The organism is Pseudomonas sp. CP-1 (genome assembly GCF_021213715.1).
In the GTDB taxonomy this organism is placed as follows: domain Bacteria; phylum Pseudomonadota; class Gammaproteobacteria; order Pseudomonadales; family Pseudomonadaceae; genus Pseudomonas; species Pseudomonas aeruginosa.
The window spans coordinates 111,669-166,836 of the sequence record NZ_JAJQKY010000012.1; the positions used below are offsets into that span (position 1 = coordinate 111,669).

A 55,168-nucleotide genomic window follows, 5' to 3' on the forward strand; every position below is an offset into this window, starting at 1 on the left:
CTGCACAACCCGGCGCCGGAATACCCCGCCCTGGCCATGCGCCGCGGCTGGGAGGGCACCGTGCTGTTGCGGGTGCATGTCCTCGCCAGCGGCAGCCCGAGCGAGATCCAGGTGCAGAAGTCGAGCGGACGCGAAGCCCTCGACCAGGCCGCGGTGAAAGCGGTCAAGCGCTGGTCCTTCGTTCCCGCCAAGCGCGGCGACAAGGCCGAGGACGGCTGGGTCAGCGTACCGATCGATTTCAAGTTGAACTGAATCTGCAGCGTCACGAGGAGCATCCGTCATGAGTCTGTTAACCACCCCGCTCGAATCCGTCGAAGGCGCCGTCATCTGGCTGCTGGTCGGCTTTTCCGTGGTCACCTGGGGCCTGGCCCTGGTCAAGGGCGTGCAGTTCGCCCGGCAGAAGCGCCAGGACCGCCAGTTCCAGAAGCAGTTCTGGAGCGCCACCAGCCTCGACTCCGCCGGCGAGCAGGCGCAGGACAAGCAGGGCGCCGGCGCCCGCGTGGCCCAGGCCGGCTTCGCCGCGATCCAGGTGCAGGACAACGGCCAGCCCGACCTGGCCCAGTCGACCAACCACCAGGACCGTCTCGAACGCGCCCTGCGCCAGCAGATCCAGCGCGAGCGGCGTTCCCTGGAGTCGGGCCTGGCGGTGCTCGCCTCGATCGGCTCGACCTCGCCCTTCATCGGTCTGTTCGGCACCGTCTGGGGCATCATGGAGGCGCTCAAGGGGATCAGCGCGGCCGGCTCGGCGAGCCTGGAGACCGTGGCCGGGCCGATCGGCAGCGCGCTGATCGCCACCGGCGTGGGAATCGCCGTCGCGGTGCCGGCGGTGCTGGTCTACAACTACTTCCTGCGGCGCCTGAAGCTGACCGCCGCCGACCTCGACGACTTCGCCCACGACTTCTACAGCCTGGCGCAGAAGAGCGCGTTCCGCGTCATCGTCCATCCCTCCGCCGCGCGCCAGGCCGGCAACCCCTCGCGCAACGTGAAGGAGGCGTCCTGACATGGCCTTCTCGACCCAGGACAGCGACGAAGTCCTTTCCGAAATCAACGTCACCCCGCTGGTCGACGTGATGCTGGTGCTGCTGGTGGTGTTCATCGTCACCGCGCCGCTGCTGACCAACTCGATCCCGATCAACCTGCCGAAGACCGAATCGGTGGCCCCGCCGGAGCAGAAGGATCCCCTGGTGGTGAGCATCGATGGCGCCGGCAAGCTGTTCGTCAACAAGGACGAGATCCAGCCGGAGCTGCTGGAGAGCAACCTGGCCGCGGCCAAGGCGAAGGACGCCGAGGTCCGCGTGCAGTTGCAGGCCGACGAAGGGGTGAACTACGGCCAGGTGGCGAAGGCCATGGCTTCCATCGAGCGCGCCGGGATCACCAGGCTGGCAGTGATCACCGCACGCTGAAGCGAATCCACGCCGTCCGGCGCAGGCCGGGCGGGCAACGGTTTCGACCGCTCCGATCCGGGCAGGGGAGAGCGGTCTTTTTTATTCCGGATGGACGCTCCTCGGGTGTGTCCGCCGAGGCCGGGCTTCCGAATGCATCGCGCATCGTGCCCGTCGCTTGCACGCCCCACGCCTGGGCGCTCAGGCCTGGCGTGCCGGCGCCTCCTGCTCCTTGGCGTCCTCCGTTCCTTCGACTTCCCATTCACCGGCCCAGTCCTCGCCGAACAGTTCGCTGGGATGCTGGGTGCGGCTGGCGCCGTTGCCGCAGCCCATAGATTCCGCCGAGCAATAGCGGTCGCAACCCCAGCAGATGCGCTCCGGGTGGCTGGGATGGAGGGGAAATTTCTTGGCCATGATCCTGTCCCGATACCTGATGCCTGCGCTCAGGTATACCGCCGATGGCATGCGTCGCCCAGGCGTTGCCGCGGAAAAGTGGCTTCGGCTTGCGCTGGATCAACTCGATTGGCTCATATGAATTCATAGAATATTAAAATTGCTTTTTATTCCTTAGAGAAAAAAGACTGCGCCCTTACACTTCCCTGGTGATGAATTTTTCTGGAGGGATCTCCATGCACAGCGAACGCGTCCGTTATGTGTTGGTGCCCGGTTGGTACGGCTCGGAAGACGCCCATTGGCAAAGTCACTGGCAGCGCGCGCTGCCCAATGCCTCACGGGTCGAGCAACAGGACTGGATCACCCCGCTGCGCGCCGACTGGATCGCCGAGCTGGACGCCGAGATCCGCCGCCAGCCCGGGCCGGTGGTGCTGATCGCGCACAGCCTGGGTTGTGTGACAGTGGCGCTGTGGGCGGCCCAGGCCGAGCGCCGGGTGCGCGACCAGGTACGCGGCGCCCTGCTGGTGGCGCCGGCCGACGTCGAGCGCGAGAGCTGCGCCGAGGCGCTGCGCAACTTCGGGCCGATCAGCCGCGAGCCGTTGCCGTTCCCCAGCGTGCTGGTGGGTTCCGACAACGACCAGGCCTGCAGCCCGCAGCGCGCCATGCACCTGGCCCGCGCCTGGGGCGCGGAGACGGTGATCCTGCCCGAGGCCGGGCACATCAACGTGAAGTCCGGCCACGGCGCCTGGGAGGCCGGCTACCGTCACCTGTTCCGCTTGCAGTACCTGATCGACAGCCAGGCCCGTCGCCGCGCCTGATCCTCCAGATCGTTAACCTTGGCGTAACGGTTCGTCGCCCGGCTTGATTGAACAGGCCTGGCGGCCTGCCTAACGTGGCTCCTCACGACAGCGTGAAACCTGGAGCCGACATGACGACACCGATCTCTCCCCCGCCGCAGTGGTCGCGGCGCCGCCAGGAAAAGCAGCGGCGCCTCGAGCGCGTGCGCGGCTTGGCCGACGGCGCGGTGCTGCCGCGCGAACGCCTGGTCGCCGCGCTGGAGGCGCTGATCGCGCCGGGCGATCGGGTGGTGCTGGAAGGCAACAACCAGAAGCAGGCGGACTTCCTCTCCCGTTCGCTGGCGCGGGTCGATCCCGGCAAGCTGCACGACCTGCACATGATCATGCCCAGCGTCGGCCGCCCGGAGCATCTCGACCTGTTCGAACTGGGCATCGCGCGCAAGCTCGACTTCTCCTTCTCCGGCCCGCAGAGCCTGCGCATCGGCCAGTTGCTCGAAGACGGCCTGCTGGAGATCGGCGCGATCCACACCTACATCGAGCTGTACGCGCGGCTGGTGGTCGACCTGATCCCCAACGTCGCACTGGTCGCCGGTTTCGTCGCCGACCGCGAAGGCAACGTGTACACCGGGCCGAGCACCGAAGACACCCCGGCGCTGGTGGAGCCCACCGCGTTCAGCGACGGCATCGTCATCGTCCAGGTCAACCGTATCGTCGACGACCCGCGCGACCTGCCGCGAGTGGACATCCCGGCGTCCTGGGTGGACTTCGTGGTCGAGGCCGACCAGCCGTTCTACATCGAGCCGCTGTTCACCCGCGACCCGCGCCACATCAAGCCGGTCCACGTGCTGATGGCGATGATGGCGATCCGCGGCATCTACCAGCGGCACAACGTGCAGTCGCTGAACCACGGCATCGGTTTCAACACCGCGGCCATCGAACTGATCCTGCCGACCTACGGCGAGTCCCTCGGCCTGAAGGGCAAGATCTGCCGACACTGGACCCTCAACCCGCACCCGACCCTTATCCCCGCCATCGAGAGCGGCTGGGTCGAGAGCGTGCACTGCTTCGGCACCGAGCTGGGCATGGAGGGCTACATCGCCCAGCGTCCCGACGTGTTCTTCACCGGTCGCGACGGCTCGCTGCGTTCCAACCGGATGTTCTGCCAACTGGCCGGGCAGTACGCGGTAGACCTGTTCATCGGCGCCACCCTCCAGGTCGACGGCGACGGCCATTCCTCCACCGTCACCCGCGGACGCCTGGCCGGTTTCGGCGGCGCCCCGAACATGGGCCACGACCCGCGTGGCCGGCGCCACTCGACGGCGGCCTGGCTGGACATGCGGGGCGAACCCGAGGCCTTGCTGGAGCGCGGCAGGAAGCTGGTGGTGCAGATGGTCGAGACCTTCCAGGACGGCGGCAAGCCGACCTTCGTCGAGCGTCTCGACGCGCTGGAGGTGGCGCGCCAGACCGGCATGCCGCTGGCGCCGGTGATGATCTATGGCGACGACGTCACCCATGTGCTCACCGAGGAAGGCATCGCCTACCTGTACAAGGCGCGCTCGCTGGAGGAACGCCAGGCGATGATCGCCGCGGTGGCGGGGATCAGTCCGATCGGCCTGCGCCACGATCCGCGCGAGACCCTGCGGATGCGCCGCGAAGGGCTGATCGCGCTGCCCGAGGACCTCGGCATCCGCCGCACCGACGCCTCGCGCGAGCTGCTGGCGGCGAAGAGCATCGCCGAGCTGGTCGAGTGGTCCGGCGGCCTGTACCAGCCGCCGGCGCGTTTCAGGAGCTGGTGATGAACGCCATCGCGAACCTCGCGGCGACGCTGCGCGCCGACCTCGGCGAATGCCTGGCCGACCTGGCGGTGGACGCCCTCATCGACGAAGCCGAACTGTCGCCCAAACCGGCCCTGGTGGACCGTCGCGGCAATGGCGCGCATGCTGACCTGCACCTGGGCCTGATGCAGGCCTCGGCGCTGAGCCTGTGGCCGTGTTTCAAGGAAATGGCCGACGCCGCCCAGCGGCATGGGCGCATCGATGCGCGCCTGCGCGGCGTCCTTGGCCAACTGGGGCGCGACGGCGAGGCGGCGATGCTGCGTACCACCGAAGGCGTGAACACCCATCGCGGAGCGATCTGGGCGCTCGGCCTGCTGGTCGCGGCCGCCGCTCTCGAACCGCGCCGCACGCAGGCCGGCGAAGTGGCCGCGCGCGCAGGACGCATCGCCCTGCTCGACGATCCGGCGGCCGCCATCGGCGACAGCCACGGCGAGCGCGTCCGTCGGCGCTACGGCGTCGGCGGCGCCCGCGAGGAGGCGCGTCTCGGCTTCCCCCGCGCAGTGCGCCACGGCCTGCCGCAGCTATGGCGCAGCCGCGAAGGCGGCGCTGGCGAGCAGAACGCCAGGCTCGATGCGCTGCTGGCGATCATGAGCGTCCTCGACGATACCTGCGTGCTGCACCGCGCCGGCCGCGTCGGCCTCGCCGCGATGCAGGATGGCGCACGCGCGGTGCTCGCCGCCGGCGGCAGCGCCAGTCTCGCCGGGCGTCGCCGCCTGTGCGAGCTGGACCGCCGCCTGCTGGCGCTGAACGCTTCGCCCGGCGGCGCCGCCGACCTGCTGGCCGCCTGTCTTTTCCTCGATCGCCTGCCCGCCGTGTCCGGTGGGTGGGCTGGGAGTCTCTGAGATGGAAACCCTGACCTTCGAATTTCCCGCCGGCGCTCCGGCGCGCGGTCGCGCCCTGGCCGGCTGCGTCGGCTCTGGCGACCTGGAGGTGCTGCTCGAGCCGGCCGCCGGAGGCGCGCTGAGCATCCAGGTGGTGACCTCGGTAAACGGCAGCGGCCCGCGCTGGCAACAACTCTTCGCGCGGGTCTTCGCGGCGTCCACGGCGCCGGCCGCGTCGATCCGCATCCACGATTTCGGCGCCACTCCCGGGGTGGTCCGCCTGCGCCTGGAGCAGGCACTGGAGGAGGCTGGCCATGACTGACGTCGCCCGCCTGCTGGCGCTGCGCAGCTTCACCGAACTGGGAGCGCGCCAACGCGCCCGTGCCCTGCTCGACGCGGGCAGCTTCCGCGAGTTGCTCGATCCCTTCGCCGGCGTGCAGTCACCCTGGCTGGAACGACAGGGCATCGTGCCCCAGGCCGACGATGGGGTAGTGGTCGCTCGTGGCCTGCTCGACGGCCAGCCGGCGGTGCTCGCCGCCATCGAAGGTGCCTTCCAGGGCGGCAGCCTTGGCGAAGTCAGCGGAGCGAAGATCGCCGGCGCGCTGGAGCTGGCCGCCGAGGACAACCGCAACGGCGTTCCGACCCGGGCCCTGCTGTTGCTGGAAACCGGTGGCGTGCGCCTGCAGGAAGCCAACCTCGGACTGGCGGCGATCGCCGAGATCCAGGCGGCCATCGTCGATCTGCAGCGCTACCAGCCGGTGGTGGCGGTGATCGCCGGGCCGGTCGGCTGCTTCGGCGGCATGTCCATCGCCGCCGGGCTGTGCAGCTACGTGCTGGTGACCCGCGAGGCGCGCCTCGGATTGAACGGTCCGCAGGTGATCGAACAGGAGGCCGGCATCGCTGAATACGACTCGCGCGACCGGCCGTTCATCTGGAGCCTCACCGGCGGCGAGCAGCGCTTCGCCAGCGGTCTCGCCGACGCCTACCTGGCCGACGACCTCGATGAGGTACGCACCTCGGTACTCGCGTATTTCGCCAAGGGCCTGCCGGCTCGGCCGCGCTGCCGCCGCGCCGAGGATTACCTGCGGCGGCTGGGCGACCTCGATACCGCCGAGCAACCGGATGCCGCCGGCGTGCGCCGGCTGTACCAGGGGCTGGGCCAAGGAGATGCAACATGAGCCAACCGTTCACTTCCCGTGGCCTGGCCTGGTTCCAGGCGCTGGCCGGTAGCCTCGCGCCGCGTCCCGGCGATCCTGCTTCGTTGCGCGTCGCCGATGCCGAGCTGGACGGCTACCCGGTGCGTTTCCTGGCCGTCGTGCCCGATCCCGACAATCCGTTCCCGCGCGCTCGCCAGGGCGAGGTCGGGCTGCTCGAGGGCTGGGGCCTGGCCGCCGCCGTCGACGAGGCGCTGGAGGCCGACCGCGAGGCGCCGCGCAAGCGCGCGCTGCTGGCCATCGTCGACGTGCCGAGCCAGGCCTACGGCCGCCGCGAGGAGGCCCTGGGTATCCACCAGGCGCTGGCCGGGGCGGTGGATGCCTACGCCCGCGCCCGACTCGCCGGGCATCCGCTGATCGGCCTGCTGGTGGGCAAGGCGATGTCCGGTGCGTTCCTCGCCCACGGCTACCAGGCCAACCGCCTGATCGCCTTGCACGATCCGGGGGTGATGGTCCACGCCATGGGCAAGGCCGCCGCCGCGCGGATCACCCTGCGCAGCGTCGAGGAACTGGAGGCGTTGGCGGCGAAGGTGCCGCCGATGGCCTACGACATCGACAGCTACGCGTCGCTCGGCCTGCTCTGGAGGACCCTTCCGGTGGAGACCGTCGAGGTGCCGTCGACGGCGGACCTGGTGCGGGTCCGCACCTGCCTGGGCGAGGCCCTGGCCGATATCCTCGGCGGCCCGCGCGACCTCGGCGGCCGCCTCGGCGCGGCCAACCGCGAGGCGTCGGCGCGGGTGCGCCGGCTGCTGCGCGAGCAGTGGTGAATTCAGGAGCGAGCCGTGGTCATCGCGAACAGCTCACAGCGGGGCTCCAGCCGGCGACGGCTCGCTCCTGATCCGATGCGCCGCTGGGCAGCGCCGGAGCCCCACGACCTGCTCCTGGGCATGGCGCCGGCGCATCTGCCGGAGAATGCTCCGGCCTGGGTCTGCGCGGCACTGAAGGCCGGCTGGCCGGTGGTGGTGCGCCGTGCGCCGGCAGATCCTGCGCGGGTGGCCATCGGCGTGCGCGGCCTGGCGCGGGAGCAGCGCTGGGCCGGCTGGATGCCGTTGGCGGCAATCACCCGGCGCTTGCGCCCGGAAGCGCTGGGCCAGCGCGAGCCGGCGATGCTGCGCGATCTGCCGGCCTGGCGTGCCTTGCGCGACCTGCGTGCGCCGCTGAACGCGCTGGGACTGGCCTGGGGCGTGACCGGCGGCGCCGGTTTCGAGCTGGCCAGCGGGGTCGCCGTGCTGCATCCGGACAGCGACCTCGACCTGCTGCTGCGCACCCCGCGCCCGTTCCCACGCGATGACGCGCTGCGCCTGCTGCAACGCTTCGAGCAGTGTCCCTGCCGGATCGACCTGCAACTGCAGACCCCGGCGGGTGGCGTGGCCCTGCGCGAATGGGCCGAGGGTCGGCCCCGGGTGCTGGCGAAAGGCAGCGAGGCGCCGCTGTTGCTGGAAGACCCCTGGCGGGTCGCGGAGGTCGAGGCATGAGCGTGCTGTTCGCCTATCCCGGCCAGGGCGCCCAACGTCCCGGCATGCTCGCGGCCTTGCCCGACGAACCGCCGGTGCGCGCCTGCCTGGAGCAGGCGGCGGACTGTCTCGGCCAGGCGCCGGCCGAACTGGAGAGCGCCGAGGCCTTGCGCGGCACCCGCGCGGTGCAGTTGTGCCTGCTGATCGCCGGGGTCGCCGCCAGCCGCCTGCTGGAGACGCGCGGGCATCGGCCGGGGCTGGTCGCCGGGCTGTCCATCGGCGCCTATCCGGCGGCGGTGGTGGCCGGCGCGCTGGACTTCGACGACGCGCTGCGTCTGGTGGCGCTGCGCGGCGAACTGATGCAGGCCGCCTGGCCCGAGGGCTACGGGATGAGCGCCATCCTCGGTCTCGACCAGGCGCAACTGGATGCGCTGATCCTGATGGTGCGGCGCGAGCACCCGCCGCTCTACCTGGCCAACGTCAACGCCGAGCGGCAACTGGTGGTGGCCGGCAGCGAAGCGGCGCTGGCCGCCCTCGCCGAACGCGCGCGTGCCGCCGGCGCCAGCGCGGCGAAGCGCCTGGCGGTGAGCGTACCGTCGCACTGTGCGCTGCTCGACGAACCGGCCGCGCGCCTGGCCGAAGCCTTCGCCGGCATCCACCTGCATCGGCCGCGCGTGCCCTTCCTGAGCAGCAGCCGGGCGCGCCTGGTCGCCGAACCGGCCGCGCTGGCCGACGATCTCGCCGGCAACATGGCGCGCCGCGTCGAGTGGCTGGCGACATTGCGCAGCGCCTACGAGCGCGGTGCCCGCCTGCATCTCGAGCTGCCGCCGGGACGGATCCTCAGCGGGCTGGCGCGGCCCCTGTTCGGCTGCGCCACGCCGGCTTTCGACGGCTCCCGGGCGGATACCCTGGACGCGCTGTTGCGCGAGGAGGAAAAGAGAACCCGATAAGCGTTCGTTCGAGGCATAAAAACAACAACATCGATCCGCAACCGAGGACAACAATAATGATTATCTACGGTGTCGCACTGCTGTCTCTGTGTACCCTCGCCGGGCTGTTCATCGGCGAGATCCTTGGCGTGCTGCTCGGCGTGCCGGCCAACGTCGGTGGCGTCGGCATCGCCATGCTGCTGCTGATCTTCGTCGGCAGCTACCTGGGCAAGCGTGGCCTGCTCTCGGCGAAGACCGAGCAGGGCGTGGAGTTCTGGAGCGCGGTCTACATTCCCATCGTGGTCGCCATGGCCGCCCAGCAGAATGTCCTCGGCGCGCTGAGCGGCGGGCCGGCCGCTATCCTCGCCGGCATCGCCGCGGTCGCCGTGGCCTTCGCCCTGGTCCCGCTGCTCGACCGCTTCGGCCGGAAGAAAGCCGAAGGCGCCCCGCCGTTGAAACCGCGCACCAGCGTGCAGGGGTGAGCGCCATGTTCGAGTCCCTGAACAAAGTCATCAATGGCTACGGCCTGATCAGCGGCTTCGCCATCATCGGCGTGACCATGGCGGTGTCCTACTGGTTGTCGGCGCGCCTCACCCGCGGGCGCCTGCACGGCTCGGCGATCGCGATCTTCCTCGGCCTGGTGCTGTCCTACGTCGGCGGCGTCGCCACCGGCGGGCAGAAAGGATTGGTGGACGTGCCCCTGATGTCCGGTATCGGCCTGCTGGGCGGCGCCATGCTGCGCGACTTCGCCATCGTCGCCACGGCCTTCGGGGTGAATGTCGAGGAACTGCGTCGGGCAGGGGTTTCCGGGGTGGTGTCGCTGTTCCTCGGGGTCGGTTCGTCGTTCGTCGCCGGGGTCGCGGTGGCCATGGCCTTCGGCTACACCGATGCGGTCAGCCTGACCACCATCGGCGCCGGCGCGGTCACCTACATCGTCGGACCGGTGACCGGCGCCGCCCTGGGGGCCAGCTCCGAGGTGATGGCGCTGAGCATCGCCGCCGGGCTGGTGAAGGCGATCCTGGTGATGGTCCTGACGCCTTTCGTCGCGCCCTACATCGGCCTGAACAATCCACGTACGGCGGTGATCTTCGGTGGTCTCATGGGCACCTCCAGCGGCGTCGCCGGCGGCCTCGCCGCCACCGACCCGAAGCTGGTGCCCTACGGTTGCCTGACCGCGGCGTTCTATACCGCCATCGGTTGCCTGCTGGGGCCGTCGCTGCTGTATTTCAGCGTGCGCGGCCTGGTTGGGTGAGCGGGCTGGTCCGGGCTCCCTCTCCCTGAAGGGCGAGGGTTGGGGAGAGGTCAGCGGGCCAGCGGTAATGTGGACTTCCGTCCGCTATCCCGCCGCCTCCTGCTCCAGGCGCAGGCTGTACATCCGGCACTCCGCGAGCAACGCCAGCAGGTTCGGGTCGCGCTCCTTGGCCTTGAGGAACACCACGCCGATGTGCTGCTGCAGGCGATAGCGCGGTTGCAGCGGGATCAGCCGCACGCGGTTCTCGTAGACCGCCTCGATGCGTTTGGGCAGCAGCGCATGGCCGACCCCCGAGCTGACCATGCTGAGGAGGGTGAAGATGTCGTTCACCTGCATCGCGATCTGCGGTTCGAAGCCGGCCTGCTGGAACACCCGGGTGCCGTCCTGATGGGTGGCGAAGCCCTGGGTGAGCGTGACGAAGGGCGTGTCGCGCAGGGTGCTGAGATCGATCTCGGCGAGCCTGGCGTAGGGCGAGTCCACCGGCACGGCGAGGAAAATGTCATCGGAGAACAGCGGCAGCTGCTCGCAGTCGGGATCGCTGACGCTGTCGTTGAGCGACACCAGGATGGCGTCCAGCTCCATGTTCTTCAGCTGGTAGAACAGGTCGACGTTGGAGCCGAGGATCAGGTCGATATTCAGCGCGCTGCGTCGCAGCTTGAGGCCCATGATCAGTTGCGGCACGGTCTTCACCGTCAGCGAATAGAGCGCGCCGAGCTTGAAGCGCTCGGCGGAGAAGCCGGCCGCCTCGCGGGTCAGGCGCACCGTGTCGAGTACCTCCTGGACCAGCTTCTGCGCGCGCTCCTCGAGCACGTAGGCGCTTTCCAGCGGGGTCAGGTTGCGCCCCTCGTGCTTGAACAGCGGGCAGCGCAGGGCGCTTTCCAGCGAGTGGATGGCGCGGTGCACGCTGACGTTGCTGGTGCCCAGTTCCGCCGCCGCGCGCGCCAGGTTGCCGGTGCGCATGAAGGCGAGGAAGGTTTCCAGCTTCTTGAGGGTGATTTCTTCGTCGATCAGCATCCGCGTTCCCCTGGCCGGTGGCGTCGGGGGATTGTGCCTGAGGCGGCGCGGGAGGGGTAAAAAGGGCCGTCATGTCCTAGCGCGTGGCGGAGCATGACGGCCTGGAAACGCCTTGGGGAAGGCGGAGTTGCACTGACCGGATGGAATCCCGCTTCGGCAGCCTGAGCCGCCGATAGGCTAACGGAACTCAGCGGATGGAGCGGATGGTGCCCTTGCTGCCGGTGACCTGCCGGACCGGGGTGGTCCGGAGCGCCGGCCACCCTAGCAACGGAGGCTTTTTGCCACAGTCATCGGATTCGTCTTTGTCAGAAAGAAAGTTCCTCTTGGAATGTCGGAAAGCTGAGGGTCAGTGCCGGCGCTCGGCAAGCTTGCCCAGTTGCTCCCGGCAGTAGTCGACGAACAATCGTGCCGGCTTGGTCAGTTGCGCGCGCTTCAGCCAGGCGGCGGCGAGCCCGGAGGTGGACACCGGCTCGGCGAGGTCGACCATGACCACCTTCTTGCCGTCGTAGGTGCATTCCGAATGCGGGCGGGTGACCAGCAGGGAGAAGCCGAAGCCCTGGCCGACCATGCCGCGCACCATCTCGATGGACGGCGAGCTGAAGGCGATGTTCGGCGTCAGGCCGAGTTCCTCGAACAGGCTGACGAAATAGGTGCGGCTGGGCTGCACGTCGAGCAGGATCATCGGTTCCAGGCACAGGTCGCGCAGCGACACTTGCGCCTGCCCGGCGAAGCGGTGCCCTTCGGGGAGCAGCGCGTGGGGTCGTTGCGGCGGCATCAGCGGCTCGGTCTCGATGGTCGAGTCGAGGTCGTGCTCGTAGAGGAAGGCCAGGTCGAAGCGCCCGGAGGTGAGGCCTTGCACCAGTTCCTGCTGCTCGCCGTCGCGTATGCGGATCTCCACCCCCGGATAGGCCTGGCGAAAGCCGGCGATCAGGCCCGGCAGGTAGAGCGGGGCGACCGTCTCGAAGCAGCCGATGTCGATCTGCCCGGCGATCACGTCGTTGTCGGCCAGGGCGTTCTGCTCGAACTCGTGGGCCATCCGCAGCAGTTCCTGGGCCTTGCGGTAGAAGCGCGCGCCGGCGGGGGTCAGCGACACGCCCTGGGCGTGGTGGCGGATGAACAGCTGCACGCCGAAGCTTTCCTCCAGACCCTTCACCGCCGTGGAGATCGACGGCTGGGCGATGTACAGCTTGCGCGAGGCCTCGGCCACGCTGCCGCATTCCACGGTGGTCACGAAATACTTGAGTTGCCGCAAGGTATAGGACGCCACTGCAAGACCTCATCGGCGCATCATCCTCCCCGGGCCGGGCGTGCGCGCCTCGATTGTTGTGTCCGCCGCGCTGCAAGCAAGTTGCAGGCCGCTGCCGAGCGTCGCGGCGCTGGCCGCGACGACGATTGCCCGCCTGCACGATAACCCAGCACGACGCACTTTGCCGGGGCACGCCTGGCCAGCTTTTTCTTATGTCCCGAGGACATTTTTAATAATTTTCCTTCGCCGCGGCTTGCGCGACCATCCTTCCCCATCGACCCCATGGACAGCGGTCCGCCTCCCGGCGGTCCGGGCCATGCGTGCAGAACCACGACCGGCGCAGACCGGCGAGATAACAAGGAGAAGGTGGGGTGTTCGAACTCAGCGATTGGCAACGGCGCGCCGCGACACAGCGCTTCATCGACCAGGCCCTGATCGGCGGCCGCCAGCGTCCGGCCGCCAGCGGCGCTACCTTCGACGCCATCGATCCGGCGAGCAATCGCCTGCTGGCGCGGGTCGCGGCCTGCGATGCGGCCGACGTCGACGCGGCAGTGGCCGCCGCCCGCCGCGCCTTCGACGAAGGCCCCTGGACGCGTCTCGCCCCGGTCGAGCGCAAGCGCGTGCTGCTGCGCCTGGCCGAGCTGATGCTGGCCCATCGCGAAGAGCTGGCGCTGCTCGACTCGCTGAACATGGGCAAGCCGGTGATGGACGCCTGGAACATCGATGTGCCCGGCGCCGCCCACGTCTTCGCCTGGTATGCGGAAAGCCTCGACAAGCTCTACGACCAGGTCGCGCCGACCTCCCAGCAGGCCCTGGCCACCATTACCCGCGTGCCGCTGGGGGTGATCGGCGCGGTGGTGCCGTGGAACTTCCCGCTCGACATGGCCGCCTGGAAGCTCGCCCCGGCCCTGGCCGCCGGCAACTCGGTGGTGCTCAAGCCGGCCGAGCAGTCGCCGTTCTCCGCCCTGCGCCTGGCCGAGCTGGCCCTGGAGGCGGGGGTGCCGGAAGGCGTGCTGAACGTGGTGCCGGGCCTCGGCGAGCAGGCCGGCAAGGCCCTCGGCCTGCACCCGGAGGTGGACGCACTGGTGTTCACCGGCTCCACCGAGGTCGGTAAGTACTTCATGCGGTATTCCGCGCAATCCAACCTCAAGCAGGTCTGGCTGGAGTGCGGCGGCAAGAGTCCGAACCTGGTGTTCGCCGATTGCCGCGATCTCGACCTGGCGGCGGAGAAGGCCGCCTTCGGCATCTTCTTCAACCAGGGCGAGGTCTGTTCGGCGAACTCGCGCTTGCTGGTGGAGCGTTCGATCCACGACGTGTTCGTCGAGCGCCTGCTGGCCAAGGCCCGCGACTGGCAGCCGGGCGATCCGCTGGACCCGGCCAGCCGCGCCGGCGCCATCGTCGACCGCCGGCAGACCGCCGGGATCCTTGCCGCCATCGAGCGGGCGCAAAGCGAGGGCGCGACCCTGCTCGGCGGTGGTCGCCAGTTGACGATCAACGGTTCGGACAACTTCATCGAACCGACCCTGTTCGGCGACGTACGCCCGGATATGCAGCTGGCCCGCGAGGAAATCTTCGGTCCGGTGCTGGCGATCAGCGCCTTCGACTCCGAGGACGAGGCCATCCGCCTGGCCAACGACAGCCGCTACGGCCTCGCCGCCTCGCTGTGGAGCGACGACCTGCACCGTGCGCACCGGGTGGCGCGGCGCTTGAATGCCGGAACGGTGTCGGTGAATACCGTGGACGCGCTGGACGTCGCGGTGCCTTTCGGCGGCGGCAAGCAGTCCGGCTTCGGTCGCGACCTGTCGCTGCATTCCTTCGACAAGTACACCCAGTTGAAGACGACCTGGTTCCAGTTGCGCTGAAGACGCGACGGACGCGACACGACTCGATGCCGATAACGACAACAAGAGGACGATCGAATGAACGACACGCCGAACGTGCGTGAGCCGGCCCTGCGCCGCGTGCTCGGGCTGGGACCGCTGCTGGCGGTGGCCATCGGCCTGGTGGTTTCCCAGGGCGTGATGGTGCTGATGCTGCAAGGCGCCGGGACGGCCGGCCTGGGCTTCATCGTGCCGCTGGGAGTGGCCTACCTGCTGGCGCTGAGCTACGCCTTTTCCTTTTCCGAGCTGGCACTGATGATTCCCCGCGCCGGTAGCCTGAGCAGCTACACCGAGGTGGCCATCGGGCATTTCCCGGCGATCCTGGCGACCTTTTCCGGCTACGTGGTGGTGGCGATGTTCGCCCTCTCGGCGGAACTGCTGCTGCTCGACCTGATCATCGGCAAGGTCTACCCCGGCGCGCTGCCGCCGATGCTGGTGGCCTACGGCGTGCTCGGCCTGTTCACCCTGCTCAACCTGCTCGGCATCGACATCTTCGCGCGCCTGCAGAGCGCCCTGGCGCTGCTGATGATGATCGTCCTGCTGGTACTCGGTCTGGGTGCGGTGAGCAGCGAGCACGCCTCCGTGCAGACCGCCCTGGCGAGCGGCTGGAACCCGCTCGGGGTAAGCGCCCTGGCGCTCACCGCGATGGCCGTGTGGGGCTTCGTCGGCGCCGAGTTCGTCTGCCCGCTGGTGGAGGAGACGCGGCGTCCGGAGCGCAACATCCCGCGTTCGATGATCCTCGGCCTGAGCATCATCTTCCTGACCATCGCCCTCTACTGCTTCGGTGCGCTGCTGTGCATCCCGCAGGCGGAACTGGCCGGCGACCCGCTGCCACACTTCCTCTTCGCCAACCGCGTGTTCGGCGAGTACGGCCAGATGTTCCTGGTGATCGCCGCGATCACCGCCACCTGCAGCACCCTCAACTCGTCGCTGGCGGCGATCCCGCGGATGCTCTACGGGATGGCGCAGAACGGCCAGGCCTTCCCGCAATTCAAGCAGCTCAGCCGGCGGGCGCGCACGCCCTGGGTGGCGGTGCTGTTCGTCGCCGCGATCACCGGCCTGCCGATCCTGATCCTCGGCCAGGACCCGGACTCGATCAACCTGCTGCTGCTCGCCGCCGCGCTGGCCTGGCTGCTGGCCTACATCATCGCCCACGTCGACGTGCTGGCCCTGCGCCGTCGCTATCCGCACATCGCCCGTCCGTTCCGCACGCCGTTCTACCCGCTGCCGCAACTGTTCGGCATCGCCGGGATGATCTACGCGGTGGTCCACGTCTCGCCGACCCCGGAAATGACCGGACGGATCTTCGCCAGCGCCGGCGTGGTGCTGGGCGTGGTCTCGCTGGTGGCGGTGGTGTGGATCAAGGGCGTGATGCGCAAGCCCCTCTTCGTACCCGAACCGCTCGAGACGGCCGGTGAGACTGCCCAGGGCAAGTCCGTCGCCCTCGATCCCCTGCAATCCCCTTCGGCCTGACGCGCCAAGGGAACAAGGAGAACACAGACGATGACCGCTCAGCTCAACCCGCAGCGCGACACCCGCGACTACCAGCAACTGGACGCCGCGCACCACATCCACGCCTTCCTCGACCAGAAGGCGCTGAACCGCGAAGGCCCGCGGGTGATGGTCCGCGGCGATGGCCTGCAGCTCTGGGACAACGACGGCAAGCGCTACCTGGACGGCATGTCCGGCCTCTGGTGCACCAACCTCGGCTACGGCCGCCAGGACCTCGCCGCCGCCGCCAGCCGCCAGCTGGAACAACTGCCGTACTACAACATGTTCTTCCACACCACCCACCCGGCGGTGGTGGAGCTTTCCGAGATGCTCTTCAGCCTGCTGCCGGACCACTACAGCCACGCGATCTACACCAACTCCGGCTCCGAGGCCAACGAGGTGCTGATCCGTACCGTGCGGCGCTACTGGCAGATCCTCGGCAAGCCGCAGAAGAAGATCATGATCGGCCGCTGGAACGGCTACCACGGCTCGACCCTGGGCAGCACCGCGCTCGGCGGGATGAAGTTCATGCACGAGATGGGCGGCATGCTGCCGGACTTCGCCCACATCGACGAACCCTACTGGTACGCCAACGGCGGCGAGCTGAGCCCGGCCGAGTTCGGTCGCCGCGCGGCGCTGCAACTGGAGGAGAAGATCCTCGAACTGGGCGCGGAGAACGTCGCCGCCTTCGTCGCCGAGCCCTTCCAGGGCGCCGGCGGCATGATCTTCCCGCCGCAAAGCTATTGGCCGGAGATCCAGCGCATCTGCCGGCAGTACGACGTGCTGCTGTGCGCCGACGAAGTGATCGGCGGCTTCGGCCGCACCGGCGAATGGTTCGCCCACGAACACTTCGGCTTCCAGCCGGACACCCTGTCCATCGCCAAGGGCCTGACGTCCGGCTACATCCCCATGGGCGGCCTGGTACTCGGCAAGCGCATCGCCGAGGTGCTGGTGGAGCAGGGCGGGGTGTTCGCCCACGGCCTGACCTATTCCGGCCACCCGGTGGCGGCGGCGGTGGCCATCGCCAACCTCAAGGCGCTGCGCGACGAGGGCGTGGTCACGCGGGTCAGGGAGGAGACCGGACCCTACCTGCAACGCTGCCTGCGCGAGGTCTTCGGCGACCATCCGCTGGTCGGCGAGGTCCAGGGCGCCGGCTTCGTCGCCGCGCTGCAGTTCGCCGAGGACAAGGCGACCCGCAAGCGCTTCGCCAACGAGAACGATCTGGCCTGGCGCTGCCGCACCATCGGCTTCGAGGAGGGCGTGATCATCCGCTCCACCCTCGGCCGCATGATCATGGCCCCGGCGCTGGTGGCCGGGCGTGCCGAGATCGACGAACTGATCGACAAGACCCGTATCGCGGTGGATCGCACCGCGCGCGAGATCGGCGTGCTCTGACGCGCCCCGGCGGCCCGGCCTCGGCCGGGTCGCCGGCGACACGGAGCGTCCCCCCATAACGACGATGCGGCGCCTGGCGACCGCGCGCGGAACCGTTTCGGCCTCTGGCCGGCAACTGCCTCAGCAACATCACAACAATGCCAATCGGCTGTGGGAGTGTTCCATGTACAAGTCCTTGCACCAGTACGCACACGTGTTTTCCCGGTTGTCCCTGTTCGGCCTGGCGTTCGCCGCGGCGGCCCAGGCGCAGAGCCAGAGCCTGACGGTGATCTCCTTCGGCGGCGCGACCAAGGCCGCCCAGGAACAGGCCTATTTCAAACCCTTCGAGCGAAGCGGCGGCGGGCAGGTGGTCGCCGGCGAATACAACGGCGAAATGGCCAAGGTGAAGGCCATGGTCGACGTCGGCAAGGTCAGCTGGGACGTGGTCGAGGTGGAGAGCCCCGAACTGCTCCGCGGCTGCGACGAGGGGCTGTTCGAACGCCTCGACCCGGCGCGTTTCGGCGACCCCGCGCAGTTCGTCCCCGGCACTTTCAGCGAGTGCGGGGTGGCCACCTACGTCTGGTCGATGGTGATGGCCTACGACTCGACGAAGCTGGCCAGGGCGCCGCAGTCCTGGGCGGATTTCTGGAACGTCCGCGAGTTCCCCGGCAAGCGTGGCCTGCGCAAGGGCGCCAAGTACACCCTGGAAGTGGCGTTGCTGGCCGACGGGGTGAAGGCGGAGGACCTCTACAAGGTACTCGCCACCCCGGAGGGGGTCAGCCGCGCCTTCGCCAAGCTCGACCAGCTCAAGCCGAACATCCAGTGGTGGGAGGCCGGCGCCCAGCCGCCGCAATGGCTGGCGGCCGGCGACGTGGTGATGAGCGCGGCCTACAACGGGCGCATCGCCGCTGCGCAGAAGGAGGGGGTGAAACTGGCCATCGTCTGGCCCGGCAGTCTCTACGATCCGGAGTACTGGGCGGTGGTGAAGGGCACGCCGAACAAGGCGCTGGCGGAGAAATTCATCGCCTTCGCCAGCCAGCCGCAGACGCAGAAGGTGTTCTCCGAGCAGATCCCCTACGGGCCGGTACACAAGGGCACCCTGGCGTTGCTGCCGAAGACGGTGCAGGAGGCGCTGCCGACCGCGCCGGCCAACCTCGAAGGCGCGCGGGCGGTGGATGCCGAGTTCTGGGTGGACCACGGCGAGGAGCTGGAACAGCGTTTCAATGCCTGGGCGGCGCGCTGAACGCGCTGCGCGTCGGCAAAAAAAACGACGGGCCCCAAGTCGTCCGGGCCCGTCGGGTCAAAGCGCTGACGGGGTGATCAGCGCAGCTCTTCCAACAACCCCTGCAGATACCGACAGCCCTCGGTATCCAGCGCCTGCACCGGAAGGCGCGGCGCCCCCACCTCCAGGCCGGAGAGGCCCAGGCCGGCCTTGATGGTGGTCGGCAGGCCCCGGCGGAGGATGAAGTCGAGCAGCGGCAACTGCCGGTAGAACAGCGTGCGGGCCTTCTCCAGGTCGCCGTCGAGCACCGCCTGGTAGAGCTGGCCGTTGAGCGTCGGGATCAGGTTCGGCGCGGCGCTGCACCAGCCTTTCGCGCCGGCCACGAAGGCCTCCAGCGCCAGCGGGTTGCAGCCGTTGTAGAAGGGCACCCGGCCTTCGCCGAGCAGGCGCAGCTTGTGCATGCGCTGGATGTCGCCGGTGCTCTCCTTGACCATGGTCACGTTGTCCACTTCGCGGACGATGCGCAGGATCAGTTCCACCGACATGTCGATGCCGCTGGTGCCCGGGTTGTTGTAGAGCATCACCGGCACGCCGATGGCTTCGCCCACCGCGCGGTAGTGCTGGAACACCTCCGCCTCGTTGAGCTTCCAGTAGGAGATCGGCAGGACCATCACCGCCTCGGCGCCGAGGGATTCGGCGAACTGCGCGCGGCGCACGGTCTTGGCGGTGGTCAGGTCGGAGACGCTGACGATGGTCGGCACGCGATGGGCGACGGTCTTCAGGGTGAAGTCGACCACCTCGTCCCATTCCGGGTCGCTCAGGTAGGCGCCTTCGCCGGTGCTGCCGAGCGGGGCGATGGCGTGCACGCCGCCGTCGATCAGACGCTCGATGGAGCGGCCGAGGGCCGGCAGGTCGAGACCGCCGTCGGCGGCGAAGGGGGTGATGGTGTAGCCGATGATGCCGTGGATGGATGCGGACATTGGATGTACCCGTGACATTGAGTGGGAAATGCCAGGACGGACCTGGTGGGAAAGGTCGTTCAGCTCAGGCAGTCGCTGTTGCGCGGCAGGCAGCGCCGGGCGTAGTAGTTGAATGCGGCGCCGTGGCGCTTCGGGGTGGAGATCCAGTCGTGGGCCTCGCGCGCCAGGGCCGGCGGGATCGGCTTGATCTCCCCGGCGGCCATCGCCAGCAACTGCATCTTCGCCGCGCGCTCGAGCAGCACCGCGATCACGCAGGCCTCCTCGATGCTCGCACCGGTGGCCAGCAGGCCGTGGTGGGAGAGCAGGATGGCGCGCTTGTCGCCGAGGGCGGCGGAGATGATCTCGCCTTCCTCGTTGCCTACCGGCACGCCCGGCCAGTCCTTGAGGAAGGCGCAGTCGTCGTATAGCGGGCAAAGGTCCATGTGCGAGACCTGCAGCGGTACTTCCAGGGTCGACAGCGCGGCGATGTGCAGCGGGTGGGTGTGGATGATGCAGTTGACGTCCGGGCGGGCGCGATAGACCCAGCTGTGGAAGCGATTGGCCGGATTCGCCATGCCGTGCCCGTGGAGGACGTTGAGGTCTTCGTCGACCAGCAGCAGGTTGCCGGCGCTGATCTCGTCGAAGCCCAGGCCCAGTTGCTGGGTGTAGTAGGTCCCCGCCTCCGGGCCGCGCGAGGTGATCTGCCCGGCGAGCCCGGAGTCGTGGCCGGCCTCGAAGAGAATCCGGCAGGTCAGGGCCAGCTTTTGCCGGTCAGTCCACGTATTATCGCCGAGGCTGCTTTTCATCTGCTTCAGCGCGTGCTGGATCAGTTGATCCTTGGGTAATTCCAGTGTCGTAGCCATGCGAGGTTCCTTTGACGGAGCGAGTCGGGGGAAACGCCAGGCAGTTGCGCGCCACGCAACGACCCGGCTGTAAATGACACGGATCAAGTTATATGACACAAAGTGTCATTAGCAAGAGAAAAGTTTCATCGCCATCGGGAGAAGGCTGTCCTCAATGTCCATGCGCTTGAAATTGCTGAGAAAAAAACTCGGGGTCACGCTGGAGACCCTGGCCGAGAAGACCGGCCTGACCAAGAGCTACCTGTCCAAGGTCGAGCGCGGGCTGAACACGCCGTCCATTGCCGCCGCGCTGAAGCTGGCGAAGGCGTTGAACGTGCAGGTGGAGGAGCTGTTCTCCGAGGAAAGCGACGGTGTCGACGGCTACAGCATCGTTCGTCGCGACCAGCGCAAGTCGCTGTCCAGCGGCGACGACGGCCCGGCCTACGCCTCCCTCGCGCAGCAGATCGGCGCCCGTGCGTTGTTGCCGTTCATCGTCCACCCGCCGCGCGATTTCAGTCACTCGACGTTCAAGGAGCACCTCGGTGAAGAGTTCATCTTCGTCCATGAGGGCCAGGTCGAGGTCGACTTCATGAACCAGCGGATCATCCTCGAGCGCGGCGACGCCCTGCATTTCAACGCACAGAAGCCGCACCGCATCCGCTCCCTGGGGGAGACCCAGGCGGAATTGCTGGTGGTGATCCACAGCGACGAATGAGGCGACGGCTTCGGTCGATCGGATGCTTGCTAACGTTCTGTTCGATTATCGAACTGTTAATCGATTATCGGATTGTGAGCCCTCGGACCCCGGCGTAAGGTTCTCGTCACGTGCCGTCCAGGCAGCGCACAACAAGACGAGACCCGACCGATGGCTGAAATCCTCTCCCTGCGCGAAGCGGTGCGACGCTTCGTCCACGATGGCGACAGCGTCGCCCTCGAAGGCTTCACTCACCTGATCCCGACGGCCGCCGGCCACGAGCTGATCCGCCAGGGCAGGAAAGACCTGACGCTGATCCGCATGACTCCCGACCTGGTCTACGACCTGCTGATCGGTGCAGGCTGCGCGAAGAAGCTGGTGTTCTCCTGGGGCGGCAACCCCGGTGTCGGTTCGCTGCACCGCCTGCGCGACGCGGTGGAGAAGGGCTGGCCGCAACCGCTGGAGATCGAGGAACACAGCCACGCCGACCTCGCCAACGCCTATGTCGCCGGCGCCTCCGGGCTGCCCTTCGCGGTGCTGCGCGCCTACGCCGGCTCCGACCTGCCGAAGGTCAACCCGCTGATCCGCAGCGTCACCTGCCCGTTCACCGGCGAAGTGCTGGCGGCGGTGCCCTCGGTGCGCCCGGACGTCAGCGTGATCCACGCGCAGAAGGCCGACCGCAAGGGCAACGTGCTGCTCTGGGGCATCCTCGGCGTGCAGAAGGAAGCGGCCCTGGCGGCGAAGCGCTGCATCGTCACCGTCGAGGAGATCGTCGACGAACTGGACGCCCCGATGAACGCCTGCGTCCTGCCGAGCTGGGCGCTCAGCGCCGTGTGCCTGGTGCCCGGCGGCGCGCATCCGTCCTATGCCCACGGCTACTACGAGCGCGACAACCGCTTCTACCAGGACTGGGACCCGATCGCCCGCGACCGCGAAAGCTTCACCGCGTGGATCGACGAATACATCCGGGGGACCGAGGATTTCGGCGCCTTCCAGGCCAAGCTCGCGGAGGGCAAGCGATGAGCAGCTACAGCACCAACGAGATGATGACCGTGGCCGCCGCCCGCCGCCTGCACAACGGCGCGGTGTGCTTCGTCGGCATCGGCCTGCCGTCGAAGGCCGCCAACCTGGCGCGCCTGACTTCCTCGCCGGACGTCGTGCTGATCTACGAGTCCGGCCCGATCGGCGCCAAGCCCAGCGTCCTGCCACTGTCCATCGGCGACGGCGAGTTGGCCGAGACCGCCGATACCGTGGTCCCCACCGGCGAGATCTTCCGCTACTGGCTGCAGGGCGGACGGATCGACGTCGGCTTCCTCGGCGCGGCCCAGGTCGACCGCTTCGGCAACATCAACACCACCGTGATCGGCGACTACCGCCAGCCCAAGGTGCGCCTGCCGGGAGCCGGCGGCGCGCCGGAAATCGCCGGCAGCGCCAAGGAAGTGCTGATCATCCTCAAGCAGTCGCACCGCACCTTCGTCGACAAGCTGGCCTTCGTCACCTCGGTCGGCCATGGCGAGGGCGGCGACTCGCGCCAGCGCCTCGGCCTGCCGGGCAAGGGGCCGGTGGCGATCATCACCGACCTGTGCATCATGGAGCCGGAAGCCGGCAGCAACGAGTTCGTGGTCACTTCGCTGCATCCGGGCGTGACCCGCGAGCAGGTGGTCGAGGCCACCGGCTGGGCGATCCGCTTCGCCGAGCGGGTCGCCGAGACGCCCGCGCCGAGCGAGGTCGAACTCGCCGCGCTGCGCGACCTCGAGGCGCGCACCGCGGCCGCCCATGGACAGAAGGGGAGCGACGAATGAGCCGCGAGGTATTCATCTGCGATGCCGTGCGCACGCCGATCGGCCGTTTCGGCGGCAGTCTTTCCGCGGTGCGCGCCGACGACCTCGCGGCGGTGCCGCTGAAGGCCCTGGTCGAGCGCAACCCGGGGGTCGACTGGTCGGCGCTGGACGAGGTGTTCCTCGGCTGCGCCAACCAGGCCGGCGAGGACAACCGTAACGTGGCGCGCATGGCGCTGCTGCTGGCCGGTTTGCCGGAGAGCGTGCCCGGCGTCACCCTCAACCGCCTCTGCGCCTCGGGGATGGACGCCATCGGCACGGCGTTCCGCGCCATCGCCTGCGGCGAGATGGAGCTGGCCATCGCCGGCGGCGTCGAGTCGATGTCGCGCGCGCCGTACGTGATGGGCAAGGCCGATAGCGCCTTCGGGCGCGGCCAGAAGATCGAGGACACCACCATCGGCTGGCGCTTCGTCAATCCGCTGATGAAGGAGCAGTACGGCATCGACCCGATGCCGCAGACCGCCGACAACGTCGCCGACGACTATCGCGTGTCGCGTGCCGACCAGGATGCCTTCGCCCTGCGCAGCCAGCAGCGCGCCGGCAGGGCGCAGGCGGCCGGTTTCTTCGCCGAGGAAATCGTCCCGGTGACGATTCGCGGGCGCAAGGGCGACACCCTGGTCGAGTACGACGAGCATCCGCGTCCCGACACCACCCTGGAGGCGCTGGCCCGGCTCAAGCCGGTCAACGGGCCGGAGAAGACCGTCACCGCCGGCAACGCGTCCGGGGTCAACGACGGCGCCGCCGCGCTGGTCCTGGCCTCCGCCGAGGCAGTGGAGAAGCACGGCCTGACTCCGCGCGCGCGGGTGCTGGGCATGGCCAGCGCCGGCGTCGCCCCGCGGATCATGGGCATCGGCCCGGTGCCGGCGGTGCGCAAGCTGCTGCGGCGCCTGGACCTGGCGATCGACGCCTTCGACGTGATCGAACTCAACGAAGCCTTCGCCAGCCAGGGCCTGGCCTGCCTGCGCGAACTGGGCGTGGCCGACGACAGTGAGAAGGTCAACCCGAACGGCGGTGCCATCGCCCTCGGCCATCCGCTGGGGATGAGCGGTGCGCGGCTGGTCCTCACCGCGCTCCATCAACTTGAGAAGAGCGGCGGCCGGCGCGGCCTGGCGACCATGTGCGTGGGCGTCGGCCAAGGCCTGGCGCTGGCCATCGAGCGGGTCTGACTGGCACAACCGGGTCGCCCGCCCGGTATCAAGAGCGCGCGTCGCGCGGCGCTGCCCATGGTTCGGCGGCGGCGCGGCGCGTGTGCAGCGGAACAGGACGCTCCGTCGCACGGTCAGGATGAAACGGACCCTGTCGAGAGAACAACAGCATGACTGCCCCTGTTCACCAGTACAGCAACGAAGAACGCCGCAAGCGCATCTTCGCCATCGTCGGCGCCTCCTCCGGCAACCTCGTGGAATGGTTCGACTTCTACGTCTACGCCTTCTGCGCGATCTACTTCGCACCGGCCTTCTTCCCCTCCGACAACCCCACGGTGCAGTTGCTGAACACCGCCGGGGTCTTCGCCGCCGGCTTCCTCATGCGCCCCATCGGCGGCTGGATGTTCGGCCGCATCGCCGACAAGCACGGGCGCAAGACCGCCATGCTGATCTCGGTGGTGATGATGTGCGCCGGCTCCCTGGCGATCGCCTGCATGCCCACCTACGCCAGCATCGGCACCCTGGCGCCGGCGCTGCTGTTGCTGGCGCGGATGTTCCAGGGCCTGTCGGTGGGCGGCGAGTACGGCACCAGCGCGACCTACATGAGCGAGGTGGCGCTCAAGGGCCAGCGCGGCTTCTTCGCCTCGTTCCAGTACGTCACCCTGATCGGCGGACAGTTGCTGGCGGTGCTGGTGGTGGTGATCCTGCAGCAGTTGCTGAGCGAAGACGAACTGCGTGCCTGGGGCTGGCGGATTCCCTTCGTGATCGGCGCGATCACCGCGGTGATCGCCCTCTGGTTGCGGCGCTCGCTGAACGAGACCGCTTCGAAGTCGACCCTGGAGCGCAAGGAATCCGGCACCTTCGCCGAGCTGTTCAAGCACAAGCGGGCCTTCTTCACCGTGCTCGGTTTCACCGCCGGCGGCTCGCTGATCTTCTACACCTTCACCACCTACATGCAGAAGTACCTGGTCAACACCGCCGGGATGAGCGCCAAGACCGCCAGCGCGGTGATGACCTTCGCCCTGTTCGCGTACATGCTGATGCAACCGCTGTTCGGCATGCTTTCCGATCGCATCGGGCGCAAGACCTCGATGCTCTGGTTCGGCACCCTGGGCACACTCTGCACCTTGCCGATCCTGCTCGCGCTGAAGACCGTGAGCAGTCCCTACATGGCCTTCTTCCTGATCATCCTGGCGCTGGCCATCGTCAGCCTGTACACCTCCATCAGCGGCCTGATCAAGGCCGAGATGTTCCCGCCGGAGGTGCGCGCCCTCGGCGTCGGAGTGTCCTACGCGGTGGGCAACGCGATCTTCGGCGGCTCGGCCGAGTACGTCGCCCTGGGGCTGAAGTCGGTAGGGATGGAGAACGTCTTCTACTGGTATGTTTCAGCCATGTGCCTGCTGGCGCTGCTGGTCTGCGTGAGCCTGCCGGACCTGCGCAAGGTCAGCTACCTGAACGACGAGCCCTGACGGGCCGGGAAAAGGAAAACCGATGAGCGACGTACCCGCCAACCAGTTGTTCGATGCCTATTTCACGGCGGCGCCGATGCGCGCGGTGTTCTCCGACCGCGGCCGCCTGCAAGGCATGCTCGACTTCGAGGCCGCCCTGGCCCGCGCCGAGGCGCGCACCGGGGTGGTTCCCGCGACGGCGGTGGCGCCGATCGAGGCGGCCTGCCGCGCCGAACTGTACGACCCGCTGGCGCTGGCCGACGCGGTCGCCACTGCCGGCAACTCGGCGATCCCGCTGGTCAAGGCGCTGGGCCGCCAGGTGGCGGCTGGCGACGCCGAGGCCGAGCGCTACGTGCATCTCGGCGCCACCAGCCAGGACGCCATGGACAGCGGCCTGGTGCTGCAACTGCGCCGCGCGCTGGCCTTGCTCGAGCAGGATCTGCAACGTCTTGCCGAGGTCCTGGCGGACCAGGCCGAACGGCATGCCGACACGCCGCTGGCCGGGCGCACCTGGTTGCAGCACGCCACCCCGGTGACCCTGGGCATGAAGCTCGCCGGCCTGCTCGGCGCCTTGACCCGGCACCGCCAGCGCCTGCGCGAGTTGCGCCCGCGCCTGCTGGTGCTGCAATTCGGCGGCGCCTCTGGGACGCTCGCCGCGCTCGGCGAGCAGGCCCTGCCGGTGGCCGCGGCGCTGGCCGAGGAGCTGGGCCTGGCTTTGCCCGAACAACCCTGGCACACCCAGCGTGACCGCCTGGTGGAGTTCGCCAGCGTGCTCGGCCTGGTGGCCGGTAGCCTCGGCAAGTTCGGGCGCGATGTCAGCCTGCTGATGCAGACCGAGGCCGGCGAGGTCTTCGAGCCGGCCGGCGCCGGGCGCGGCGGTTCCTCGACCATGCCACACAAGCGCAACCCGGTGAGCAGCGCGGTGCTGATCGCCGCCGCCACCCGTGCGCCGGGGCTGGTCTCGACCCTGTTCGCGGCGATGCCGCAGGAACACGAGCGCAGCCTCGGTCTCTGGCACGCCGAGTGGGAAACCCTGCCGGAACTCTGTTGCCTGGTTTCCGGCGCGTTGCAACAGGCGATCGGCCTGCTCGAAGGCCTGGAGGTGGACGCCGAGCGGATGCGCCACAACCTCGGCCTGACCCACGGCCTGGTGCTCGCCGAGGCGGTGAGCATCGCCCTGGCCCGCCGTATCGGCCGCGAAGCCGCGCACCACCTGGTGGAACAGTGCTGCCGCCGCGCCGTCGAGCAGCGCCGCGAGTTGCGCGCGGTGCTCGGCGAAGAGGCGCGAGTGAGCGCCGAGCTGTCCGGCGACGAACTGGACCGCCTGCTCGATCCCGCCCATTACCTCGGCCAGGCCCGCGCCTGGGTCGAGCGCGCGCTCGCCGAACACCATGCCCTGGGCTTCGAACCCCATCCCGCCTGACTGGAGAACCCTTCGTGCCAACCGTACGCCTCGCCGACGGCGACCTGAACTACTCCCTGGAAGGACCGGCCGGCGCGCCGGTCCTGCTGTTGTCAAACTCGCTGGGCACCGACCTGGGCATGTGGGACACGCAGATCCCCGCACTCACCGCCCATTTCCGCGTGCTGCGCTACGACACCCGCGGCCACGGCGCCTCGCTGGTCACCCCCGGACCGTACGCCATCGGCCAGCTCGGCGCCGACGTGCTTGCCCTGCTCGATGCCCTCGAGCTGCCGCGCGTGCATTTCTGCGGGCTGTCCATGGGCGGCCTGATCGGCCAGTGGCTGGGCATCCACGCCGGCGAGCGGCTCGGCCGGCTGGTGCTGTGCAACACCGCGGCGAAGATTGCCAGCGACGAGGTCTGGAACACCCGCATCGATACCGTCCTGAAAGGCGGTGAGCAGGCCATGCGCGACCTGCGCGACGCCTCGGTGGCGCGCTGGTTCACCGCGGGCTTCGCCGAGCGCGAACCGGCGCAGGTCGAGCGCATCGTCGCGATGCTCGCGGCCACCTCGCCGCAGGGCTACGCGGCCAACTGCGCTGCGGTACGCGACGCCGATTTCCGCGAGCAGCTCGGGCTGGTCCAGGCGCCGACGCTGATCGTCGCCGGCAGCCACGATGCCGTGACCACTCCGGACAACGCCCGCTTCATGCAGGCGCGCATCGCCGACGCGCAGTTGGTCGAGTTCGCCGCCGCGCACCTGTCCAACGTCGAAGCGGGCGACGCCTTCAGCCGCCGCCTGGTCGATTTCCTGCTGTCCGCCTGAGGAGCCGCCGATGGACGAGAAACAACGCTACGAAGCCGGCATGCAAGTGCGCCGCGCGGTGCTCGGCGACGCCCATGTCGAGCGCAGCCTGGCCAACCTGACGCCGTTCAACGAAGAGTTCCAGGAGATGATCACCCGCCACGCCTGGGGCGACATCTGGACCCGTCCGGGGCTGCCGCGACACACCCGCAGCCTGGTCACCATCGCCATGCTGATCGGCATGAACCGCAACGAGGAACTCAAGCTGCATCTGCGCGCGGCGAAGAACAACGGGGTGAGCCGCGACGAGATCAAGGAAGTGATCATGCAGAGCGCCATCTACTGCGGCATTCCCGCGGCCAACGCGACCTTCCACCTGGCCGAATCGGTGTGGGACGAGCTTGGCGTGGAGTCGCAGCAGGCGTCCCGGTAGGCCGCCGGGCGGGGCTATCGGTAGGGCGAATGGCGTCGCAGGCGTTATCCGCCGAGGCGGCGCTTCCCCTTGCCATTCGCCGGTGTTTCCCGGAAGGTCGACAGCTCCGTCATCCCTTCGGTCCGCCATGAGCCGCAAGCTGCATATCCACGCGCCCGCGATCCACTACTTCGACATGGTGCGCCGCTGCCATTCGATCCGCGAAGCCGCGCGACGCCTGAACGTCGCCTCGTCGGCGGTGAACCGGCAGATCCTCAAGCTGGAGGACGAGATCGGCGCGCCGCTGTTCGACCGCCTGCCCGGGGGCCTGCGCCTGACCGGAGCCGGGGAGATCTTCGCGCGCCACGTCACCGTGGTCCTGCAGGACATGGAGCGCGTGCGTTCCGAACTGGACGCGCTGCAAGGCCTGCGCACCGGCCATGTGGAGATCGCCACCATCGAAGCGGTGACCAGCGACCTGCTGCCCTGCGTGCTCAAGGCGATGCGCGAACGCTACCCGGACATCACCGTCGGCGTCACCCTGCTCGGTTCCCAGGCGATACCCGAGGCGGTGAGCAGCGGCGCGGTCGACCTCGGCCTGGCCTTCGCCCTGCCGCGCAGCGCCGACCTGCAACAGGTCAGCGTCGGCCATTTCCGCCTCGGTGCCATCGTCTCCCCGCAGCACCCGTTGGCGCGACACCAGGCCATCGCCTTCGCCGATTGCGTCGAACATGGCCTGATCATGGCCAAGAGCGAGCTGTCCATCCATCACCTGCTGGCGCCGCTCCAGCGCCGTTTGCGCGAACCGCGCCGGGCGGTGCTGGAGAGCAGCTCCCTGGAGCTGTCGCGACAACTGGCGCGGCGCGGGCTCGGCGTCGCCTTCCAGACCCGCCTGGGGATCGAGGCCGACATCGCCCAGGGCGAGCTGCGCTTCCTGCCGCTGAAAGACAATGGCGGCATCCACAGCGACCTCGGCCTCTACGTGCGCACCGGCCGCTACCTGCCGGTGGCGGTGGACGCCCTGGCCCGGCAGATCGCCGAGGAAGTGCGCCTGCGCGAGCGCGAGGAAGCGCGCCTGAACGAGGCCTGAGCGGCGCTCGCGCCGATGCCAGACGGCTTGCCCGAGCTTGCTTGTTCGCTGATGCCGTTTCGGCATCGGTATGTTCGATATTCTGTTCTTTGGTCAGCGCGGCGAAGTGCCGATACTGCCCCGCGACCCCGGCGCGAAACCGGGGGCTGAGTCGCCACAAGAACAACAAGCAACCAGCAGGACACACAGCATGAAGAAGATGATGCAGGGCGCCGCCGCCCTGATCGCGCTCGTCGGCGCCGGGGAGAGCATGGCGCTGGAATGGATGAGCAACAGCGTCGGTTTCCGCTACGGCCAGCAATTCACCAACCCGAACAACCCGGACAAGTTCGCCAAGCGCATCTACAGCTTCACCCACGCCGACGGCTATCGCTACGGCAGCAATTTCTTCAATCTCGATGTGTTCCTTTCCGACAACCGCGACCCGCGCAAGGGCACCGACCACGGTGGCAGCGAGGTCTATGCGGTCTACCGCCACCAGCTCTATGCCTCGCGGGTGTTCGACCGGCCGCTGGGCACCGGCCTGGTCAAGGACTACGCCTTCACCCTGGGCTTCGACGCCAGCCGCAACAACAACCTGGCTTCGGCCAAGAAGCGCGCCCTGGTGTTCGGCCCGACCCTCAAGTTCAACGGTCCCGGCGTGCTCGACCTGAGCCTGCTCTACTACCGCGAGAAGAACCACTTCGGCGTGCCCGGCGCGCGCCATCCCGACCACACCTTCGACACCACCTACATGCTCAACCTGACCTGGATGCGGCCGTTCAAGGTCGGTAACCGTGCGGCGAAGTTCCAGGGCTTCGTCAACTACGTGGGAGAGAAGGGCGAGGACTACAACGACAAGGACACCGCGGCGGAAACCCTGGTCCGCACCGCCCTGATGGTCGCCGCCCTGCCAGGCGACAAGCGCCAGCCGAACCTGTGGCTCGGCGTCGGCTACGAGTATTGGCACAACAAGTTCGGCGTCGACGGCGGCACCGGCAGCCGAACCTCGACGCCGACGTTGAACATGGAATTCACCTTCTGAGGCGATGCGCCGCCGCCCTACGCGATGCCGCCAACCCTGGGGTGGGGCGGATAACGCCACCGGCGTTATCCGCCGATACACCGAAGCCCGGCGGCGGATAACCGCGAGCGGTTATGCGCCCTACGCGATGCCCACCCCTGGGGTAGGGCGAATAACGCCACCGGCGTTATCCGCCGATACACCGAAGCCCGGCGGCGGATAACCGCGAGCGGTTATGCGCCCTACGCGATGCCCACCCCTGGGGTAGGGCGAATAACGCCACCGGCGTTATCCGCCGATACACCGAAGCCCGGCGGCGGCTAACCGCGCGCGGTGATGCGCCCTCCGCGATGCCCACCCCTGGGGTAGGGCGACTACCGCCACCGGCGTTATCCGCCGCTCCACCGAAGCCCGGCGGCGGCTAACCGCGCGCGGTGATGCGCCCTCCGCGATGCCCACCCCTGGGGTAGGGCGACTACCGCCACCGGCGTTATCCGCCGATACACCGAAGCCCGGCGGCGGATAACCGCAAGCGGTTATGCGCCCTACGCGATGTCGCAGCCCTGGGGTGGGGCGAATAACGCCACCGGCGTTATCCGCCGATACACCGAAACCGGACGGCGGATAACCGCAAGCGGTTATGCGCCCTACGCGATGCCGACCCCTGGGGTGGGGCGGATAACGCCACCGGCGTTAACCGCCGATACACCGAAGCCCGGCGGCGGATAACCGCAAGCGGTTATGCGCCCTACGCGATGCCGACCCCTGGGGTGGGGCGGATAACGCCACCGGCGTTAACCGCCGATACACCGAAGCCCGGCGGCGGATAACCGCAAGCGGTTATGCGTCCTACGCGATGGGGCAGTTTCACCCCGCATCCGCGTGACTGACCAAGCCCTTCAGCAGCACCGCGGCGGTGGCCAGTGCAGCCGGCAGCACCAGGGCGGTCAGCACCTGTTCGAAGTTCCAGCCCAGGCCCAGCAGGGTGGCGCCGATCCAGGCGCCGAGGATGGCGCCGAAGCGGCCGATACCGAGCATCCAGGAGACCCCCGTGGCCCGCCCCTGGGTTGGATAGAAGCGCGCCGCCAGCGACGGCATCGCCGACTGCGCGCCGTTGATGCACATGCCGGCCAGCAGCACCAGGGTCGCCAGCAGGGTGACCTGGCCGAGGCTCTGGCCGACGCACCAGGCGAACACCCCCGCCAGCAGGTAGAACAGGCCGATCACCTTGTGCGGGTTGAAGCGATCCATCGCCCAGCCCACCGCTACGGCGCTGAGCACCCCGCCGAACTGGAACAGCGCGCCGATGAACGCCGCCTGCTCCAGGCTCGCCCCGCTATCGCGCATCAGGGTCGGCAGCCAACTGGTGAGCAGGTAGACGATCACCAGGCCCATGAAGTAGGTCAGCCAGAGCAGCAGGGTGCCGGCGCTGTAGGTACCGGAAAAGATCACCGCGAACACGTTGCGGGCCTGCACCGTCTGCTGCTCGGGGACGTGGAAACTCCGTGCCAGCGCCACCTGCGCCGGGGCGATGGGGGCCAGCACCTGGCGTACCCGCTCGCTGCCGCGGTTGCGCACCACCAGGTAGCGCGCCGATTCCGGCAGGCGGAACAGCAGGACTACCGCCAGGACCAGCGGTAGCAGGCCGCCGAGCAGCAGCAGGCTGTGCCAGCCGAACAGCGGGATCAGCTTCGCCGAGACGAATCCGCCGCAGGCCATGCCCAGGTTGAAGCCACAGAACATGCTGGTCACCAACAGCGACTTGAGGCGCTCGGGGGTGTATTCGGAAAGCAGGGTGGTGGCGTTGGGCATCGCCGCGCCGAGGCCGAGGCCGGTGAGGAAGCGCAGCGCCAGCAGTTGCTCGACGTTGGTGCTGTAGGCCGAGCCCAGGCTGAACAGGCCGAAGAGGAAGACCGCCGCGACCAATACCAGCTTGCGTCCGTAGCGGTCGGCCAGCGGTCCGGAACCGAGGGCGCCGAAGACCATGCCGATCAGCGCGGCGCTCATTACCGGACCGAGGCTGGCGCGGTCGATGCCCCAGTCCTGGGTCAGCGCCGGCGCGATGAAGCCCATCGCGGCGGTGTCGAGGCCATCGAGGAAGACGATCAGGAAGCACAGCAGGACGATCCGCCATTGGTACGGCGAAAGCGGCTGGGCATTGATGAAGGCTTGCACGTCGAGTCGTTCGACGGCGGGCAGGCTGGGGCTGTTCATGGGACGGGTTCCGCGGCGAGAGTGAGGGCGTGGGACGAGGGTCGGACGCGTGGCTCAGGTGCAGGCGGCGGAAGGCAAGGCGTGCTGCGGCATGTCGGGATTCCCCTGTTGTTTTTGTAGCGGAGGCGCTCGGCCTGCCGGGGTGCAGACACATTACGGAGGGCCATGGGGAGTGGCAATCCGATAATCGTTTATCGGTTCGCTGATCGAACGGAACCCTGTGAAATCTCGACCTTCGCCAGGCTGTGAAAATCCGGAACCAGATTCTAGAATCCTGCCTTCCCTCGACTCAGGAACGTCCTTCCATGGCCGGTAGCCTCATCGAACGCGCCCTCGGCTTGCTCGAACTCCTCGCCAGCGATGCCCGCGGCCTGCCCCTGCAACAACTGGCGGACCGCCTGGATATCCCCAAGAGCGCCGCGCACCGCATGCTCGCCGAGCTGATCCGGCTCGGCTACGTGCGCCAGGACCACGACACCAGCCGCTACCGCCTCAGCACCCGCCTGGCCGCGCTGGGCTTCCGCTTCCTCGCGTCCAGCGGGGTGGTCGATCTGGTCCAGCCGGTGCTCGACGGGCTCGCCCGGGAGACCGGCGAACTGGTGCGCCTGGGGGTGATCGAAGGCGATCGCCAGACCTGGATCGCCAAGTCCCAGGGCGCCACCTCCGGGCTACGCTACGACCCCGACATGGGGCGCGAGGCGCCGCTGTTCTACACCGCATCCGGGCACGCCTGGCTGGCCAGCCTGAGCGACAAGGCGGCGCTGGCGCTGGTGGAGCGCCAGGGCGTAGGGGCGGCGCGGGACTTCGGTCCCAACGCGCCGCGCTCCAGGAGCGAGCTGCTGCGTTACCTGAAGCGCGCCCGCGAGCACGGCTATGCCTGGCAGATCGAATGCTCGGCGCCGGGCATGGCGGCGATGGCTGCACTGGTGCGCCACCCCGAGGACGGACGGGCTCTCGGCGTGCTCAGCGTGGCCGGGCCGAGCGCACGCTTCGGCGAGGCGCGCATGCACGAACTGGCGCCCCTGCTCCTGGCCGCGGCGCAGGACCTCTCCCACGCCAGCCAGGCGTCCGAGCTGTTCCGCTGAGCCATCCGGCCCGGCCCCAGTCCTTTCCCGACATCGGCGTGCGAATAGCGAACGCTTTCTTGCCTGCCACGGAGCCCGCATGCAGCGGGCCTTTCCGCACTTCCATGGAGGTCCTGGCGGCGCTGCCGTCTCGAAGCGCTCTTGCGCGGGGCCAACTCCTCGTTCAAATAATCTCCTTCGTTAAATCTGGAACGACGTTCTGGAATCCTGAGACGAACAAGAAAACAACGATTGGGGACCGCCTTGGACGCACCGCTTCGCATCGCCCTCATCGGCGCCGGCAACATGGGCCGCCAGCATTACCATCGCTTGCAGCGAATCGCCGGCGCGCGCCTGTGTGCGGTGGCCGATCCTCAGGGCCAGGCGTTCGCCGCGGACGCCGGCGTGCCCTGGTTCGGCGATCATCGGAGGTTGCTGGAAGAAGCCCGGCCGCAAGCGGCGATCGTCGCCAATCCGAACAACCTGCATGTCGCCACCGCCCTCGACTGCCTCGCCGCCGGGGTGCCGCTGCTGCTGGAAAAACCGGTCGGCGTGCAGCTCGACGAAGTGAGCGAGCTGGTCGCCGTCGCCCGGCGATCTGGCGTTCCGCTGCTGGTCGGTCACCATCGTCGGCACAATCCGCTGGTCGTGCGGGCGCGCCAATTGATCGCCGAGGGCGCGCTCGGTCGGTTGCTGTCGGTCACCGCGCTCTGGCAGTTGAAGAAGCCCGACAGTTATTTCGAGGTGGCCTGGCGTCGCGAGCCCGGCGCGGGAATGTTGCTGACCAACCTGATCCATGACCTCGACCTGCTCCGCCACCTGTGCGGGGAAGTGCGGGAGGTGCAGGCGCTGGCCGGCAACGCTATCCGTGGCCTGCCCAACGAAGACAACGTCGCGCTGCTCCTGCGCTTCGCCAATGGCGCCCTGGGCAGCCTGACCGGTTGCGACGCTGCGGCGGCGCCCTGGAGCTGGGAGCTGGCCGCCGGGGAGAACCCGGTCTATCCGCGCGAGGCCGAGCAACCCTGCTACCTGCTGGCCGGCACCGAGGGTGCCCTGAGCCTGCCCCAGCTCCGCCGCTGGCGCTACGCCGAGGCCCGGCAGGGCTGGCACGACCCGCTGGCGGCCAGCGTGGAGGCCGTGGCGGCAGGCGACCCCCTGCAACGCCAGCTAGAGCACTTCGTCCGGGTCGCGCGGGGCGAGGAAGCGCCATTGATGGATGCCACCGACGCCGCTCGCACCCTGGCGCTGGTCGAGGCGGTTCGCGAGGCCGCGCGCAGTGGCCGGGCCTGCGCGCCGGCCAGTTTCTGAACCGCTGACGATGAGGTAGTGCATGGAATCGAGGATTCTTTCCCTGGCGGCGCTCACCGTGCTCGAGCTGTCGCCCCCGGACATGGTCGAGGCTGCCGCCCGCGCCGGCTACAGTCATGTCGGCCTGCGCCTGGTGCCGGCCACAGTGGAAGAGCACCACTATCCGCTGCTGGCCGATGCCGGCCTGCGCCGGCGGACCCTGGCGCGGCTGCGCGACAGCGGAGTGCGCACGCTGGACGTGGAGATCCTGCGCCTGCGTCCGGACACCCGCGTCGGCGAGTTCGCCGCGGTGCTGGAGGTCGGCGCCGAGTTCGGCGCGCGCTATGTGCTGGTGGCCGGCAACGATGACGACGAGCGGCGCAGCGCGGACAATTTCGCCGCGTTGTGCGACCTGGCGCGGCCGCTCGGCCTCGACCCGCACCTGGAGTTCATGCCCTGGACCGGGATCCGCGACCTGCGGCAGGCCGCGCGGGTGGTCGAGGCGGCGGCGCGGGACAACGCCGGCCTGTTGCTGGACGCCTTCCATTTCGACCGCTCGGCCAGCAGCCTGGAAGACCTGCGGGCGATCCCGCCTGCGCGCCTGGGCTACGCGCAACTCTGCGATGTCGTCGGGCCGCGTCCGACGTCGATGGACGAAATCCTTCGCCAGGCCCGCGAGGAACGGCGTTTCCCTGGCGATGGCGGGCTCGATCTGCTGGCGCTGCTGCGCGCCCTGCCGGAGAACCTGCCGCTGAGCCTGGAGGTGCCCGCGCTGGATTTGCTCGCGCGCGGCGTGGATGGCACGGAGCGGGCGCGGCTGGCGATCGAGCGGACCCGGGCGCTGCTCGCCCGCCTGTAGCGCCACCGCGCAGGCAGGTTGCCCGTTTGCATAATGGAACGGGGTTCTATAGTTTCCAAACGTTGAAGCCGATCGTTTCTTTCCTCGATGGCGGGTACCGTCAGAATAAATAGCCTGCTATCGATTTGCCCTGGTGCCCGGACCCTCCGATGAACGCATCCACCTCCCCGCTGCCCGCCAGCGACCAGACCCTGCGCGGCATCCTGCTGATCTGTGCCGCGGTGTTCCTGTTCGCCAGCCACGACGGGTTGTCCAAGTTCCTTTCCGGTTTCTACCCGATCGTCATGGTGGTCTGGGCCCGCTACCTGGTGCACACCCTGCTGATGGTCGCCGTGTTCGTGCCGCGCAACGGCCTCGCGGTGATCCGCACCCGCCGTCCGCTCATGCAGTTGGCGCGGGCGCTGTGCCTGATCGGCACCAGCCTGTTCTTCACCACCGGCCTGCGCTACCTGCCCTTGGCCGAGGCGACCGCGGTGAACTTCCTGGCGCCGCTGCTGGTGACCGCGTTATCCGTGCCGTTGCTGAAGGAGAAGGTCAGCCTCGGTCAATGGCTGGCGGTGCTCACCGGCTTCATCGGCGTGCTCTTCATCGTGCGTCCCGGTGGCGCGCTGTTCACCCCGGCGGCGTTGTTCCCGCTCGGCTCGGCGCTGTGCTTCGGGCTCTACCAACTGCTCACGCGGATGCTCGCCAACAGCGACAGCCCGACCACCAGCAACTTCCTCGCCGGCATCTTCAACACGCTCATCATGAGCCTGCTGGTGCCGTTCTTCTGGCAGACCCCAAGTCTTCTCCACGGCCTGATGATGATCGCCCTGGGCGGTTGCGGCATGGGCGGCCACCTGCTGCTGACCCAGGCCTTCCGCCATGCGCCGCCGGCGACCCTGGCGCCGTTCAGCTATGGCCAGATCATCTTCGCCGGCCTGCTCGGCCTGCTGGTGTTCGGCCACGTGCCGGACGCCTGGTCGCTGCTCGGCATCCTCGTCATCTGCGCCAGCGGCCTGGTGGTCGCCTGGCGCCGTGGCCGCTGAACGCAACGGGGTCGGCGCGTAGGCTTCACAACAGGCTCAGCGGATAGCTGACGATCAGCCGGTTCTCGTCGAAGCGGGTATTGCTGCTCCAGTCGCGGCGCTGGCTGGAGTTGCGCCAGCGGACGTTGAGACGCTTGAAGGCGCCGCTCTGCAGCGTGTAGCCCAGCTCGCTCTCGCGTCCCCATTCGCTGCCGTCGTCGGTGACTCCGGCCAGGCGCACATGGTCGCCATGCAGGTAGCGGGTCATGAAGGTCAGGCCGGGTAGGCCGAGGCCAACGAAGTCGAAGTCGTAGCGCAGTTGCCAGGAGCGCTCGCCGGGATTGTCGTAGCTGGCGTTGTAGCTGTCGTTGGCCAGGGTTCCGCCGCTGGTGCCGTTGACCCGCATCCAGCCATCGTCGCCACTGACCTTCTGCAGGCCGAGATAGAGGGTATGCAGCCCGTAGCGCGCGGAGAACAGCGCGGAAACGGTGCGGTTATCGAGCTTGCCGGCGCGCGCGCTGCCAGCGTCGCGGCCACGGAAGCCGCCGAGGTTGGCGCCCAGCAGCCAGTCGCCGAGCGGCTGGCTGTGTTGCAGTTGCAGGTACTGTTGGCGGTAGATGTCCTTCAGCTCGGCGTTCCACAGGCCGAGCAGGCTGCGTTCGCCATTGAAGCGATATTCGCCGCCGGCGAAATCGAAGCGGTCGGAAGTGGCGGCTGGCCGGCCGAACAGCGACATGTCCTGCATGCTTGCGTCGTTGCGCGGGCTGTTGCCGCGGAACTGGCCGGCGTAGAGGGTCAGGCCGGCGATCTCGTTGGCGCTGAGCTGGCCGCCGCGGAAGGTCTGCGGCAGCGAGCGGCCATCGTCGGAGCGGAGGATCGGCAGCACCGGCATCCATTCGCCGATCTTCAGTTCGCTGTTCGACACGCGCAGCTTGCCGGCCACCGCCAGGCGTCCGAAGTCGTCGGCCGGGCGGCCGTCGTCGTGGGTTGGCAGCAGTTGGGTGCCGGCCGTTCCCTTGCCGCCATCCAGCTTCAGGCTGTAGAGACCGAGGACATCGAGGCCGAAGCCGACGCTGCCCTGGGTGAAGCCGGAGCGGGCGTCGAGGATGAAGCTCTGCGTCCACTCCTCGGCCTTGCCCTGGCTGGCATCGCCGACGAAGTTGCGGTGCAGGTGGAAATTGCGCGCGGTGAGGCTGGCCTTGGCATCTTCGAGGAAACCTTGCCCGGCATGGACTGGCAGGCCGGCGCCCAGGCAGAGGGAAGCGCAGAGCGCGCGGACGTGGCTCGGGTGCGACATGGGAGTGTCCCTTCGTTCTTGTTCTCTAGGCAGGGAGGCGCCCGGCGAGCGCCGGGCGCTTGGACTCAGGCTTCGATCCGGCGCGGGGCCATGAAGTACAGCCAGGTCAGGGCGATGAAGTACATCGCCGGGATCATGGTGAAAAGCACCGCGTAGTTGTTGTTCGTCGCGGTCAGTACGCCGCCGACGATCTGGGTCATGAACATCCCGCCCAGCGCCGCGCACATGCCGCCGAAGCCGAACACCGTGCTCATCAGGTGCTTGGGCGTGTAGTCCATCACCAGGCTCCAGATGTTCGCCGTCCACGCCTGGTGTGCGCCGACCGCCAGGGCGATGGCCAGCACGGCGATCCACAGGCCGCTGGCGTTGGCGGCGAACACCACGCCGACGATGGTGCAGGCGAACAGCAGCATCGACAGCAGGCGCGCGCGGATCGCCGGCATGCCGCGGCCGATCAGCCAGGACGAAAGGATGCCGCCGCCGACGCTGCCGAAGTCGGCGGTCAACCAGATCAGGATCAGCGGGATGCCCATCTGCGTCACGCTGATGCCCAGGCCGTACTGCTGGTTGAGGAACGGCGGCAGCCAGTAGAGGTAGAACCAGAACACCGGCGCGGTGATCGAGTAGGCCAGGGCGAAGGCCCAGGTGCCGCGGCGGCGGAGAATCTGCGAGAAGGGCACGCGGGTGGCGGGCGGCTCCTCCTGCTGCTGGATGTATTCCAGCTCGCTCTGCTTCACCCGCGGATGCTCCTCGGGGTTGTAGTAGTTGCGCCACCAGAACACCAGCCAGACCAGGCCCAGCGCCGACATGCAGAGGAACGCCGCCTGCCAGCCCCAGACGCCGAGGATCAGCGGCAACAGGGCCGGGGTGACCATCGCGCCGACATTGGTGCCGGCGTTGAAGATGCCGGTGGCCACCGCCCGTTCCCCGGCGGGGAACCACAGGCGGGTGGTCTTCACGCAGGCCGGGTAGTTGGCCGCCTCGGTCAGGCCGAGGATGAAGCGGCAGACCATGAAGCCCGCCGCCGAGGTCGCCAGGCCGTGGGCGCCGGTGGCCAGGCTCCAGAGCAGCACGGCGAGGAAGAACGCGCGCTTGACCCCGACCTTGTCGATGAAGCGGCCCTGGAGGATGAAGCCGATGGCGTAGCCGACCTGGAACCAGAAGTTGATGTTGGCGTAGTCCATCGCCGTCCAGCTCATCTTCTCGGCCAGGATCGGCTGCATCACGCCGAGGGCGGCGCGATCGATGTAGTTCAGGGTGGTGGCGAAGAACACCAGGGCGAGCATGCCCCAGCGCGTCCCGCCGACGGCGAAGGCGTTGCGGATCCTGCCGCCGCGGGATTCCCGCGGGGCGTCGGCGGCGAGCAGTCGAGAGCTGGAAGAGTGGATCATTGACGGGGCCATCCTTTCGGCGGCCGGCGCCTGGGCGCCCGGCCTGGATTTGTCGTTCTGGGTTGCACGCAGGCGGACCAGGGGCCGCGCCGGTGTCAGCGGGCCAGGGGCGGTCGGGCCGGGCGAGCGGCGAGCGGACGGGATGGAGGGCGGACGGAGAGGTCGGCGATGGACATGAGCGGGTACCCGATTCTTGAAATTGTTATGTCGCGTGGGTTGCGCAGGTGCCCGGGAAAGAAGCGCGGAGCGCTTCCGGCAGATCGGGACGGCCTGCACGGGTGGCTGCGATGGTGCGCGATTGGTCGAAAAAGCGTCAATTCGATAATCGTGCTTCCGTTCGATATTCGAACGGAATACTAACCAGTTCGTACATTTTGCGTTGCCTGTCAGTTGGCGCAAACCAATAATCGGCTTGCCGGGCGAGCGGTCTCAGCTACCCGAAGTGGCTTCCCGGCGCATCCCGCGCGGGCTATCCGCGCCTCCGCCGTTCCGCCGCCGGCCCTCGCGCGGCGCCAGGCGCCGTAGGGCGCATTGAGGAGTCGAAGCATGCAGCGTTCGATCGCCACCGTATCCCTGAGCGGCACCCTGCCGGAAAAGCTCGAGGCCATCGCCGCCGCCGGTTTCGACGGGGTGGAAATCTTCGAGAACGACCTGCTTCATTACGACGGCAGCCCGCGCGACGTACGCCGGCTGTGTGCCGACCTGGGCCTGGAGATCCTGCTGTTCCAGCCGTTCCGCGACTTCGAGGGCTGCCGCCGGGAACGCCTGGGGCGAAACCTGGAGCGCGCCGAACGCAAGTTCGACCTGATGCAGGAACTCGGCACCGACCTAATGCTGGTGTGCAGCAACGTCGCTGCCGATGCCCTCGGCGAACCGGCGCTGCTGGCCGATGACCTCCGGCAGCTGGCCGAGCGCGCCGCCGTCCGCGGCCTGCGCATCGGCTACGAGGCGCTGGCCTGGGGGCGCCAGGTGAACACCTGGGAGCAGGCCTGGGACCTGGTGCGGCGGGCCGACCAGGCGAACCTCGGGCTGATCCTCGACAGCTTCCATACCCTTTCGCTGGACGGCGATCCGCGCGGCATCGCCGATCTTCCGGGGGAAAAGATCTTCTTCGTGCAGATGGCCGACGCGCCCTTGCTGGCAATGGACGTGCTGGAATGGAGCCGGCACTTCCGCTGCTTCCCGGGTCAGGGCGGCTTCGACCTGGCAGGCTTCCTCGCGCCGGTCGTCGCGTCCGGCTATCGCGGTCCGCTGTCGCTGGAGGTCTTCAACGACGGCTTCCGCGCCGCGCCGACCCGCGCCAACGCCGTCGACGGCCTGCGCTCGCTGCTCTACCTCGAGGAGAAGACCCGCGAGCGCCTGCAACGCCAGACGCCGCACGTGGCGGTGGACGAGCTGTTCGCGCCGCCGCCGGCGAGCCTCTGCGACGGCATCGAGTTCCTCGAGTTCGCCGTCGACGAGACGCTCGGCGCGCGCCTTGGCCAGTGGTTGCAGCGACTGGGCTTCGCCAGGGCCGGCGAGCACCGTTCGAAGAATGTCAGCCTGTTGCGCCAGGGCGACATCAACCTGGTACTGAACGCCGAGCCCTATTCCTTCGCCCACGGTTTCTTCGAGGCCCACGGACCGTCCTTGTGCGCCACCGCGCTGCGCGTGCGTGACGCCGGCCAGGCGCTGGGGCGCGCTCGTGCGTACGGAGGCCAGCCGTACCGCGGACTGCTCGGCCCCAACGAGCGGGAAATCCCGGCGGTGCGCGCCCTCGACGGCAGCCTGCTGTATCTGGTCGAGCGGCACACCGAGGGCCGCAGCATCTACGACAGCGACTTCGTGACGAACGACGCCGACACTTCCGGCCTCGGCCTGCGACGCGTCGACCACGTGGCCCTGGCGCTGCCCGCCGAAGGTCTGGACAGCTGGGTGCTGTTCTACAAGAGCCTGTTCGACTTCGGCGCCGATGACGAGGTGGTGCTGCCCGACCCCTATGGCCTGGTCACCAGCCGTGCCGTGCGTAGCCCCTGCGGCAGCGTGCGCCTGCCGCTGAACATTTCCGAGGACCGCAACACCGCCATCGCCCGTTCGCTGTCCAGCTATCGCGGTTCCGGCGTGCACCACATCGCCTTCGATTGCGCCGACATCTTCGCCGCCGTGGCCCAGGCCAAGGAGGCCGGGGTCGCACTGCTGGAAATCCCGCTGAACTATTACGACGACCTCGCCGCGCGCTTCGACTTCGACGACGAGTTCCTCAGCGAACTGGCCTACTACAACGTCCTCTACGACCGCGACGCCCAGGGCGGCGAGCTGTTCCATGTGTTCACCGAGCCGTTCGAGGAGCGCTTCTTCTTCGAGATCCTCCAGCGCCGCCACGGCTACGCCGGCTACGGCGCGGCCAACGTGCCGGTGCGCCTGGCGGCGATGGCGCAAGCGCGGCGGGGTGTGCGCCGGGCCAAGCTGTGAGAATTGTCGGGGCTCCGGCAGGTGCTCTTCCTACAGCCGGGCGGGCCCCGCATAATCGGCCGCAATTCCCGCCGGCCACGAGTGAGTCACCGATGTCCAAGCCTGATCCCGCCGTCGTGGAGGAATCCGCTCCGCGCGGCAAGGGACGCAAGAACAATCCCGAGAAGACCCGCCAGGACATCCTCCGCGCCGCCATCGACGAGTTCGTCGCCCAGGGCCTCTCGGGTGCGCGGGTGGACGCCATCGCCGAGCGCACGCATACCTCGAAGCGGATGATCTATTACTACTTCGGCAGCAAGGAGCAGCTCTACCAGGCCGTGCTGGAGAAGCTCTACAGCGACATCCGCGGTATCGAGGGCACCCTGCGGCTGGGCGCGCTGCCGCCGGCCAAGGCGATGGAGAAGCTGGTGGAGTTCAGCTTCGACTACCACGACCGGCACGTGGATTTCGTGCGCATCATCAGCATCGAGAACATCCACAAGGGCGAGCACATCGCCAGCAGCGAGCTGGTGCAGAGCGTCAACAGCTCGATCGTCCAGAGCATCGCCGAGATTCTCCGCCGCGGCGAAGCGGAAGGGGTGTTCCGCGCCGGGCTGGAGGCGCTCGACGTGCACATGCTGATCAGTTCGTTCTGCTTCTACCGGGTGTCCAATCGCTACACCGTGTCGCGGATCTTCCGCACCGACCTGCACGACGCCGAGGTTCGCCAGCGGCATCGGCGGATGATCGGCGAGGCGGTATTGCGCTACATCCGTGCCTGACTGCCGTCCCCTCTCCCATTGGCGGGAGAGAGGTGCCATTCAGTCGTCCAGGCTGGCGAAGTGCGCCTGCATGCGCGCGGCGTCAGCCTCTACTCCGCTGAACAGTTCGAATGCCTTCACCGCCTGGAACACCGCCATGGTGCCGCCGTCCAGTGTGCGGCAGCCGAGGGCGCGGGCCCGGCGCAGCAGCTCGGTTTCCAGCGGAAAGTAGATCACCTCGGCGACCCACAGGTCGGCGCGCAACAGTTCCGCCGGCACCGGCATGCCGGGCAGCTTGGCCATGCCCACCGGGGTGGTGTTGACCAATCCCTGGGCGTCGCCCAGGGCGCCGGCCAGGTCGCTGCCGGCGAGCGCTCGTGGCGCGCCGAAGTGCTGGTTGAGGTTGTCCGCGAGGGCCTGGGCCCGCGCCGGGTCGACGTCGAACAGGGCCAGCCGCTCGACGCCCTCGGCGAGCAGTGCATGGGCCACTGCCGCGCCGGCGCCGCCCGCGCCCATCTGCACCACGCGCTGGCGCGGCGCGTCGGCCAGGCCGCGCCGAAAGCCCTCGGCGAAGCCCAGGCAGTCGGTGTTGTGGCCGATGCGCCGGCCATCGCGCAGCACCACGGTGTTCACCGCGCCGATGCCGCGCGCCTCGGCGGAGAGTTCGTCGAGCAGGGGGATGATCGCCTGCTTGCAGGGGAAGGTGATGTTCAGCCCGGTGAAACCGAGGTCGCTGGCGGCGGCGAGCAGGAACTCCAGGTCGTCCGCCGACTTGCCCAGCAGGTCGAGATCGATCAGCCGGTACAGATAGCGGATGCCCTGGGCGTCGCCTTCGTGCTCGTGCAGGGCCGGGGTCCGTGACGCCTGGATGCCGGCACCGATCAGGCCGGCGAGAACCGATCGCGGCGCGCTCATGCGGCCGCCTCGAAACGCTCGGCGAAATGTTCCAGGGCCAGGCGGTAGCCGAGGCTGCCGAATCCGCAGATCACCCCCAGCGCCACCGGCGAGACGTAGGAGTGGTGGCGGAACGCTTCGCGCTGGTGGACGTTGGACAGGTGCACTTCGACCACCGGCAGTTCCACCGCGGCCAGGGCGTCGCGCAGCGCCACCGAGGTGTGGGTCCAGGCGGCGGGGTTGATGACGATGCCGGCGACCCGGCCGCGGGCCTGGTGGATCCAGTCGAGCAGTTGGCCTTCCTGGTTGGTCTGGCGGAAGTCCACGGCGAAGCCGCGCGTCTCGGCGAAGGCCGCGCATTCGTCGGCGATTTCGCCCAGGGTCTGCCGGCCGTAGGTCTGTGGCTCGCGGGTGCCGAGCAGATTCAGGTTGGGGCCGTTCAGGACCAGTACCGTGCGCGTCATGGCGCAGCCTCCACAGCAATGATGTCATCGATGCCGGGAAAATGTACCGAACGGTTACTTTTGTAAACCGGACGCCGTCGCCGACGGGACGAAAGCGTTCGATTATCGGCGTCCGCTCACTCGCCTGCCGCCGGTTGCGTCGCGGCCGCGCAGGGTCATGTCGGGCAATGCCGAGGCCACCGCCAGGCCGAGCAGCGCCACCGCCGCGTTGACCAGGAAGAGCACCTTGAAGGCATCCGCGAGGACATGCTGGAGGATCACCCGGGCCGGCACGCTGGCGGCGTCCAGGCTGCTCAGCAGGGCGCTCTCGGAAAAGCCCTGGTCGAGCCCGCCGCCGATCCGCAGGTGCTTGAGCAGGGCCAGCAGGATCGCCGACATCAGCGCCACCCCGACCGCCCCGCCGAGGGAGCGGAACAGCGTCGCGTTGCTGGTGGCGACGCCGATGTGGCGTTGCTCCACGGCGTTCTGCGCGGCCACCAGGCTGGTCGGGAACTGGGTACCGATGGCGATCCCGGTGAGCAGCATGCACAGCCCGGACAGCCAGTGGTCGCCGACCGGGACCAGGGCCAGGCCGGCGATGCCGCAGGGCAGCAGGACGGCGCCGAGCAGGATCAGCGGCTTGTAGCGTCCCAGGCTGGCGGTCAGCCGCCCGCAGCAGTACGCGCCCAGCGGCAGGCCCATGACCAGCGGCAGCAGATGCAGCGCGGCGCTGTCGGCGCCGGCGCCGGTAACGCTCTGGTAGCGCAGCGGCACCAGCACGGTCAGCGAGATGGCCTGGAAGCTGGCGAAGAACGCAACCAGCCAACTGAGGGTGGCGGCGCGGACGGCGAACAGTTGCATCGGCACCAGCGGTTCGCGGAAGCGCCGCTCCTGGGCGACGAACAGCAGCAGGGCGAGCGCCGCCAGGGCGAACAGGCCGAGCAGCGCCGGGTCGCTCCAGGCTGCGCCCTGGCCGATCTGGGTGATGGCCAGGAGCAGCGCGGTGAGACCCACCACCATCAGCACGATGCCCAGGTAGTCGATCACCGGTTGCCGGCGCGGCACCGGCAGGCCGACCAGGGTCCGCCGCGAGATGGCCAGCGCGAGAAGGCCGATCGGCAGGTTGATCCAGAACACCCAGCGCCACGACAGGTACTCGGTGAGCAGGCCGCCGAGCACCGGGCCGGCGACGCTGGCGATGGCGTACATGCTGCTGAAGTAGCCCTGGTAGCGGCCGCGCTCGCGCGGCGGGACGATGTCGCCGATGATCGCCTGGCTCACCGCCATCAGCCCGCCCGCGCCGACCCCTTGCAGCACTCGCGCCAGCACCAGTTGGCCCATGCTCTGCGCGAGCCCGCAAAGCAGCGAGGCGGCGGTGAACACGACGATGGCGAAGAGCATCAGACGGCGGCGGCCGTAGAGGTCGCCGAGCTTGCCGTAGATCGGCATCGATACGGTCATCGCCACCATGTAGGCGGAGATCACCCAGGCCAGCAGGTCGAGGTCGGCGAAGTCGGCCGAGATCGCCGGCAGGGAGACGGCGACGATGGTCTGGTCGAGGGCGCTGAGGAAGATCGACAGCATCAGGCCGGCGAGGACGGTACGGACGGCGGGCGGGTTCTGGGCGAGATCGGACAAGACGGCACCTGGGGCGGACGGAACGCGAAGGCAGCGGGCATCATACTGCGCCTGGGGTAGGACAGGTGCCGGGGAATATCGATCCGAGGGTCGTCTTTCGTCGATATTCGCCTGCGCCAACGTTGCGTCCCGCCTTGGGAACGGTGCCCCGGCGTTGCGCCGGGGTGGCGCGGCCTACTCGATTTCCTCGTAGGGCAGGCCGACATAGTTCTCGGCGATGGTCGCCAGGCCCGCCTCGGAGCCCAGGTAGTACTCCAGTTCGGTCTGCTGGATGCGCTGGCTGAACGCGTCGGTGTCGGGGAAGCGATGCAGCACCGAAGTCATCCACCAGGAGAAGCGTTCGGCCTTCCAGATCCGCCGCAGGCAGATTGCCGAGTAGCGTTCCAGCAGTTCGCCCCGCCCTTCGCGGTAGGCCTTCAGCAGCAGCCGGTAGAGCGTGCTGACGTCGCTGGCCGCCAGGTTCAGTCCCTTGGCGCCGGTGGGCGGCACGATGTGCGCGGCGTCGCCGGCGAGGAACAGCCGGCCATGCTGCATCGGCTCGACCACGAAGCTGCGCAGCGGCGCGATGCTCTTCTCCAGCGAAGGACCGGTCACCAGTTTCTCCGCCACCTCGGCCGGGAGGCGCGCTTTCAGTTCCGTCCAGAAGCGCTCGTCGGACCAGTCCTCGACCTTCTCTGTCAATGGCACCTGTACGTAGTAGCGGCTGCGGGTCGCCGAACGCTGGCTGCACAGGGCGAAGCCGCGCGGATGGTTGGCGTAGATCAGTTCGTGGCTGACCGGCGGGGTGTCGGCGAGCAGGCCGAGCCAGCCGAACGGATAGACCCGCTCGAAGACCTTCAGCCGTTCCGCCGGGATCGATTGCCGCGAGATGCCGTGGAAGCCATCGCAGCCGGCGATGTAGTCGCAATCCAGGCGCAGCCGTTCGCCGTCGCGTTCGAAGGTCACGTAGGGGCGCTCACCTTGCAGGTCGTGCAGGCGCACCTCGGCGGCCTGGTAGACGGTAGTGGCGCCGCAGGCTTCGCGGGCTTCCATGAGGTCGCGGGTGACCTCGGTCTGGCCGTAGACCGTCACCGTCTTGCCGCCGCTCAGGCGCTTCAGGTCGATGCGCCGGCGCTGCCCGGCGAAGGCGATCTCCACGCCTTCGTGGACCAGCCCGTCGCGCGCCATGCGCCGGTCGACGCCGGCCTCGCGCAGCAGGTCGACCATACCCTGTTCCAGCACGCCGGCGCGGATGCGGCCGAGCACGTAGTCCGGGGTCTGGCGTTCGAGGATCACGTTGTCGATGCCGGCCTTGTGCAGCAACTGGCCGAGCAGGAGGCCGGACGGACCGGCGCCGATGATGGCGACTTGAGTCTTCATTGCGGATAGCCCTCTCGCTGTTATGGCTGGCCGGCGGCGCATGCGCCGGCGCTGATCTTGTCTGGAGGTGGCTGTATTTTTGTTTGCCGTGGGGTGCTATAGAAGGCAAATTGCCGATCTATTTCTGGACTTTTATAAACTCTGTTCGGCAATCGGCCATTTCGCTCGGAGGGCTCGATGACGGATTCCACCCGCGACGTCCCGGTGTTCAAGCTCTACGGCGCGCCCCTCGAATGGCCGACCCCGGACCTGCTGCACTGCGAGTCGATCCCCGCCCGCAGTCGCCTGCACGATTGGGAGATCAAGCCGCACCGGCACGCCGATCTCGCTCAGTTGCTCTACGTGCGCAAGGGCTGGGCGCAGCTCCAGGTCGAGGGCGAGCCGACTCGCGTCGAGCAGCCCTCCATCCAGTTCGTACCGCCGTTGTGCATCCATGGCTTCCAGTTCTCCGAGCGCATCGACGGCTACGTACTGACGCTCGCCGCACCGTTGCTGGCCCGCTTGCAGGCGCACCTCGGCGCGCAGCGCCAGGCGCTGGAAGCGCCGGGGCTGTACCCGGTGGGCGCGGACCGGCGCTATATCGACACGCTGTTCGACGCCATAGATGGCGAGTACGCCGGCGCTGCGCCGGCGCGCGAGCTGTTGTTGCAGTCGCTGATCGGCGTGCTGGCGGTGTGGCTGGGGCGGCAGGTGATGGTCCGGCGGGCGGAGGCACGGCCGGGTCGCGGTCAGGAATACCTATCGGCCTTTTCGCAACTGGTCGAGCGGCATTTCCGCGAGCACCTGGGAATCGACGAGTACGCGCGTCGCCTGGGCATCTCCCCGGCACACCTGAACGGCGTGGCGCGCCGCCTCAGCGGGCAGACCGCACTGGGCATCGTGCACCAGCGCCTGCTGCTGGAGGCCAAGCGCGACCTGGTCTACACGGCGATGACGGTGAACGAGATCGCCGACCGCCTCGGCTTCAGCGAGCCGGCCTACTTCACCCGTTTCTTCAAGCGCCTGAGCGGCGTCTCGCCGAGCGTTTTCCGTAAGGGCGACTAGTGTTCGCGGCGCAACTGGACGATCTCCAGCGCGCGCCCCTCGTCGTCGCGCGGGCGTCGGCCGCTCTCGACGAAGCCGCAGCGTGCGTAGAACCCCAGCGCCTCGCGGTTGGCGGCGTAGACCTCGACCTCCAGCGCGCCCTTCAGGGTTGCCGCGTGCTCCACCAGTTGCCGGCCGATCCCGCGCCCGTGGGCCGTCGGGGCGACGAACAGGCCGCCGATGAAGGCATCGAGCAGGCCGATGAAGCCCAGCGGCGTATCGCCGTCCAGCGCCAGCCAGGTTTCCGAGGCATCCAGATAATGATCGCGAACCAGTGCCTTCTGCTTCTGCAACTCGGCTTCGCCGAGGAAACCGTGGCCGACGCGCGAGGCCTCCAGCCAGATGGCGAGGGTGGCATCGCGGTCGGCGGGAATGTAGCGGCGGATCTTCGGCGGAGAGGGCATGGCGGCGGCTCGCAACGGCAACAGCCGCGGATTATCGCGTGAGCCGGCGGGAAAAGGGCAGGGCCGGCACGCCCGCTTCAGTCGCCGCGGATGTACTGTTCCAGTTGCTGGATCAGCTCGGCCTGCTCGGCGATCGCCGCCTTGACCAGGTCGCCGATGGACAGCAGGCCGAGCAACTGGCCGTCTTCCACGACCGGCAGGTGGCGCAGGTGGCGATCGGTCATCAGGTTCATGCAGGTGTCGACGCTCTGCTTCGAGTCCACGCTGACCACAGGCGCGCTCATGATCGCGCTGATCGGCGTACCGATGGACGAACGGCCCTTGAGGACCATCTTGCGCGCATAGTCGCGCTCGCTGACCACTCCGACCACCTCGCCATGGTTCACCACCAGCAGCGCGCCGATGTTCTTTTCCGCCATCAGGCGCAGGGCGTCGAGCACCATCTCGTCCGGTCCGATGGTGTACACCTGCTGGTTCTGCTTGGCGTTCAACAGTTGTGCCACGGTTTTCATGCGCGCCCCTCCGGAGCCGTTCTCACGTCCAGCAAGAATCGTAGACGGCGAGCGGATCGGCAAGCGGGGAAAACGGCATCGAACCGATTGAAAAACGTCATCGCCGGCTTCCCCGACGAAGGTAGGGCCTGGCGACGGGCCTCTTGCTCCGGTTGCCCGGCGACCTAATGCAGTATCCGCTCGAACCCTTCCGGACGTTGGCCGGTGACGTAGCAATGGCGATGCCGGTCGAGGCTGAGCGGATGTCCGGCGTCGTTCAGCACTTCGGCGATGCCTTCCAGGTGCTTGTTCACTTTCACCTGGTATTCCTGCTCGGTCAGCGGCACGACCCAGAGCAGGTCGACCGGATGGGCGGACAGGTCGAAACCGTCGAACAGGGCGGCATCTTCGCCCAGCGGGGTCGGCAGGAGAAGGAAGTGACGCAGCAGGCTGTGCTCGTAGAGCGGGAAACCGAATGCCACGCTGTGTCCGTGGCCGAGGGCCAGGCGTTCGTGGAACGGCAGGCCGGCGAGCCACTGCAGGTGGCGCAGGTCCTCACCGCCGAGGACGTCAAGGTAGCAGATCAGCTCGCTGGACCAGCGCGCGCTGCCCATATAGGGCGCGAAGTGCATCCGTGCCTGGCTCATCCCCGCGGTGATCACCACGTGGTGCGGGCGCCGGCTGCTTTCCAGGCGGTAGCCGAACACCGCCATTTCCGGTGCCGTCACGCAGTGCCTCCAGAAGTCACGGCAGTCCAGGACGATGCTCGGCGCACAGCCGAAATGGTCGTCGTATTTCTCGCGCAGCCGGGCGATGTAGTCGTTCATCTTCAGTCCTCGGAGTGGGGCGGGTAGGGCCGGACATGGGCAGGCGCCGGAGGCGCGTCCGTTGCCATGCGAGGGCAATCCAGTCATGGCCGATCCTCGTTGCCGTTGGGTGACCAATGGAATGCGAACGGCGACTGCCGAGAAATCGGCTCGTTCCGAGAGAGGCGAGAGGCTTTCCTTCTTGGTGCGTAGGAAAGCGCTGAGGGCAGCTGAGGGTATCTGTCGGGAACGGAAAAAAGCCCGTCGGGAACGGGCGAAGAGGGAAGCTTACCAGGGCAGCGGGAAGTGGCCTTCCGCGCGCAGGTAGTCAGGATCGGGGGTGAACGGGTCGATCTTCTGCCGCTCGCTGCAACCCTGGCGTTCGCAGTCCCGCAGGCGCTGCAACGGCGAGCGGTCGTCGCGCTGGATGCGGATGCCCGTGGCCGGCGCGCCGTCGGAAAGGCTGTAGCTGCGGCCGCTCTCGCAACCGGGCAGGATCAGGCAAAGGCAGAGGAGCAGGGTGGTGTGCGGGTGTCGTGGCATTGCGGGTCGAATGGGCTTGCGAAGGCCGCCCATGCTATCAATCGGCCAGCAAATAGGGGGCCGGATGGTCAGTCCATGACCGGGATGAGAGTTGCTTCGCAAACCCGGAGATGCCCTCGAAAGGCTATTGCGTCACGCGGGAAAGCCCGTCGAAGGCCCGCAGCAACTTGCCCAGGGCGAGGGTCAGCGCCTCTTCTTCCGGGCCGGCGCCGAGAGCCGCCAGCAGCCTTTCGTCGAGCCCTGCGACCTGTGCCAGGGCCTGCTCGAACACCGCCTGTGCCGCGGGGCTGCGGCGCACCAGCACGGCGCGCCCGTCGTCCGGGTCCGGCAGGCGGCTGACCCAGCCGCGCCGCACCAGCCGTTCGATGGTCCGGCCCAGCGCGGTGCGGTCGGTCTGCGAGTGCTCGATGAGCACGCTCATCGGCACGTCACCGTCGAAGGCGTGGATGATCCGCAACGCACGCCATTCATGCAGCCCCAGTTCGAGAGGGGCAAGCAGGGCGGTGAGTTGCCGTTCGCGCTGGCGGACGATCTCCGTCATCAGGTACAGCGGGCCTTGGGGCAGCCCCAGTGCGTTCGTCTCGGTCATTGGCCCGGTCACCTTCCTCGATCCTCTTTCGCCAGGGCGGGGATTGTAGCGCTCAGGCGTCGGCGAATCCGTAGTCGCTCCAGCGTTCTTCGACTCGCCTGCGCAGCGCCGTCGGATAGGCGTGGCGGAACGACGCCGTAGCGGCACGCATTTGCCCGGCGAACTGTTCCGGGTACAGGCAGTTGATCACCAGCCGACCGCCGCTGCCTCGTGCCTTGTCCTCGGCATCGAGGTAGGGAACCATCGGGAAGTCACGGATCTGCGGGAAGGCGAAATGGTCGTGCAGCGGATGCGCGCGGGTCGCCAGCGCCCATACCACCTGGTCGATCTCGGTGACGTCGATGTCGTTGCCGACCAGGATCAGCTTCGGCACCAGGTGCCCGGCATGCGAGCCGAAGACGGTCTCGGCGACCCGTGCGGCGAAGGCCGCGGCGTCGGTGCCCAGGGCCGCCAGGCGCTGCACGTCGATCGACAGCACGGCCCAGCAGGTCGCCGCCTCGTAGGAGCACCAGACCATGTCCACCGGCAGTCCGGCGTTCTGCGCCACGTCCAGCAGTTGCGCGGAAATCATGGTGCCCCAGATGGTGTGGTTTTCCTCCGGTGGCGTGCCGGCGACGCAGATCGGCAGGATCGGCTGGTCGCGGAAGCTCAGCGCATGGACGTGGAACAGCGGCTGCGGCTTGCCGGTGGGGAAGGAATAACCGTGGTATTCGCCCATCGGGCCTTCCAGCGCGGTTTCGTCGAGGCTGATCTCGCCCTCCAGGACGATCTCGGCATTGGCCGGAACCCACAGGCCGTTGGTCTGCGTGCGCACCACCTCCACCGGCTCGCCGACCAGGGCGCCCACGTAGCCGGCTTCGCTGACCCCCTCCGGCAACGGCATACCGGCCGCCGCGAGTGCCGCCGGTGGTGCGCCGAGGGCCATCGCCCAGGGCGTTGGCTTGCCCTGGCGGCGCCACTGCTCGCGGATGATGCCGATGTGCTGGGTGGGAATAGTCGGACCCGCCAGGGTGTTGCGGTCCACCAGCATCAGCCGGCCCACCGACCAACTGTCCCAACTGCCGTCCGGCGTCTGTACCACGTGGAAACCGTAGGTGCCGAAATAGCGGCCTCCGTCCTGCTCATGGAGCAAGGGGACCGGGAAGCGGGTCAGGTCCACCTGCTCGCCGAGCCAGACGTTTTCCTGCACCGGCCCGCGCTCCAGCCGGCGCGGCGCGATCGGTTCCGCGCGCATCGCGGCGCGCAGCGTGGCCACGATGTCCCGCGGCCCGCTGTGTTCCGGCAGGCCGAAATGCAGCGCCAGGCGCGAATGGGCGCGGGCCCTGTCGGCGCGCAGGCCGGCCGGCGCGCCCAGTACCCGCGCGCCGGGCAGGCTGTCGCGGATGTTGTGGAACAGCGGGGCGGGTGCGCGGCGTTCGTAGACCCGGCGGGTGATGGCGCCGATCTCCAGGTTGGCGTCGACCTCGGTGTGCACGTCCACCAGGTCGCCCTGGCGACGCAGGTGGTCGATGAAGTGGCGGAAATCCAGGGCGCTGCGGTTCATCGGCTCGCCACTCCATATAAGTGCGTGTGCATGCATCTTATGTGCTGGCGCGTTCTTTAGACAAGCGGAGCCCGGTCGGTTCGCGGGCTGGCCGGAAGGTCGCCACCTAGGCAAGATATATGGTTGGTTGGAAGCCTTGGCAAGCTTCCTTGCGCAGTCGCGGCACAGGATCGGCAAGCGCCGTCGTGGAGGAAACATGGAAGCGTGCGATACAGCGGGCATTATGGATGCGATCACGGCTGTCACCGGCGTACTCACCCTTCTGGTGGCGTGGGCAGCATTGTTTTCGTGGCGCCGGCAAGAGCGTCAGAAAGCGATATTGGCGTGGAAGGCCGATCTGGTGGACTACGCCTACGGGTTTCCCAATCTGCCGGTGATATGGGGTTACCAGACGCACAAGGACGAGGTCGACCAGGCCGCAGAGCGTTTTTATCGGTGCGTGAAAAGCTACATGGTCATGCGCGAGCTGGTGTCGCGGAAGCGGATGAAAGCCTATGAGCGAATCTGGCGCCAGGCTCATTTCGTTCATGAGAAATGTACATTCGAAGGGCAAATGACCTGCGCCATCGCCCGGGATCTGCTTTCCCAGGCTTACCTGAACGATTTTCTGAAATCTTGATGGGACAGCTCCCGGCCGCTCAACGCACCATATAGTCCATCTGCCATGGCCGCGGAATCACCAGTGCCAGCAACGCGAGAAGAGCCGCCAGCGCTGCGCTCGCCGCCATCGCCGCGAGGCCCAGTTGCTGTTCCAGCAGGGCGCCGAGCACCGCGCCGACGCACATGCCGCTCCAGGGCACCAGTTGCACCCGCCAGCCGTTGCGCCGCTCGCCCAGCAGCCAGCGGCCGAGGCCGCGGCCGAAGCGGGAGAGGGCGCCGGTGACGTAGGTCAGGCCGATGGGCAGGCCGTTGACCTGCTCGACCACGGCGTTGAGCATGCCCATGGCGAGGATCGCGGCGACCAGCGCCGGCACGTTCCAGTCGAATGGCCAGACCGCCGACAACGCCAGCAGCATCGCGCAGCAGACCAGGATCGGCGCCGCCCGGCGCCCGCTGAAGCGCGCCAGTATCACTCCCAGCGCGTTGCCGACGACGAAACTGGCCAGGGCGACGCTCAGCCGCACCAGCCCGCCGAAGTCGCCCTCGCCCAGCGATACCGCCAGGCGCGTGGTGTTGCCGCTCATGAAGGAAACGAAGTCGCCGGTGGCGAGGAAACCGATGGCGTCGGTCATGCCTGCCAGTACCGACAGCCCGGCCACCAGGCCGAGCCCGACACGCCCGCGCGTCCGCCGCAAACGAAGGCGCCGCGCGCTGCTACCCACCATGCTGTCTGGAAGCATCCGGAGAAACCACCCGCAGGAAGAGAAGGTCCGCCCCAGTGCGGACTCCCGATCTTAAGGCTCTCCCCAGGGAAAAGGCCAGGGGCGAGGCGGAGCGTCTGGGGCCGAAGATCCTGGGCAATCGGCAATGACAGTGCGGGGCGGGGCCTCAGATATCGAATACCGGTACCTGGTTTCCACCCAGTACCTCGATCTTGTCGGTCCGGTAGACCACCATCGCCTTGCTGCAGGTCACCGTGGAACGACCCTCTTTGCTGGCATTGAGATACACCGTGCCCTTGCCGGCGTAGACCGCTCTCGCGTTGGCGGCGATGCGCAGCTCGAGGGCCGCCGCTTCTCCGTCCTCGTCCCCGGCGAAGTCGCACCCGTAGAGGGCGATGGCCAGTTCCTTGCCGAACAGTTCGAGAAGGGTCGCACCAAAGGCCTGGGGCTCGACGAACTGCTTGCCCTGGACACGCCGGGCCATGACGTCCGCGGTGCTCTCGCCGTGGGGGTTGCCCAGCCAGAGTTGGCCAGCCGTGCCGTGGGTGGCGATGAGGATCGTATCGATGAAGTACTGTTCGCCGCTCTCTGCGGCAACCTTGCCTAGATCCCGAACCAACTGGGCGTAGTTGGTATCTGCCTTGATCGCGAAGGCCGGCTTGTAGAGCTTGTTCCGCGCATAGGCGACGACCGCCTCCGCGAAGGCGCTGCCGGAGTCGCCTCTCCGGATCTCCTGCTGGAAGTCGTGGTAGATGACCAGGACCGCCCCTTTCCTGACCGGGCCGCTGAGCCCTCCCTTGACGATGTCGAGGGCGAAACGGAAATTGGCGCTGAGCACCTGGGACGCATGGGTAGGAAAGGTATCCGTATCGGTCAGCAGTTCTACTTCGGTACCGACCAGCACCTCCTTTCGTTCGTCGCCCTCCGCCCAGGGCGTGTCGTCCACATCCGTTCCGTAGATCCTTGCGTCCAGGTCGACCTCAACGAGCGTACTCACTGTGAAGGGCACCAGAAGCTCTTCCGGGCCGAGTCGATTCTTGACCACGGCGCCCTTGCCTTGCTTGGCGATTTTCGTGACTACGCCATGCCATGAGCGCATTCTGTTGCTCCTGTGGGAGTCCTGGTAGGAACGGCATCCGAGCATGCAGAACTATAGACGTGAAACGGCCAGCCCCGAGGAACTATCCGCCGATCGACCCTTCATCTGGCCCCGGCCTTGAGTGCCATTCCCGGCCGGACAGGATCGGTTGCTCTGGTCTCGCGGCGAGGGAGAGGCGCCGCTCGGCGGAGCGGGTGGCGGTGAGGCAGGTCTGAAAGCAAAAAGCCCGCACAAGGCGGGCTTCTGGAAGATGGCGCATCCGGCGGGATTCGAACCCACGACCCCTGCCTTCGGAGGGCAGTACTCTATCCAGCTGAGCTACGGATGCAGCGCCGCGGCTCGCGCGGCAGGCCGCAATCATACGCATCTCGTCGGCGGGAGTCCATTCCATGTGCGTACGTTCGTGATTTCGAACGAAAACGACCGTCCGTCGAGGATGTGCTCAGCAAAGCAGCAGAATTTTCCGACTTTCGTTGATTTTATCGAACGGGGTATTGCCCTTTGTCAGTGGTGGCCCTAGGATTCGTTTGAGATTTCAAACGCCCCCAAAGCCACAACAACAGGAGACCGGGGAATTGGCATCAGTTCAGCCGGCCGCGTGCCCCTGGAATGACCTCTTTCTGACCTGCCCGTCGCTCGTCCGGCCTTTCGCGCTGCCGGGCCGCCGTGGTGCCGGCGTGGCGTTTCGTCCGCAATCCCTT

55 protein-coding genes and 1 tRNA gene (1 of these 56 running past the window's edge) are annotated in these 55,168 nt (G+C 68.2%); 35 read left to right on the forward strand and 21 right to left on the reverse strand.

The annotated features are described in order from the left end of the window. The 3 genes in view from LT948_RS22230 to LT948_RS22240 are tightly spaced (at most 28 nt apart) and all read left to right on the forward strand, a layout consistent with a single transcriptional unit that may run on beyond the window. Positions 1-252 carry the end of an energy transducer TonB gene (locus tag LT948_RS22230; protein WP_003117234.1) on the forward strand. Its footprint begins 561 nt before the window's first position, so the window shows 252 of its 813 coding nt (coding positions 562-813); its start codon lies beyond the left edge, outside the window; the stop codon is at positions 250-252. A 28-nt stretch (positions 253-280) separates the two neighbouring features. After that, positions 281-1,000, forward strand: coding sequence for a MotA/TolQ/ExbB proton channel family protein (locus LT948_RS22235; RefSeq protein WP_073657418.1), 720 nt, complete (start codon positions 281-283; stop codon positions 998-1,000). Between the two features lies 1 nt (position 1,001). Further along, complete coding sequence (locus LT948_RS22240; RefSeq protein ID WP_003106175.1) at positions 1,002-1,403, forward strand: ExbD/TolR family protein; 402 nt, start codon at positions 1,002-1,004, stop codon at positions 1,401-1,403. Between the two features lie 180 nt (positions 1,404-1,583). Here LT948_RS22240 and LT948_RS22245 read toward each other — a convergent pair whose 3' ends face one another. Continuing rightward, entirely contained in the window at positions 1,584-1,796 is a 213-nt protein-coding gene (locus LT948_RS22245; protein ID WP_003111981.1) for a DUF3079 domain-containing protein, read from the reverse strand. A 215-nt stretch (positions 1,797-2,011) separates the two neighbouring features. Between LT948_RS22245 and LT948_RS22250 the strand changes: the two genes are divergently transcribed. From LT948_RS22250 to madM, 10 genes are all read left to right on the forward strand, one after another. Beyond that, entirely contained in the window at positions 2,012-2,593 is a 582-nt protein-coding gene (locus LT948_RS22250; protein WP_218816341.1) for an alpha/beta hydrolase, read from the forward strand. A gap of 110 nt (positions 2,594-2,703) precedes the next feature. Beyond that, positions 2,704-4,368 carry a malonate decarboxylase subunit alpha gene (gene mdcA / locus LT948_RS22255; protein ID WP_023098324.1) on the forward strand — a complete coding sequence of 555 codons (1,665 nt, stop codon included), beginning with the start codon at positions 2,704-2,706 and terminating at the stop codon, positions 4,366-4,368. Next, positions 4,368-5,249, forward strand: coding sequence for a triphosphoribosyl-dephospho-CoA synthase (locus tag LT948_RS22260; RefSeq protein ID WP_003137092.1), 882 nt, complete (start codon positions 4,368-4,370; stop codon positions 5,247-5,249). The genes mdcA and LT948_RS22260 overlap by 1 nt, the downstream gene beginning before the upstream one ends. A gap of 1 nt (position 5,250) precedes the next feature. Then, complete coding sequence (locus tag LT948_RS22265) at positions 5,251-5,550, forward strand: malonate decarboxylase subunit delta (RefSeq protein ID WP_003084001.1); 300 nt, start codon at positions 5,251-5,253, stop codon at positions 5,548-5,550. Beyond that, positions 5,543-6,406, forward strand: coding sequence for a biotin-independent malonate decarboxylase subunit beta (locus LT948_RS22270; protein WP_003084003.1), 864 nt, complete (start codon positions 5,543-5,545; stop codon positions 6,404-6,406). The genes LT948_RS22265 and LT948_RS22270 overlap by 8 nt, the downstream gene beginning before the upstream one ends. Further along, on the forward strand, positions 6,403-7,209 hold the full coding sequence (gene mdcE / locus LT948_RS22275) for a biotin-independent malonate decarboxylase subunit gamma (protein ID WP_003133103.1): 807 nt from the start codon (positions 6,403-6,405) through the stop codon (positions 7,207-7,209). The genes LT948_RS22270 and mdcE overlap by 4 nt, the downstream gene beginning before the upstream one ends. A 15-nt stretch (positions 7,210-7,224) precedes the next feature. Beyond that, on the forward strand, positions 7,225-7,917 hold the full coding sequence (locus tag LT948_RS22280) for a malonate decarboxylase holo-ACP synthase (RefSeq protein ID WP_073657419.1): 693 nt from the start codon (positions 7,225-7,227) through the stop codon (positions 7,915-7,917). After that, a complete protein-coding gene (gene mdcH, locus LT948_RS22285; RefSeq protein WP_073657420.1) occupies positions 7,914-8,846 on the forward strand; it encodes a malonate decarboxylase subunit epsilon in 933 nt (310 codons plus the stop codon). The genes LT948_RS22280 and mdcH overlap by 4 nt, the downstream gene beginning before the upstream one ends. Positions 8,847-8,902: 56 nt before the next feature. Then, positions 8,903-9,307 (forward strand): malonate transporter subunit MadL, encoded by a 405-nt coding sequence (madL, locus tag LT948_RS22290; RefSeq protein WP_003084010.1) that lies wholly within the window; start codon positions 8,903-8,905, stop codon positions 9,305-9,307. A gap of 5 nt (positions 9,308-9,312) precedes the next feature. Then, positions 9,313-10,077, forward strand: coding sequence for a malonate transporter subunit MadM (madM, locus tag LT948_RS22295; protein WP_003084016.1), 765 nt, complete (start codon positions 9,313-9,315; stop codon positions 10,075-10,077). A gap of 84 nt (positions 10,078-10,161) precedes the next feature. On the opposite strand, the gene LT948_RS22300 is transcribed toward madM, so the two are convergent. Both LT948_RS22300 and LT948_RS22305 read right to left on the reverse strand, forming a co-directional pair. Further along, positions 10,162-11,091 (reverse strand): LysR family transcriptional regulator, encoded by a 930-nt coding sequence (locus LT948_RS22300; protein ID WP_009314998.1) that lies wholly within the window; start codon positions 11,089-11,091, stop codon positions 10,162-10,164. 346 nt (positions 11,092-11,437) lie between these two features. Further along, positions 11,438-12,358 carry a LysR substrate-binding domain-containing protein gene (locus LT948_RS22305; RefSeq protein WP_003084035.1) on the reverse strand — a complete coding sequence of 307 codons (921 nt, stop codon included), beginning with the start codon at positions 12,356-12,358 and terminating at the stop codon, positions 11,438-11,440. A gap of 350 nt (positions 12,359-12,708) precedes the next feature. Here LT948_RS22305 and LT948_RS22310 point away from each other — a divergent pair, with 350 nt between their 5' ends. The 4 genes from LT948_RS22310 to LT948_RS22325 all read left to right on the forward strand — a co-directional run bounded on the left by LT948_RS22310 (position 12,709) and on the right by LT948_RS22325 (position 18,325). Next, positions 12,709-14,199 (forward strand): aldehyde dehydrogenase, encoded by a 1,491-nt coding sequence (locus LT948_RS22310; protein WP_034035890.1) that lies wholly within the window; start codon positions 12,709-12,711, stop codon positions 14,197-14,199. A gap of 57 nt (positions 14,200-14,256) precedes the next feature. After that, the gene (locus LT948_RS22315; RefSeq protein WP_003133097.1) at positions 14,257-15,690 is read left to right on the forward strand and encodes an APC family permease; all 1,434 of its coding nucleotides are present in this window, start codon (positions 14,257-14,259) and stop codon (positions 15,688-15,690) included. Positions 15,691-15,720: 30 nt separating this feature from the next. After that, positions 15,721-17,103 (forward strand): aspartate aminotransferase family protein, encoded by a 1,383-nt coding sequence (locus tag LT948_RS22320; RefSeq protein ID WP_003101901.1) that lies wholly within the window; start codon positions 15,721-15,723, stop codon positions 17,101-17,103. Between the two features lie 163 nt (positions 17,104-17,266). Beyond that, positions 17,267-18,325: an ABC transporter substrate-binding protein gene (locus LT948_RS22325; protein ID WP_003133095.1), complete on the forward strand. Its 1,059-nt coding sequence runs from the start codon at positions 17,267-17,269 to the stop codon at positions 18,323-18,325. 77 nt (positions 18,326-18,402) lie between these two features. Here LT948_RS22325 and LT948_RS22330 read toward each other — a convergent pair whose 3' ends face one another. Together LT948_RS22330 and LT948_RS22335 are read right to left on the reverse strand one after the other, a co-directional pair. Further along, entirely contained in the window at positions 18,403-19,284 is an 882-nt protein-coding gene (locus tag LT948_RS22330; protein WP_003110235.1) for a dihydrodipicolinate synthase family protein, read from the reverse strand. 59 nt (positions 19,285-19,343) lie between these two features. After that, on the reverse strand, positions 19,344-20,126 hold the full coding sequence (locus tag LT948_RS22335; RefSeq protein WP_003084054.1) for an aldolase: 783 nt from the start codon (positions 20,124-20,126) through the stop codon (positions 19,344-19,346). A gap of 154 nt (positions 20,127-20,280) precedes the next feature. Here LT948_RS22335 and LT948_RS22340 point away from each other — a divergent pair, with 154 nt between their 5' ends. The 10 genes from LT948_RS22340 to LT948_RS22385 all read left to right on the forward strand — a co-directional run bounded on the left by LT948_RS22340 (position 20,281) and on the right by LT948_RS22385 (position 29,964). Then, positions 20,281-20,820 carry a helix-turn-helix domain-containing protein gene (locus LT948_RS22340; RefSeq protein ID WP_003112674.1) on the forward strand — a complete coding sequence of 180 codons (540 nt, stop codon included), beginning with the start codon at positions 20,281-20,283 and terminating at the stop codon, positions 20,818-20,820. 150 nt (positions 20,821-20,970) lie between these two features. Continuing rightward, entirely contained in the window at positions 20,971-21,822 is an 852-nt protein-coding gene (locus tag LT948_RS22345) for a CoA transferase subunit A (RefSeq protein ID WP_003084060.1), read from the forward strand. Next, entirely contained in the window at positions 21,819-22,601 is a 783-nt protein-coding gene (locus LT948_RS22350) for a CoA-transferase subunit beta (protein ID WP_003084062.1), read from the forward strand. Before LT948_RS22345 ends, LT948_RS22350 begins: the two co-directional genes overlap by 4 nt. Then, positions 22,598-23,803: a 3-oxoadipyl-CoA thiolase gene (gene pcaF, locus LT948_RS22355; RefSeq protein WP_003110233.1), complete on the forward strand. Its 1,206-nt coding sequence runs from the start codon at positions 22,598-22,600 to the stop codon at positions 23,801-23,803. The genes LT948_RS22350 and pcaF overlap by 4 nt, the downstream gene beginning before the upstream one ends. Before the next feature lie 149 nt (positions 23,804-23,952). Beyond that, the gene (locus LT948_RS22360) at positions 23,953-25,251 is read left to right on the forward strand and encodes an MFS family transporter (protein ID WP_003133088.1); all 1,299 of its coding nucleotides are present in this window, start codon (positions 23,953-23,955) and stop codon (positions 25,249-25,251) included. Positions 25,252-25,273: 22 nt separating this feature from the next. Then, complete coding sequence (locus LT948_RS22365) at positions 25,274-26,653, forward strand: 3-carboxy-cis,cis-muconate cycloisomerase (RefSeq protein WP_023092277.1); 1,380 nt, start codon at positions 25,274-25,276, stop codon at positions 26,651-26,653. 14 nt (positions 26,654-26,667) lie between these two features. Next, positions 26,668-27,459, forward strand: a complete 792-nt coding sequence (gene pcaD, locus LT948_RS22370) for a 3-oxoadipate enol-lactonase (protein ID WP_003084070.1) — start codon at positions 26,668-26,670, stop codon at positions 27,457-27,459. 10 nt (positions 27,460-27,469) lie between these two features. After that, a complete protein-coding gene (pcaC, locus tag LT948_RS22375; RefSeq protein ID WP_003084072.1) occupies positions 27,470-27,871 on the forward strand; it encodes a 4-carboxymuconolactone decarboxylase in 402 nt (133 codons plus the stop codon). 127 nt (positions 27,872-27,998) lie between these two features. Next, entirely contained in the window at positions 27,999-28,940 is a 942-nt protein-coding gene (locus tag LT948_RS22380; protein ID WP_003084073.1) for a LysR family transcriptional regulator, read from the forward strand. Positions 28,941-29,130: 190 nt separating this feature from the next. Further along, positions 29,131-29,964 (forward strand): hypothetical protein, encoded by an 834-nt coding sequence (locus LT948_RS22385; RefSeq protein ID WP_003110230.1) that lies wholly within the window; start codon positions 29,131-29,133, stop codon positions 29,962-29,964. Between the two features lie 846 nt (positions 29,965-30,810). Here LT948_RS22385 and LT948_RS22390 read toward each other — a convergent pair. Then, positions 30,811-32,157 (reverse strand): MFS transporter, encoded by a 1,347-nt coding sequence (locus LT948_RS22390; RefSeq protein ID WP_033995909.1) that lies wholly within the window; start codon positions 32,155-32,157, stop codon positions 30,811-30,813. Positions 32,158-32,462: 305 nt separating this feature from the next. Between LT948_RS22390 and LT948_RS22395 the strand changes: the two genes are divergently transcribed. The 4 genes from LT948_RS22395 (at position 32,463) to LT948_RS22410 (ending at position 36,395) form a co-directional block, all read left to right on the forward strand. Beyond that, complete coding sequence (locus LT948_RS22395) at positions 32,463-33,242, forward strand: IclR family transcriptional regulator (protein WP_003110229.1); 780 nt, start codon at positions 32,463-32,465, stop codon at positions 33,240-33,242. A 243-nt stretch (positions 33,243-33,485) separates the two neighbouring features. Then, positions 33,486-34,529, forward strand: coding sequence for a Gfo/Idh/MocA family protein (locus LT948_RS22400; protein WP_033995919.1), 1,044 nt, complete (start codon positions 33,486-33,488; stop codon positions 34,527-34,529). A 22-nt stretch (positions 34,530-34,551) separates the two neighbouring features. Continuing rightward, positions 34,552-35,367 (forward strand): sugar phosphate isomerase/epimerase family protein, encoded by an 816-nt coding sequence (locus tag LT948_RS22405; protein ID WP_003101868.1) that lies wholly within the window; start codon positions 34,552-34,554, stop codon positions 35,365-35,367. A 149-nt stretch (positions 35,368-35,516) separates the two neighbouring features. Then, positions 35,517-36,395, forward strand: coding sequence for a DMT family transporter (locus LT948_RS22410; RefSeq protein ID WP_003110227.1), 879 nt, complete (start codon positions 35,517-35,519; stop codon positions 36,393-36,395). A 25-nt stretch (positions 36,396-36,420) separates the two neighbouring features. Here LT948_RS22410 and LT948_RS22415 read toward each other — a convergent pair whose 3' ends face one another. Together LT948_RS22415 and LT948_RS22420 are read right to left on the reverse strand one after the other, a co-directional pair. Then, on the reverse strand, positions 36,421-37,671 hold the full coding sequence (locus tag LT948_RS22415) for an OprD family porin (protein ID WP_033995910.1): 1,251 nt from the start codon (positions 37,669-37,671) through the stop codon (positions 36,421-36,423). Between the two features lie 65 nt (positions 37,672-37,736). Then, positions 37,737-39,062 carry an MFS transporter gene (locus LT948_RS22420; protein ID WP_033995911.1) on the reverse strand — a complete coding sequence of 442 codons (1,326 nt, stop codon included), beginning with the start codon at positions 39,060-39,062 and terminating at the stop codon, positions 37,737-37,739. A gap of 546 nt (positions 39,063-39,608) precedes the next feature. Here LT948_RS22420 and quiC point away from each other — a divergent pair. Both quiC and LT948_RS22430 read left to right on the forward strand, forming a co-directional pair. Then, complete coding sequence (gene quiC, locus LT948_RS22425) at positions 39,609-41,513, forward strand: 3-dehydroshikimate dehydratase QuiC (protein ID WP_034036002.1); 1,905 nt, start codon at positions 39,609-39,611, stop codon at positions 41,511-41,513. A 92-nt stretch (positions 41,514-41,605) separates the two neighbouring features. Then, a complete protein-coding gene (locus LT948_RS22430; protein ID WP_003101858.1) occupies positions 41,606-42,274 on the forward strand; it encodes a TetR/AcrR family transcriptional regulator in 669 nt (222 codons plus the stop codon). Between the two features lie 39 nt (positions 42,275-42,313). Here the strand turns inward: LT948_RS22430 and LT948_RS22435 are convergent, their stop codons facing one another. The 4 genes from LT948_RS22435 to pobA all read right to left on the reverse strand — a co-directional run bounded on the left by LT948_RS22435 (position 42,314) and on the right by pobA (position 46,587). Then, complete coding sequence (locus tag LT948_RS22435) at positions 42,314-43,168, reverse strand: shikimate dehydrogenase (RefSeq protein ID WP_034036000.1); 855 nt, start codon at positions 43,166-43,168, stop codon at positions 42,314-42,316. Further along, positions 43,165-43,611: a type II 3-dehydroquinate dehydratase gene (gene aroQ / locus LT948_RS22440; RefSeq protein WP_003111454.1), complete on the reverse strand. Its 447-nt coding sequence runs from the start codon at positions 43,609-43,611 to the stop codon at positions 43,165-43,167. The genes LT948_RS22435 and aroQ overlap by 4 nt, the downstream gene beginning before the upstream one ends. Before the next feature lie 102 nt (positions 43,612-43,713). After that, the gene (locus tag LT948_RS22445; RefSeq protein WP_073657422.1) at positions 43,714-45,228 is read right to left on the reverse strand and encodes an MDR family MFS transporter; all 1,515 of its coding nucleotides are present in this window, start codon (positions 45,226-45,228) and stop codon (positions 43,714-43,716) included. A gap of 174 nt (positions 45,229-45,402) precedes the next feature. After that, positions 45,403-46,587 carry a 4-hydroxybenzoate 3-monooxygenase gene (gene pobA, locus LT948_RS22450; RefSeq protein WP_003084095.1) on the reverse strand — a complete coding sequence of 395 codons (1,185 nt, stop codon included), beginning with the start codon at positions 46,585-46,587 and terminating at the stop codon, positions 45,403-45,405. 177 nt (positions 46,588-46,764) lie between these two features. Between pobA and LT948_RS22455 the strand changes: the two genes are divergently transcribed. Then, positions 46,765-47,631, forward strand: a complete 867-nt coding sequence (locus LT948_RS22455) for a helix-turn-helix domain-containing protein (protein WP_003084097.1) — start codon at positions 46,765-46,767, stop codon at positions 47,629-47,631. Here LT948_RS22455 and LT948_RS22460 read toward each other — a convergent pair. The 6 genes from LT948_RS22460 to hudA all read right to left on the reverse strand — a co-directional run bounded on the left by LT948_RS22460 (position 47,628) and on the right by hudA (position 52,046). After that, on the reverse strand, positions 47,628-48,074 hold the full coding sequence (locus tag LT948_RS22460) for a GNAT family N-acetyltransferase (protein ID WP_003111458.1): 447 nt from the start codon (positions 48,072-48,074) through the stop codon (positions 47,628-47,630). The genes LT948_RS22455 and LT948_RS22460 overlap by 4 nt on opposite strands. Positions 48,075-48,151: 77 nt before the next feature. After that, positions 48,152-48,586 carry a CBS domain-containing protein gene (locus LT948_RS22465; RefSeq protein ID WP_003084101.1) on the reverse strand — a complete coding sequence of 145 codons (435 nt, stop codon included), beginning with the start codon at positions 48,584-48,586 and terminating at the stop codon, positions 48,152-48,154. A 164-nt stretch (positions 48,587-48,750) separates the two neighbouring features. Then, positions 48,751-49,392, reverse strand: coding sequence for a suppressor of fused domain protein (locus LT948_RS22470; RefSeq protein ID WP_003084105.1), 642 nt, complete (start codon positions 49,390-49,392; stop codon positions 48,751-48,753). A 267-nt stretch (positions 49,393-49,659) separates the two neighbouring features. Further along, a complete protein-coding gene (locus LT948_RS22475) occupies positions 49,660-49,947 on the reverse strand; it encodes a hypothetical protein (protein WP_021263260.1) in 288 nt (95 codons plus the stop codon). Between the two features lie 91 nt (positions 49,948-50,038). Beyond that, a complete protein-coding gene (locus LT948_RS22480) occupies positions 50,039-50,515 on the reverse strand; it encodes a MarR family winged helix-turn-helix transcriptional regulator (protein WP_003118626.1) in 477 nt (158 codons plus the stop codon). Between the two features lie 40 nt (positions 50,516-50,555). Beyond that, positions 50,556-52,046, reverse strand: a complete 1,491-nt coding sequence (gene hudA / locus LT948_RS22485; protein ID WP_023092282.1) for a UbiD family decarboxylase HudA — start codon at positions 52,044-52,046, stop codon at positions 50,556-50,558. A 196-nt stretch (positions 52,047-52,242) separates the two neighbouring features. On the opposite strand from hudA, the gene LT948_RS22490 reads away from it, so the two are divergent. After that, the gene (locus LT948_RS22490; RefSeq protein WP_009315011.1) at positions 52,243-52,665 is read left to right on the forward strand and encodes a hypothetical protein; all 423 of its coding nucleotides are present in this window, start codon (positions 52,243-52,245) and stop codon (positions 52,663-52,665) included. Between the two features lie 19 nt (positions 52,666-52,684). Here LT948_RS22490 and LT948_RS22495 read toward each other — a convergent pair whose 3' ends face one another. The 3 genes from LT948_RS22495 to LT948_RS22505 all read right to left on the reverse strand — a co-directional run bounded on the left by LT948_RS22495 (position 52,685) and on the right by LT948_RS22505 (position 54,795). Next, positions 52,685-53,371 (reverse strand): YoaK family protein, encoded by a 687-nt coding sequence (locus LT948_RS22495; protein ID WP_003106170.1) that lies wholly within the window; start codon positions 53,369-53,371, stop codon positions 52,685-52,687. A gap of 163 nt (positions 53,372-53,534) precedes the next feature. After that, positions 53,535-54,467, reverse strand: coding sequence for a hypothetical protein (locus tag LT948_RS22500; protein ID WP_003106171.1), 933 nt, complete (start codon positions 54,465-54,467; stop codon positions 53,535-53,537). A 251-nt stretch (positions 54,468-54,718) separates the two neighbouring features. Continuing rightward, positions 54,719-54,795 (reverse strand) — tRNA-Arg (locus LT948_RS22505). Positions 54,796-55,168: the final 373 nt, after the last annotated feature.

What these genes read in the sequence shown, in the direction of transcription:
- LT948_RS22455 (WP_003084097.1), top strand. Translation starts at nt 46,765, where the DNA reads ATGACGGATTCCACCCGCGACGTCCCGGTGTTCAAGCTCTACGGCGCG.
- LT948_RS22250 (WP_218816341.1), top strand. Translation starts at nt 2,012, where the DNA reads ATGCACAGCGAACGCGTCCGTTATGTGTTGGTGCCCGGTTGGTACGGC.
- LT948_RS22385 (WP_003110230.1), top strand. Translation starts at nt 29,131, where the DNA reads ATGAAGAAGATGATGCAGGGCGCCGCCGCCCTGATCGCGCTCGTCGGC.
- mdcA (WP_023098324.1), top strand. Translation starts at nt 2,704, where the DNA reads ATGACGACACCGATCTCTCCCCCGCCGCAGTGGTCGCGGCGCCGCCAG.
- LT948_RS22435 (WP_034036000.1), bottom strand. Translation starts at nt 43,168, where the DNA reads ATGAGCGCGCCGCGATCGGTTCTCGCCGGCCTGATCGGTGCCGGCATC.
- LT948_RS22315 (WP_003133097.1), top strand. Translation starts at nt 14,257, where the DNA reads ATGAACGACACGCCGAACGTGCGTGAGCCGGCCCTGCGCCGCGTGCTC.
- LT948_RS22330 (WP_003110235.1), bottom strand. Translation starts at nt 19,284, where the DNA reads ATGTCCGCATCCATCCACGGCATCATCGGCTACACCATCACCCCCTTC.
- pobA (WP_003084095.1), bottom strand. Translation starts at nt 46,587, where the DNA reads ATGAAGACTCAAGTCGCCATCATCGGCGCCGGTCCGTCCGGCCTCCTG.
- LT948_RS22320 (WP_003101901.1), top strand. Translation starts at nt 15,721, where the DNA reads ATGACCGCTCAGCTCAACCCGCAGCGCGACACCCGCGACTACCAGCAA.
- LT948_RS22495 (WP_003106170.1), bottom strand. Translation starts at nt 53,371, where the DNA reads ATGGTGGGTAGCAGCGCGCGGCGCCTTCGTTTGCGGCGGACGCGCGGG.
- madM (WP_003084016.1), top strand. Translation starts at nt 9,313, where the DNA reads ATGTTCGAGTCCCTGAACAAAGTCATCAATGGCTACGGCCTGATCAGC.
- LT948_RS22500 (WP_003106171.1), bottom strand. Translation starts at nt 54,467, where the DNA reads ATGCGCTCATGGCATGGCGTAGTCACGAAAATCGCCAAGCAAGGCAAG.
- madL (WP_003084010.1), top strand. Translation starts at nt 8,903, where the DNA reads ATGATTATCTACGGTGTCGCACTGCTGTCTCTGTGTACCCTCGCCGGG.
- LT948_RS22390 (WP_033995909.1), bottom strand. Translation starts at nt 32,157, where the DNA reads ATGAACAGCCCCAGCCTGCCCGCCGTCGAACGACTCGACGTGCAAGCC.
- LT948_RS22325 (WP_003133095.1), top strand. Translation starts at nt 17,267, where the DNA reads ATGTACAAGTCCTTGCACCAGTACGCACACGTGTTTTCCCGGTTGTCC.
- LT948_RS22260 (WP_003137092.1), top strand. Translation starts at nt 4,368, where the DNA reads ATGAACGCCATCGCGAACCTCGCGGCGACGCTGCGCGCCGACCTCGGC.
- LT948_RS22235 (WP_073657418.1), top strand. Translation starts at nt 281, where the DNA reads ATGAGTCTGTTAACCACCCCGCTCGAATCCGTCGAAGGCGCCGTCATC.
- LT948_RS22335 (WP_003084054.1), bottom strand. Translation starts at nt 20,126, where the DNA reads ATGGCTACGACACTGGAATTACCCAAGGATCAACTGATCCAGCACGCG.
- LT948_RS22430 (WP_003101858.1), top strand. Translation starts at nt 41,606, where the DNA reads ATGTCCAAGCCTGATCCCGCCGTCGTGGAGGAATCCGCTCCGCGCGGC.
- LT948_RS22460 (WP_003111458.1), bottom strand. Translation starts at nt 48,074, where the DNA reads ATGCCCTCTCCGCCGAAGATCCGCCGCTACATTCCCGCCGACCGCGAT.
- LT948_RS22410 (WP_003110227.1), top strand. Translation starts at nt 35,517, where the DNA reads ATGAACGCATCCACCTCCCCGCTGCCCGCCAGCGACCAGACCCTGCGC.
- LT948_RS22395 (WP_003110229.1), top strand. Translation starts at nt 32,463, where the DNA reads ATGGCCGGTAGCCTCATCGAACGCGCCCTCGGCTTGCTCGAACTCCTC.
- LT948_RS22245 (WP_003111981.1), bottom strand. Translation starts at nt 1,796, where the DNA reads ATGGCCAAGAAATTTCCCCTCCATCCCAGCCACCCGGAGCGCATCTGC.
- LT948_RS22360 (WP_003133088.1), top strand. Translation starts at nt 23,953, where the DNA reads ATGACTGCCCCTGTTCACCAGTACAGCAACGAAGAACGCCGCAAGCGC.
- LT948_RS22405 (WP_003101868.1), top strand. Translation starts at nt 34,552, where the DNA reads ATGGAATCGAGGATTCTTTCCCTGGCGGCGCTCACCGTGCTCGAGCTG.
- LT948_RS22380 (WP_003084073.1), top strand. Translation starts at nt 27,999, where the DNA reads ATGAGCCGCAAGCTGCATATCCACGCGCCCGCGATCCACTACTTCGAC.
- quiC (WP_034036002.1), top strand. Translation starts at nt 39,609, where the DNA reads ATGCAGCGTTCGATCGCCACCGTATCCCTGAGCGGCACCCTGCCGGAA.
- LT948_RS22465 (WP_003084101.1), bottom strand. Translation starts at nt 48,586, where the DNA reads ATGAAAACCGTGGCACAACTGTTGAACGCCAAGCAGAACCAGCAGGTG.
- mdcE (WP_003133103.1), top strand. Translation starts at nt 6,403, where the DNA reads ATGAGCCAACCGTTCACTTCCCGTGGCCTGGCCTGGTTCCAGGCGCTG.
- LT948_RS22415 (WP_033995910.1), bottom strand. Translation starts at nt 37,671, where the DNA reads ATGTCGCACCCGAGCCACGTCCGCGCGCTCTGCGCTTCCCTCTGCCTG.
- LT948_RS22350 (WP_003084062.1), top strand. Translation starts at nt 21,819, where the DNA reads ATGAGCAGCTACAGCACCAACGAGATGATGACCGTGGCCGCCGCCCGC.
- aroQ (WP_003111454.1), bottom strand. Translation starts at nt 43,611, where the DNA reads ATGACGCGCACGGTACTGGTCCTGAACGGCCCCAACCTGAATCTGCTC.
- LT948_RS22470 (WP_003084105.1), bottom strand. Translation starts at nt 49,392, where the DNA reads ATGAACGACTACATCGCCCGGCTGCGCGAGAAATACGACGACCATTTC.
- LT948_RS22300 (WP_009314998.1), bottom strand. Translation starts at nt 11,091, where the DNA reads ATGCTGATCGACGAAGAAATCACCCTCAAGAAGCTGGAAACCTTCCTC.
- LT948_RS22270 (WP_003084003.1), top strand. Translation starts at nt 5,543, where the DNA reads ATGACTGACGTCGCCCGCCTGCTGGCGCTGCGCAGCTTCACCGAACTG.
- LT948_RS22420 (WP_033995911.1), bottom strand. Translation starts at nt 39,062, where the DNA reads ATGATCCACTCTTCCAGCTCTCGACTGCTCGCCGCCGACGCCCCGCGG.
- pcaC (WP_003084072.1), top strand. Translation starts at nt 27,470, where the DNA reads ATGGACGAGAAACAACGCTACGAAGCCGGCATGCAAGTGCGCCGCGCG.
- hudA (WP_023092282.1), bottom strand. Translation starts at nt 52,046, where the DNA reads ATGAACCGCAGCGCCCTGGATTTCCGCCACTTCATCGACCACCTGCGT.
- LT948_RS22265 (WP_003084001.1), top strand. Translation starts at nt 5,251, where the DNA reads ATGGAAACCCTGACCTTCGAATTTCCCGCCGGCGCTCCGGCGCGCGGT.
- LT948_RS22340 (WP_003112674.1), top strand. Translation starts at nt 20,281, where the DNA reads ATGTCCATGCGCTTGAAATTGCTGAGAAAAAAACTCGGGGTCACGCTG.
- LT948_RS22365 (WP_023092277.1), top strand. Translation starts at nt 25,274, where the DNA reads ATGAGCGACGTACCCGCCAACCAGTTGTTCGATGCCTATTTCACGGCG.
- LT948_RS22475 (WP_021263260.1), bottom strand. Translation starts at nt 49,947, where the DNA reads ATGGGCGGCCTTCGCAAGCCCATTCGACCCGCAATGCCACGACACCCG.
- mdcH (WP_073657420.1), top strand. Translation starts at nt 7,914, where the DNA reads ATGAGCGTGCTGTTCGCCTATCCCGGCCAGGGCGCCCAACGTCCCGGC.
- LT948_RS22345 (WP_003084060.1), top strand. Translation starts at nt 20,971, where the DNA reads ATGGCTGAAATCCTCTCCCTGCGCGAAGCGGTGCGACGCTTCGTCCAC.
- LT948_RS22490 (WP_009315011.1), top strand. Translation starts at nt 52,243, where the DNA reads ATGGAAGCGTGCGATACAGCGGGCATTATGGATGCGATCACGGCTGTC.
- LT948_RS22240 (WP_003106175.1), top strand. Translation starts at nt 1,002, where the DNA reads ATGGCCTTCTCGACCCAGGACAGCGACGAAGTCCTTTCCGAAATCAAC.
- pcaF (WP_003110233.1), top strand. Translation starts at nt 22,598, where the DNA reads ATGAGCCGCGAGGTATTCATCTGCGATGCCGTGCGCACGCCGATCGGC.